The 55724-nt window shown below is 73.0% G+C and carries 54 protein-coding genes and 1 pseudogene (1 of these 55 running past the window's edge); 27 read left to right on the top strand and 28 right to left on the bottom strand.

Features of this window, described 5'->3' with window-relative positions:
* A protein-coding gene (locus DJ476_RS13820) for an SIS domain-containing protein (protein ID WP_112490644.1) crosses the window boundary here: on the bottom strand, nt 1-214 show its beginning. Its footprint begins 542 nt before the window's first position; 214 of the gene's 756 nt are visible here — the first part of the coding sequence; its start codon is at nt 212-214; the stop codon falls past the left edge of the window.
* A 219-nt stretch (nt 215-433) separates the two neighbouring features.
* Here DJ476_RS13820 and DJ476_RS13815 point away from each other — a divergent pair, with 219 nt between their 5' ends.
* Both DJ476_RS13815 and DJ476_RS13810 read left to right on the top strand, forming a co-directional pair.
* Nucleotides 434-1126, top strand: coding sequence for a metal-dependent transcriptional regulator (locus DJ476_RS13815; RefSeq protein ID WP_019764618.1), 693 nt, complete (start codon nt 434-436; stop codon nt 1124-1126).
* Nucleotides 1127-1768: 642 nt separating this feature from the next.
* The gene (locus DJ476_RS13810) at nt 1769-2740 is read left to right on the top strand and encodes an alpha/beta fold hydrolase (RefSeq protein ID WP_112490643.1); all 972 of its coding nucleotides are present in this window, start codon (nt 1769-1771) and stop codon (nt 2738-2740) included.
* Between the two features lie 51 nt (nt 2741-2791).
* Here DJ476_RS13810 and DJ476_RS13805 read toward each other — a convergent pair whose 3' ends face one another.
* From DJ476_RS13805 to DJ476_RS13765, 9 genes are all read right to left on the bottom strand, one after another.
* Nucleotides 2792-3883, bottom strand: a complete 1092-nt coding sequence (locus tag DJ476_RS13805; protein ID WP_112490642.1) for an IS630 family transposase — start codon at nt 3881-3883, stop codon at nt 2792-2794.
* A gap of 43 nt (nt 3884-3926) precedes the next feature.
* Entirely contained in the window at nt 3927-4496 is a 570-nt protein-coding gene (locus tag DJ476_RS13800; RefSeq protein WP_112490641.1) for a hypothetical protein, read from the bottom strand.
* Between the two features lie 34 nt (nt 4497-4530).
* The gene (locus DJ476_RS13795; RefSeq protein WP_112490640.1) at nt 4531-5262 is read right to left on the bottom strand and encodes a 2OG-Fe(II) oxygenase; all 732 of its coding nucleotides are present in this window, start codon (nt 5260-5262) and stop codon (nt 4531-4533) included.
* A 25-nt stretch (nt 5263-5287) separates the two neighbouring features.
* Nucleotides 5288-6073 carry a 2OG-Fe(II) oxygenase gene (locus DJ476_RS13790; RefSeq protein WP_206608325.1) on the bottom strand — a complete coding sequence of 262 codons (786 nt, stop codon included), beginning with the start codon at nt 6071-6073 and terminating at the stop codon, nt 5288-5290.
* Nucleotides 6074-6131: 58 nt separating this feature from the next.
* Nucleotides 6132-6644, bottom strand: coding sequence for a methylated-DNA--[protein]-cysteine S-methyltransferase (locus DJ476_RS13785; RefSeq protein ID WP_112490639.1), 513 nt, complete (start codon nt 6642-6644; stop codon nt 6132-6134).
* 63 nt (nt 6645-6707) lie between these two features.
* Entirely contained in the window at nt 6708-7937 is a 1230-nt protein-coding gene (locus DJ476_RS13780) for a glycosyltransferase (RefSeq protein ID WP_103416703.1), read from the bottom strand.
* A gap of 154 nt (nt 7938-8091) precedes the next feature.
* Nucleotides 8092-8763, bottom strand: a complete 672-nt coding sequence (locus tag DJ476_RS13775; protein WP_112490638.1) for an HAD family hydrolase — start codon at nt 8761-8763, stop codon at nt 8092-8094.
* Between the two features lie 59 nt (nt 8764-8822).
* The gene (locus tag DJ476_RS13770) at nt 8823-10328 is read right to left on the bottom strand and encodes an MFS transporter (protein ID WP_112490637.1); all 1506 of its coding nucleotides are present in this window, start codon (nt 10326-10328) and stop codon (nt 8823-8825) included.
* Nucleotides 10329-10436: 108 nt separating this feature from the next.
* Entirely contained in the window at nt 10437-11912 is a 1476-nt protein-coding gene (locus DJ476_RS13765) for an amidase (protein WP_127464975.1), read from the bottom strand.
* Between the two features lie 296 nt (nt 11913-12208).
* Here DJ476_RS13765 and DJ476_RS13760 point away from each other — a divergent pair, with 296 nt between their 5' ends.
* The 6 genes from DJ476_RS13760 to DJ476_RS13735 all read left to right on the top strand — a co-directional run bounded on the left by DJ476_RS13760 (nt 12209) and on the right by DJ476_RS13735 (nt 18620).
* Nucleotides 12209-13384 carry an IS701 family transposase gene (locus tag DJ476_RS13760; RefSeq protein WP_437345065.1) on the top strand — a complete coding sequence of 392 codons (1176 nt, stop codon included), beginning with the start codon at nt 12209-12211 and terminating at the stop codon, nt 13382-13384.
* Nucleotides 13385-13737: 353 nt separating this feature from the next.
* Nucleotides 13738-14775, top strand: coding sequence for a 50S ribosomal protein L11 methyltransferase (locus DJ476_RS13755; protein WP_318294662.1), 1038 nt, complete (start codon nt 13738-13740; stop codon nt 14773-14775).
* 99 nt (nt 14776-14874) lie between these two features.
* The gene (locus DJ476_RS13750) at nt 14875-16296 is read left to right on the top strand and encodes an iron-containing redox enzyme family protein (RefSeq protein ID WP_112490633.1); all 1422 of its coding nucleotides are present in this window, start codon (nt 14875-14877) and stop codon (nt 16294-16296) included.
* Nucleotides 16284-16619, top strand: coding sequence for a Rieske 2Fe-2S domain-containing protein (locus DJ476_RS13745; protein WP_112490632.1), 336 nt, complete (start codon nt 16284-16286; stop codon nt 16617-16619). Before DJ476_RS13750 ends, DJ476_RS13745 begins: the two co-directional genes overlap by 13 nt.
* Before the next feature lie 49 nt (nt 16620-16668).
* On the top strand, nt 16669-17955 hold the full coding sequence (locus tag DJ476_RS13740) for an ATP-grasp domain-containing protein (RefSeq protein ID WP_240676441.1): 1287 nt from the start codon (nt 16669-16671) through the stop codon (nt 17953-17955).
* The gene (locus DJ476_RS13735) at nt 17952-18620 is read left to right on the top strand and encodes a LysE family translocator (RefSeq protein ID WP_103416712.1); all 669 of its coding nucleotides are present in this window, start codon (nt 17952-17954) and stop codon (nt 18618-18620) included. Before DJ476_RS13740 ends, DJ476_RS13735 begins: the two co-directional genes overlap by 4 nt.
* Before the next feature lie 41 nt (nt 18621-18661).
* Here DJ476_RS13735 and DJ476_RS13730 read toward each other — a convergent pair whose 3' ends face one another.
* From DJ476_RS13730 to DJ476_RS13710, 5 genes are all read right to left on the bottom strand, one after another.
* Nucleotides 18662-19516 (bottom strand): Ada metal-binding domain-containing protein, encoded by an 855-nt coding sequence (locus DJ476_RS13730; protein WP_241565456.1) that lies wholly within the window; start codon nt 19514-19516, stop codon nt 18662-18664.
* Nucleotides 19513-20082, bottom strand: coding sequence for an RNA polymerase sigma factor (locus tag DJ476_RS13725; RefSeq protein ID WP_318294661.1), 570 nt, complete (start codon nt 20080-20082; stop codon nt 19513-19515). The genes DJ476_RS13730 and DJ476_RS13725 overlap by 4 nt, the downstream gene beginning before the upstream one ends.
* 96 nt (nt 20083-20178) lie before the next feature.
* Nucleotides 20179-21819: a transporter gene (locus DJ476_RS13720; RefSeq protein WP_112490630.1), complete on the bottom strand. Its 1641-nt coding sequence runs from the start codon at nt 21817-21819 to the stop codon at nt 20179-20181.
* Nucleotides 21816-22679, bottom strand: coding sequence for an ABC transporter ATP-binding protein (locus DJ476_RS13715; protein WP_103416715.1), 864 nt, complete (start codon nt 22677-22679; stop codon nt 21816-21818). Before DJ476_RS13715 ends, DJ476_RS13720 begins: the two co-directional genes overlap by 4 nt.
* A 60-nt stretch (nt 22680-22739) precedes the next feature.
* Nucleotides 22740-23426 (bottom strand): bifunctional DNA primase/polymerase, encoded by a 687-nt coding sequence (locus DJ476_RS13710; RefSeq protein WP_070200055.1) that lies wholly within the window; start codon nt 23424-23426, stop codon nt 22740-22742.
* Between the two features lie 293 nt (nt 23427-23719).
* On the opposite strand from DJ476_RS13710, the gene DJ476_RS13705 reads away from it, so the two are divergent.
* On the top strand, nt 23720-25102 hold the full coding sequence (locus tag DJ476_RS13705; RefSeq protein ID WP_103416717.1) for a transcriptional regulator: 1383 nt from the start codon (nt 23720-23722) through the stop codon (nt 25100-25102).
* A 197-nt stretch (nt 25103-25299) separates the two neighbouring features.
* Nucleotides 25300-26895 (top strand): hypothetical protein, encoded by a 1596-nt coding sequence (locus tag DJ476_RS13700; RefSeq protein WP_208853494.1) that lies wholly within the window; start codon nt 25300-25302, stop codon nt 26893-26895.
* A 68-nt stretch (nt 26896-26963) separates the two neighbouring features.
* On the opposite strand, the gene DJ476_RS13695 is transcribed toward DJ476_RS13700, so the two are convergent.
* Nucleotides 26964-28241, bottom strand: coding sequence for an ABC transporter substrate-binding protein (locus DJ476_RS13695; protein ID WP_103416718.1), 1278 nt, complete (start codon nt 28239-28241; stop codon nt 26964-26966).
* A gap of 174 nt (nt 28242-28415) precedes the next feature.
* On the opposite strand from DJ476_RS13695, the gene DJ476_RS13690 reads away from it, so the two are divergent.
* Nucleotides 28416-28862: an SCO4402 family protein gene (locus tag DJ476_RS13690; protein ID WP_103416719.1), complete on the top strand. Its 447-nt coding sequence runs from the start codon at nt 28416-28418 to the stop codon at nt 28860-28862.
* 28 nt (nt 28863-28890) lie between these two features.
* Nucleotides 28891-29790: a formyltetrahydrofolate deformylase gene (gene purU, locus DJ476_RS13685; RefSeq protein ID WP_112490629.1), complete on the top strand. Its 900-nt coding sequence runs from the start codon at nt 28891-28893 to the stop codon at nt 29788-29790.
* A gap of 9 nt (nt 29791-29799) precedes the next feature.
* Here purU and DJ476_RS13680 read toward each other — a convergent pair whose 3' ends face one another.
* Both DJ476_RS13680 and DJ476_RS13675 read right to left on the bottom strand, forming a co-directional pair.
* Nucleotides 29800-31344 carry a zf-HC2 domain-containing protein gene (locus DJ476_RS13680; RefSeq protein WP_112490628.1) on the bottom strand — a complete coding sequence of 515 codons (1545 nt, stop codon included), beginning with the start codon at nt 31342-31344 and terminating at the stop codon, nt 29800-29802.
* The gene (locus DJ476_RS13675) at nt 31341-31934 is read right to left on the bottom strand and encodes a sigma-70 family RNA polymerase sigma factor (RefSeq protein WP_112490627.1); all 594 of its coding nucleotides are present in this window, start codon (nt 31932-31934) and stop codon (nt 31341-31343) included. The genes DJ476_RS13680 and DJ476_RS13675 overlap by 4 nt, the downstream gene beginning before the upstream one ends.
* Nucleotides 31935-32236: 302 nt before the next feature.
* On the opposite strand from DJ476_RS13675, the gene DJ476_RS13670 reads away from it, so the two are divergent.
* Both DJ476_RS13670 and DJ476_RS13665 read left to right on the top strand, forming a co-directional pair.
* On the top strand, nt 32237-32611 hold the full coding sequence (locus DJ476_RS13670; protein WP_070200050.1) for an STAS domain-containing protein: 375 nt from the start codon (nt 32237-32239) through the stop codon (nt 32609-32611).
* Nucleotides 32612-32748: 137 nt separating this feature from the next.
* Complete coding sequence (locus DJ476_RS13665) at nt 32749-33276, top strand: EF-hand domain-containing protein (RefSeq protein ID WP_103416724.1); 528 nt, start codon at nt 32749-32751, stop codon at nt 33274-33276.
* 104 nt (nt 33277-33380) lie between these two features.
* Here DJ476_RS13665 and DJ476_RS13660 read toward each other — a convergent pair whose 3' ends face one another.
* Nucleotides 33381-34958: a class I adenylate-forming enzyme family protein gene (locus tag DJ476_RS13660; protein WP_112490626.1), complete on the bottom strand. Its 1578-nt coding sequence runs from the start codon at nt 34956-34958 to the stop codon at nt 33381-33383.
* Nucleotides 34959-35162: 204 nt separating this feature from the next.
* Here DJ476_RS13660 and DJ476_RS13655 point away from each other — a divergent pair, with 204 nt between their 5' ends.
* The 4 genes from DJ476_RS13655 to DJ476_RS13635 all read left to right on the top strand — a co-directional run bounded on the left by DJ476_RS13655 (nt 35163) and on the right by DJ476_RS13635 (nt 39625).
* Nucleotides 35163-36362: an amidohydrolase family protein gene (locus DJ476_RS13655; protein WP_112492506.1), complete on the top strand. Its 1200-nt coding sequence runs from the start codon at nt 35163-35165 to the stop codon at nt 36360-36362.
* A gap of 13 nt (nt 36363-36375) precedes the next feature.
* Entirely contained in the window at nt 36376-37533 is a 1158-nt protein-coding gene (locus tag DJ476_RS13650; RefSeq protein ID WP_112490625.1) for an acyl-CoA dehydrogenase family protein, read from the top strand.
* Between the two features lie 7 nt (nt 37534-37540).
* On the top strand, nt 37541-38656 hold the full coding sequence (locus DJ476_RS13645; protein ID WP_112490624.1) for an acyl-CoA dehydrogenase family protein: 1116 nt from the start codon (nt 37541-37543) through the stop codon (nt 38654-38656).
* A gap of 447 nt (nt 38657-39103) precedes the next feature.
* Entirely contained in the window at nt 39104-39625 is a 522-nt protein-coding gene (locus tag DJ476_RS13635; protein ID WP_070200045.1) for an ATP-binding protein, read from the top strand.
* 67 nt (nt 39626-39692) lie between these two features.
* Here the strand turns inward: DJ476_RS13635 and DJ476_RS13630 are convergent, their stop codons facing one another.
* Complete coding sequence (locus tag DJ476_RS13630; RefSeq protein ID WP_112492505.1) at nt 39693-40619, bottom strand: cyclase family protein; 927 nt, start codon at nt 40617-40619, stop codon at nt 39693-39695.
* Nucleotides 40620-40702: 83 nt separating this feature from the next.
* On the opposite strand from DJ476_RS13630, the gene DJ476_RS13625 reads away from it, so the two are divergent.
* From DJ476_RS13625 to DJ476_RS13615, 3 genes are all read left to right on the top strand, one after another.
* Nucleotides 40703-41635 carry an SDR family oxidoreductase gene (locus tag DJ476_RS13625; RefSeq protein ID WP_112490623.1) on the top strand — a complete coding sequence of 311 codons (933 nt, stop codon included), beginning with the start codon at nt 40703-40705 and terminating at the stop codon, nt 41633-41635.
* 130 nt (nt 41636-41765) lie between these two features.
* Nucleotides 41766-42914 carry an acyl-CoA dehydrogenase family protein gene (locus DJ476_RS13620; protein WP_112490622.1) on the top strand — a complete coding sequence of 383 codons (1149 nt, stop codon included), beginning with the start codon at nt 41766-41768 and terminating at the stop codon, nt 42912-42914.
* The gene (locus DJ476_RS13615) at nt 42911-43960 is read left to right on the top strand and encodes a Zn-dependent alcohol dehydrogenase (RefSeq protein ID WP_103416731.1); all 1050 of its coding nucleotides are present in this window, start codon (nt 42911-42913) and stop codon (nt 43958-43960) included. Before DJ476_RS13620 ends, DJ476_RS13615 begins: the two co-directional genes overlap by 4 nt.
* A 118-nt stretch (nt 43961-44078) precedes the next feature.
* Here DJ476_RS13615 and DJ476_RS13610 read toward each other — a convergent pair whose 3' ends face one another.
* Nucleotides 44079-44450: a hypothetical protein gene (locus DJ476_RS13610; RefSeq protein ID WP_103416732.1), complete on the bottom strand. Its 372-nt coding sequence runs from the start codon at nt 44448-44450 to the stop codon at nt 44079-44081.
* 150 nt (nt 44451-44600) lie between these two features.
* Between DJ476_RS13610 and DJ476_RS13605 the strand changes: the two genes are divergently transcribed.
* The gene (locus tag DJ476_RS13605; RefSeq protein WP_112490621.1) at nt 44601-45266 is read left to right on the top strand and encodes a TetR/AcrR family transcriptional regulator; all 666 of its coding nucleotides are present in this window, start codon (nt 44601-44603) and stop codon (nt 45264-45266) included.
* A gap of 30 nt (nt 45267-45296) precedes the next feature.
* Here the strand turns inward: DJ476_RS13605 and DJ476_RS13600 are convergent, their stop codons facing one another.
* Nucleotides 45297-46286, bottom strand: coding sequence for a GlxA family transcriptional regulator (locus DJ476_RS13600; RefSeq protein WP_103416905.1), 990 nt, complete (start codon nt 46284-46286; stop codon nt 45297-45299).
* A 183-nt stretch (nt 46287-46469) separates the two neighbouring features.
* Here DJ476_RS13600 and DJ476_RS13595 point away from each other — a divergent pair, with 183 nt between their 5' ends.
* The gene (locus DJ476_RS13595; protein ID WP_112490620.1) at nt 46470-46973 is read left to right on the top strand and encodes a ribosomal maturation YjgA family protein; all 504 of its coding nucleotides are present in this window, start codon (nt 46470-46472) and stop codon (nt 46971-46973) included.
* Between the two features lie 65 nt (nt 46974-47038).
* Nucleotides 47039-48367: an MFS transporter gene (locus DJ476_RS13590; protein WP_103416735.1), complete on the top strand. Its 1329-nt coding sequence runs from the start codon at nt 47039-47041 to the stop codon at nt 48365-48367.
* A 23-nt stretch (nt 48368-48390) separates the two neighbouring features.
* On the opposite strand, the gene DJ476_RS13585 is transcribed toward DJ476_RS13590, so the two are convergent.
* Genes DJ476_RS13585 through DJ476_RS13570 form a run of 4 tightly spaced genes read right to left on the bottom strand, consistent with a single transcriptional unit; the run spans nt 48391 to nt 51300 of the window.
* On the bottom strand, nt 48391-49008 hold the full coding sequence (locus DJ476_RS13585) for a flavin reductase family protein (RefSeq protein WP_112492504.1): 618 nt from the start codon (nt 49006-49008) through the stop codon (nt 48391-48393).
* A 43-nt stretch (nt 49009-49051) separates the two neighbouring features.
* On the bottom strand, nt 49052-50119 hold the full coding sequence (locus tag DJ476_RS13580) for a TIGR03571 family LLM class oxidoreductase (protein ID WP_103416736.1): 1068 nt from the start codon (nt 50117-50119) through the stop codon (nt 49052-49054).
* On the bottom strand, nt 50109-50753 hold the full coding sequence (locus tag DJ476_RS13575) for a pyridoxamine 5'-phosphate oxidase family protein (RefSeq protein ID WP_112490619.1): 645 nt from the start codon (nt 50751-50753) through the stop codon (nt 50109-50111). The genes DJ476_RS13580 and DJ476_RS13575 overlap by 11 nt, the downstream gene beginning before the upstream one ends.
* A gap of 10 nt (nt 50754-50763) precedes the next feature.
* A complete protein-coding gene (locus DJ476_RS13570; protein WP_070200032.1) occupies nt 50764-51300 on the bottom strand; it encodes an HPP family protein in 537 nt (178 codons plus the stop codon).
* 120 nt (nt 51301-51420) lie between these two features.
* On the opposite strand from DJ476_RS13570, the gene DJ476_RS13565 reads away from it, so the two are divergent.
* The gene (locus DJ476_RS13565; protein ID WP_112490618.1) at nt 51421-52077 is read left to right on the top strand and encodes a CGNR zinc finger domain-containing protein; all 657 of its coding nucleotides are present in this window, start codon (nt 51421-51423) and stop codon (nt 52075-52077) included.
* A gap of 14 nt (nt 52078-52091) precedes the next feature.
* On the opposite strand, the gene DJ476_RS13560 is transcribed toward DJ476_RS13565, so the two are convergent.
* Nucleotides 52092-53483, bottom strand: coding sequence for a vanadium-dependent haloperoxidase (locus DJ476_RS13560; RefSeq protein ID WP_162638691.1), 1392 nt, complete (start codon nt 53481-53483; stop codon nt 52092-52094).
* A gap of 216 nt (nt 53484-53699) precedes the next feature.
* Nucleotides 53700-54338, bottom strand: a complete 639-nt coding sequence (locus tag DJ476_RS35550) for a CGNR zinc finger domain-containing protein (RefSeq protein WP_162638689.1) — start codon at nt 54336-54338, stop codon at nt 53700-53702.
* Between the two features lie 263 nt (nt 54339-54601).
* Between DJ476_RS35550 and DJ476_RS35545 the strand changes: the two are divergent.
* Nucleotides 54602-54784 (top strand): annotated as a pseudogene (locus DJ476_RS35545) (helix-turn-helix domain-containing protein); the annotation flags it as partial.
* A gap of 60 nt (nt 54785-54844) precedes the next feature.
* The gene (locus tag DJ476_RS13550; protein ID WP_318294881.1) at nt 54845-55519 is read left to right on the top strand and encodes a substrate-binding domain-containing protein; all 675 of its coding nucleotides are present in this window, start codon (nt 54845-54847) and stop codon (nt 55517-55519) included.
* Nucleotides 55520-55724: the final 205 nt, after the last annotated feature.

Raw genomic sequence — 55724 nt, 5'->3', positions numbered from 1 at the left:
TCATCAGGGCCAGCCCGCCCGCCCGGTAGACCACGTCCTGGGCGGCGAGGGAGGAGTGCCCGGCGCCGAACGCGAAGAGCCGGCCGCCCGCCTCGACGGTGTCCGCGATGGCGGTCCCGGCGGCCGCGATGTTGTCCGACTCCTCGTCCCGTACCCGCTGGAGCAGGCCGATCGCCGCATCGAAGAACTGACCGGCCAGCTTGCTGTCGCTCATCGGGAAGGACCCTTTCGACGGGATTCTGCGGGGCGGGAATGGCTGTGCCGCCGATCACGTTGCGGTCTGGACCAGTGGCCTGTCAATACCGCCTGACGCCCCCCGTGGTCCGGTTGTCGCACGGTCTTCGACCGGCACGGCACGGTTGTCGGTGCGATGCGTCAGAATTGGTGGAGGGCCATCGCACGACGTTTTCTGTCACAGCATCGAGGGGCACGTATGTCCGGACTGATCGACACCACGGAGATGTATCTCCGCACCATCCTCGAACTCGAAGAGGAAGGCGTGGTCCCCATGCGCGCCCGGATCGCGGAACGGCTCGACCAGAGCGGTCCCACGGTCAGCCAGACGGTGGCCCGCATGGAGCGCGACGGCCTGGTCCAGGTCGCGGGCGACCGCCATCTGGAACTGACCGAGGAGGGCCGCCGCCTCGCCACGCGCGTGATGCGCAAGCACCGGCTGGCCGAGTGCCTGCTCGTCGATGTGATCGGCCTGGAGTGGGAGCAGGTCCACGCCGAGGCCTGTCGCTGGGAGCACGTGATGAGCGAGGCCGTGGAGCGCCGGGTGCTGGAGCTGCTGCGCCACCCGACGGAGTCTCCGTACGGGAATCCCATCCCGGGCCTGGAGGAGCTGGGCGAGAAGGCCGAGGCCGACCCGTTCCTGGACGCCTCGATGGTGAGCCTGGCCGAGCTGGACCCGGGCGCGGAGGGCAAGACCGTGGTCGTGCGGCGGATCGGAGAGCCGATCCAGACGGACGCCCAGCTGATGTACACGCTGCGGCGGGCCGGGGTGCAGCCCGGTTCGGTCGTCAGCGTGACGGAGTCGCCCGGCGGAGTGCTGGTCGGGTCCAGCGGGGAGGCGGCTGAGCTGGACGCGGAGGTCGCTTCGCACGTGTTCGTCGCCAAGCGCTGACGCGGTGACGCCTTTGGCGTCGGGGGGCCGGTCGGGCCCCCGGGGCCCGGGCGGTGGTTCCGGGCGCCGCTCCCCCGGACGGAGGTTCCGTCCTCGAACGCCGGGCGGGCTGGAGTGGAGCCGGGTGGGTTTCCCTCGGAATGGCAGCGGGCGGGCGGATCGCGTGCCAGGCTGAGGCCAGGCATATGACCTGAGGGTGCCGGACCGGATGCGGTCGGCACGGTCGGGGAGGGAGCAGGGAATGCGCCCGTCGTATCGGCACGCCCGCCGTCCGGTGGTTGCCGTGGTTCCGGATGCCCTGGTCAGGGGTGGTTCCGCGTCGGCTCCGCGGGTCTCAGCTCTCTCTGCCATCGTTGTCGTGGACAGACGTCGACCCCGGCGCCCGAAGGCGCCGGGGTCTGTCCTCCCCTGTGCTGACCTGGAGCCCCGAGCTCTCAAGGTCATTCCCTGCGGACCCCTGTCCCCGAGCGGTCCGCCTCCCGTTGGAGATCTCCCCAGGGCGCCCGGCCGCAATCCTCGCCGGGTGTCACTCGAACGTGGGGTGTTGAGCGGCGAACCCCTGTTTTCGAATAAGAGTTCGATAGTCTGGCGTTGTGCGACCACGCGGTGAGTGACCGAGGACCAGAAGGGGGTGCCAGGACCATGGTGCGGCGCATCGATGTGACCGGATCCGACGGCGCACGCCTCGCGGCGTGGGAGTTCGCGGATCCGCCGAAGGAGCACACGGGGACGGTCGGGGAGGGCGCGGGCCACGCCCCCGGAACGGGCCAAGCCCCCGGCGCGGACCGGGCGCCCGGAGCGGATCAGGCTCCCGGCGCCCCCGGGGTCTTACTGCTGCACGGGCTGATGGGCCGGGCCTCCCACTGGGCGCCCACCGCCCGCTGGCTCTCCGAGCGGTACCGCGCGGTCGGCCTCGACCAGCGCGGCCACGGCCGCAGCGACAAGCCGGCCGAAGGCCCGTACACCCGCGAGGCGTACGTCGGTGATGCCGAGGCCGCCATCGAACAGCTCGGGCTCGGGCCCGTCACCGTCGTCGGCCACGCCATGGGAGCGCTCACCGGCTGGCAGCTCGCCGCCAAGCGCCCCGACCTCGTGCGCGCCCTCGTCATCTGCGACATGCGGGCCTCCGCCCTCGGGGCCGCCTCGCAGCGCGAGTGGACCGACTGGTTCGCGTCCTGGCCGCTGCCCTTCGCCACGCTGGCCGACGTCCGGAAGTGGTTCGGTGAGGACGACCCCTGGGTGGAGCGGCCGAACCCCTCGCGCGGCGAGTTCTACGCCGAGGTGATGACGGAGACCGAGGACGGCTGGCGCCCGGTCTTCTCCCGCCGTCAGATGCTCCGCTCCCGCGCCACCTGGGTCTTCGACGCCCACTGGGAGGAGCTGGCGCAGGTCCGCTGCCCCGCCCTGGTGCTGCGCGGGCTCGACGGGGAGCTGGGCCGGGCCGAGGCGCAGGAGATGGTGCGGGTCCTGCCCCGCGGCCAGTACGCGGAGGTGGCCGACGCGGGCCATCTCGTCCACTACGACCAGCCGGACGGGTGGCGGGCGGCGGTCGAGCCGTTCCTGGAACAGCTCGCCGAGGACCCCCGGGGCGACCGGGAGCCGGTCGCCCCGTGACGGGGGCCTGAGGCTCCGGAGGCCTGCGGGTCCGAGGACTTGCGGGCCGCGCTAGTCTCCTGAGTCAGGAATTCTGTTCAGATATGAGGCGAGGCGTTCGAGGATCTCGTCCGCGGTCTTGGTCCAGATATAGGGCCTGGGGTCGGTGTTCCAGGCTGCGATCCAGGTCCGGATGTCCTTCTCCAAGGCCTGGACGGTCTTGTGGACGCCTCGCCGTATCCGTTTGTTCGTCAGCTCGGCGAACCATCGCTCCACCAGGTTGAGCCAGGACGACCCGGTCGGTGTGAAGTGCAGGTGGAACCGGGGGTGGGCCAGCAGCCAGGTCTTGATGGCCGGGGTCTTGTGGGTGGCGTAGTTGTCCAGCACCAGGTGGACCTCGAGGCCGTCCGGCACTTCCCGGTCGAGCTTGATGAGGAACTTCTTGAACTCCTCGGCGCGGTGGCGGCGGTGCAGGGAACCGATGACCTTGCCGGTGGCGACCTCGAGTGCGGCGAACAGGGTGGTGGTGCCGGCACGGACGTAGTCGTGCGTGACCCGCTGCGGCACTTTGGGCATCATCGGCAGCACCGGCTGAGAGCGGTCCAGGGCCTGGATCTGCGACTTCTCGTCGACGCAGAAGACCAGGGCCCGCTCGGGCGGGTCCAGATAGAGGCCGACGACGTCGTGGACCTTGTCGACGAAGTACGGATCCGTCGACAGCTTGAACGTTTCCGAGCGGTGCGGCTGCAGGCCGAACGCCCGCCAGACCCGCGATACGGTCGACTGCGACAGGCCCAGTTCCTTCGCCATCGACCGCGTCGACCAGTGGGTCGCGTTCTTCGGCGCCGACTCCAGCGTCTTGGTGACCAATGCGGCCACCCGCTCGTCGGTCACCGTCCGGGGACCGCCCGAGCGGGGCATGTCGCCCAGGCCGGCGATCCGGTGCTCGACAAAACGCGCACGCCACCGGCCCACCGCATGCGGCGTCGAGCCGAGCCGGACAGCAACGTCCTTATTCGAAGCGCCCTCCGCGCAGGCCAGGATGATCCGACAGCGCAAGGCCCACGCCTGCGGCGTGGACCGACGCCGCACCCACCCTTCGAGCGCGGCCCGTTCCTCACCCGACAGGATCAACTCGGCCTTCGGCCGCCCAGTACGCGCCACAGGCCAAGCCTATACATCTGAACAGAATTCCTAACTCAGAAGACTAGGGGGCGTTCGCGGCAGGCGGGAGGCCGGTCACCGCATCGTGGTGCACCTCCCAGGTGCCGCCGTCGGCCGTGGCGCCGCGCAGACCGTGCAGGGTCCCGTCCCCGGCGAGGGCCGGGAGGCGGTGGTCCCCGAGGGCGGCGAAGGCGCAGGTGCGGGCGGGGTCCCAGTCGGTGGAGTGGCGCAGACGGCGGGCGAGCTGGGCGAAGCCGAGCGGCGCCGCGGCCACCGCCCAGGCGTCCGGCGCCGTCTCCGTCAGCCGGACCGCCGGGCGCAGCCAGGAGGCGGCGCTCTCGGGCCAGTCCACCACGGCGAGCACCGTCCCGCCGCTGGCCTCCCACGCGACGGTGAAGGCCTCGGCGGCGGCCCGGGAGGGCGCGTCCCTGCTGTGGCCCACCGCGACGGTCCCGAACCGCTTCCCCGGTCCGGTCAACAGGCCTACCAGGGCGGCGAGTTCGGCCCCGGTGTGGGGTGCGGGCGCAGCGGCGAGGAGATCACCGTACGCTGCTTGGTCCAGGGCGCCGATGAGCGGTGAGCGGCGCTGCTGCCACCCCTTGCGGACGTTCATCCCGTCGCTCCTCGCATGACTCCCCTTGCCTGTCTCACGCGGCGTCGTGGAAGACCAGGCCGAGGGTGCGGCGGTGGCCCGAGCGGACGGTGCTCACCCCGTGGCGCATGGGGCCGTTGGACCAGCCGCGCTTGGACGGGACCGGCCGGTCGCGGGTGGTGAAGACCAGTCCGTGCCCCTGCGGCAGGGTGGTGGACGAGCCGCGCGTCTGGGCGCGGGGGCGCTGCTCGGTCATGAGGAACTCGCCGCCGGTGAAGTCGGTTCCGGGCGCGTCGAGGCCGATGACGACCTGGAGGGGGAAGACCATGTCCCCGAACACGTCCCGGTGGAGGGCGTTCCAGTCGCCGGGGCCGTACCGCAGCAGGATCTGGGCCGAGCGGTCCTGCCCGGCGTCGTGGCACATCGTCAGCCACTCCCGCAGGGTGTCGGGCCAGGGCGCGGGCCGGCCGAGCTTCCCGGCCCAGTCGCGGGCGACGGGCAGCAGGCGCGGATAGAACCCCTCGCGCAACTCCCTTACGGTGTCGGGCAGATCGTGGGTGAAGTAGCGGTACTGGCCGGAGCCGAAGCGGTGGCGGGCCATGTCGACCGTCGTACGGAAGCGGTCGTCCTCGTCGTACAGTCCGGCGATCTGAGCGCATTCGGCCGGGGTGAGGAGCGGCCAGGTCAGTGCGCTGCCGTGCAGGTCCAGCTCGCCGGTCAGCGCGTCCCAGTCGCCCGCTGCGACCCGGTCTTCGAGGGGGCCGTTCGGGGGAGCGGTGTCGGTCATGGTGCCTCCTTGCTGCCTGGGCGGGTCAGCGGGCGTTGTGGAAGATGACGCCGAGGGTGGTGCGGCGGCCGGACTCCACGGCGTTGGTGCCGTGCCGCATCGGATGGCGGCGGAAGCCGTGCTCGCCGCGTACGGGGCGGTGGCGGACCGGGAAGATCATCGCCTGGCCCAGCCCCGGTCTGACGACGACGGCCCGCGACTGGGCCCGGGGGCGTTGTTCGACGAAGACGTTCTCCCCGCCGGTGAAGTCCTCCCCGGGCCGGGCGAGCATGACGGTGATCTGGAGCGGGAAGACGATGTCGCCGTAGATGTCCTGGTGGAGGCAGGCGTAGTCGCCCTCGCCGTAGCGCAGGATCAGCGGGGTGGGCCGGGTCTGACCGTTGGCCGCGCACTCCGCGAGCAGTTCGTCCAGGGCGGCGGGGAAGGGGCGCTCGTTCAGCAGCGGCGCCCACTGGTTGGCCATCCACGCCAGGGGCGGATACAGCTGTTCGCGCAGCGCCCGGACGAGCGGGACCGCGGCCGGGTCGGCGTAGTACTTGTAGGTGCCGCGGCCGAGCTGGTGGCGCTGCATCACCACGGTGGAGCGGAACAGCGCGGGGTTCTCGTAGGTGCTGATCACCTCCTCGCACTGCTCGGGCGAGAGCAGCGGCTCGGTGACCGCCACCCCGTTCTCGTTCAGCCGCGCGTACAGCGCTGCCCAGTCCAGGCCCTGGAGCGCGGGCAGTGCGCCGCCGGACGCCGGCCGCGGGGCCCCGCCGGACTCGAAGGCGTCGTCGAAGAGCGGGGCGGGCAGACCGGCGGAGTGGTTCATGGTGGTGCTTTCGCTGTCGGGAGGGGCGCTCCGGGGCGGGGCGCCGCAGGACGGACGGTCAGAACAGGCGTGAGGCGGTCACCTCGGCGGGTTCCTCCAGGGTGAGCAGAGCGCGTTTGCGGGCGAGGCCTCCCGCGTAGCCGGTGAGGGAGTCGTCGGCACCGACGACCCGGTGGCACGGGACGAGGATGCACAGCGGGTTGGCCCCCACGGCCTGGCCGACGCGCTGGGCGAGCCCGGGGGCGCCGAGGCGCTCCGCGATCGTTCCGTACGTGGTGGTCCCGCCGTGGGGGATCGCCCTGACCAGGTCCCAGACCGCGTGCTGGAAGGTGTCCCCCTCGGGCGCGAGCGGCAGGGCGAAGGTGTCGCGCCGCCCGGCGAGGTAGTCGTGGAGCTGCTCGGCGGCCTCCGCGAACAGGGGGTCGTCCTCGGCCGGGACCCGGGGTCCGAGCGCCTCCTCGGCGGGGCGGCGGACGTGGTCGGTGAAGTACAGGCCGGTCAGGGCCTGCCCCCGGGCGACGACGGTGAGGGGGCCGAGGCCGGAGTCGATGACGGTGTGCCGGGTGTCCATGGTCGGTCCTCGTCTCTGGTCGGGAGGCGGGTGGAGGGTGGTGGCCGGGGTGGGGGGCGGTGCTCATCCTCCGCCGGACGCCCCGGAGTTCCTGTCCAGGCGGCCGAAGTCGGAGTCGCAGGGCCAGCTGCAGAACCCGGCGCGCTCCACCTCCTCGTAGAAGGGGATGCCGTCGTCGCCCCGGTGGGCGGCGCGGTCGTGGTGCAGGTGGACGAGCGGATCGCCGTGCCGGTCCATCGGGCCGTACCGTTCGGCGCGCCAGACGAAGTCCTGGTCCTCGCCGCCCCAGCCGCAGAACCGCTCGTCCATGCCGCCGATCCGGGTGAACAGGTCTTCCCGCAGCCAGACGCAGCCCCCCGGTGGCCGGCGCAGGAAGACCCCGCGCAACCGGTCCTGGCCGGGCTCGGCGGCCCCGTCGAGGCAGCGGGCGCGGACGGCCCGGGAGCTGGCGGAGGGGTCGAGGAAGAGCATGTCCTCGAACGGCCAGTGGGCCTGGGTCCCCGGGCGCGCGAACCGTTCGACGGCGCGGGCGACGAAGTCCCGGTCGACGAGGATGTCGCCGTCCAGGACGCAGACCAGTTCGGCGGGGCGGGCCCCGTGGACCACGCCGACGTTCACCGTCCAGGACTTGTTGAACCGGCCGGGGTCGGGGGCGAACACATACGCGTCGCAGGCGTCCGCGAACAGGTCGCGCCAGCGGGACCGGCTGTCGCTCTCCACCACGACGACGCGGTAGCGGTCGCGGGGGTGGGACTGGTCGGCCAGCGCGTTGAGGACGGCCGCCAGGTTACGGACCCGGCCGGTGGCGTCGTCGGGGGCGCGGAACGGGATGACCACGGCGGCGTCCACGGGGTGATCGCCGCCGTGCGGCTTGCGGGCCAGCGCGGTCAGCAGTTCCTCGGCGCCGGGTGCCTCCCCGGCGGGCCCGGACGGGGAGGGGGCGCCGGGCCGGACGAGCAGCCGGGAGAGGGACTCGGTGCGGGCGGCGGCCGCGCGCAGTGCGTCGACGGCGTCGCTCTCCCCGCCCGGGCGCGACAGCAGCGCGGTGAGCGCCGTCGTGAGGGCCGCTGCGGCGGTGTCGTCGGCGGGGTCCCCGGTGAGGCGTCCGGCCGCCGTCCGGACGCGGTCGTCGTCGATCGCGGTGAGCGTCCGTACGGCGGTGCGGTGGGCGTCGGCCGACCAGTCCCAGTAGTCGGGCGCGGTCGCGCGGCACACCGGGTCGTGGACCAGGACCAGGCTGCTGGTGACCGAGGCGGCCAGGGCGGCGGGCTCGGACGGGCGGGCGGCGGACATGTGCGCGGCTCCCCAGGGGTGTCGGGTGACTTTCGGTGATCCGGACGGGACCGGCGTACGGGACGGGCGCCGAGGTACCGGCGTGAGCGGCCGGCGGTCACCGGCGTACGGGACCGGCGGCCGGCTGCCGTCGGGGCCCGGGCCCGGCCGGTGGTCAGCGGTCGTCGGCGTCCTGGGCCCAGCGCAGGGTGGTGAGGTCGGGCACCACCACATCGGCGTGGGCGAGGTCGGCCGCGGGGTGGGTGGTGGTGAGCGCGACGCAGCGCAGCCCGGCGGCCGCGGCGGCCCGGACCCCGGCGGGGGCGTCCTCGAAGGCGATCCCGTCGGCGGGGTGGACCCCGAGGGCCCGGCAGGCGGCCAGATACCCCTGGGGGTCGGGCTTCCCCGCCTCGACGTCCTCGGCGGTGACGATGACCTGGAAGAGATCGGCGCCGCCGACGTGTGCGAGCAGCTCGGTGGCGTGGGCCCGCAGCCCCGAGGTGACCACGGCCAGGGGCACACCGCGGCCGTGCAGGTCGGCGAGGAGGTCGGCGGCCCCGGGGACGGCGTACGGCGGCGGGCTGTCCGGGCCCATCAGATAGCCGCACGCCTCCTCGAAGAGTTCGTCGACGGTGGGCCCGCCGAACCGGTCGACGTGGTCGGCCAGCGCCTCCTGGCCGCGCCGCCCGACGAAGGTCGCCAGCAGCGCGTCGTCGACGGGCAGACCGTGGGTGGTGAAGAGGCGGGTCCAGGCGGCACGGCTGCGGTGCTCGGTCGCCACCAGGGTGCCGTCGAGGTCGAACAGGGCCGCCTTGGCCTGGATGGGGTGCGGTTCGGTCGCGGTCATCGCTGGTCGTCCTTCGTGGTTCGTGCGCCTCCCGCCGGTGGAGCGGGCGGCGCGGTGGATCAGTCGGCGGTGGGCGTCGTGTGTCCGGTGTTCTCCTTGGTGGAGAACACCGTGGTGGGCGCGACGGTTGCGTCGGCCGTGGCGGCGGGGTCCGCGGGGCCTGCCGGGGCGGTGGCGATGGCGCGGAGCGCGGCGAAGCTGCAGAGCCCGGCGATGAGGGCCAGCCCGGCGCAGGTGAGGACCCAGGCGGTCGCGGACCCGGCCCAGGCGCTGCGGCTGAACCAGGAGTAGGCGGCGCCGAAGAGGGCGACGCCGGTGACCCCGACGACGGTGGAGAGGGTGTTGACGGTGCCGCTGAGCGTGCCTGCGTAGCGGGGCGAGACGGTGGCCGTGAGCAGGTTGAGCAGCGCGGTGTGGTTGATGCCGAGGCCGAAGCCCCCGATGCAGAGCACGGCGGTCAGCGGCCAGATGGCGGTGCCCGCACCGGCGGGGACGAAGGAGGCGAGCGCGTACGTCACCGTGAGCATGGCGCAGCCGATGAACGGCAGGAAGCGGGCCAGGGCCTGCGGCGAGCGGGCGAAGGCGGGACCGGCCAGGCCGAAGGCGAGGACCCAGCCGAGCGGGACCAGGCCCGCCTGCCAGGCCGGGAGGCCCAGCTCCTGCTGGAGGTGGAGGGAGAGCAGGTAGAGCATGGCGATGTACGTCAGCGTGGTCCCGGCGTAGGAGGCCAGCGACCAGCGGACCGTGGTGGCGCTCAGCGGGCGCAGGTCGAGCGCTGGGGTGCCGTTGCGGGCGATGACCCGCCGTTCGGTACGGATGAACTGGACGCCGAGCGGTACGGCGGCGGCCAGCAGCACCCAGATCCAGTCGGGCCGCTCCAGGCTGAGCGGGATGAGGACGGCGAGCGTGGTGGCGGCGAGCAGCACGGTGCCGGGGATGTCGTTGTCGCCCCGGCCGGTCGTGGCGGCGGGCCGGTCGTGCGGGAGCAGGAAGAGGCCGAGCGCCAGGATCAGTACGCCGATGGGCACGTTGAGCAGGAAGACGGCCCGCCAGCCGGTGCCCAGCAGGTCGGCGGAGACGATGGTGCCGCCGAGGACCTGGCCGAGCGCGGCACCGCCGGAGAGGGTGAGCACGTTCCAGCCCAGGGCGCGGGCCCGGGCCGGGCCGGTGAACCAGCGGTGGATGCCGACCAGCACCTGGGAGATCATCAGGGCGGTGGCGGCCCCTTGCAGACACCGTCCGGCGATGAGGACGGCGGCGCTGGTGGCCAGCCCGCAGACGACGGAGGCGAAGGTGAAGAGCGTCAGGCCCCACAGGTAGACCCGGCGGACGCCCTGGCGTTCACCGAGCCGGGCGGCCGGGGCGAGGAGCACGGCGGAGCAGAGCGCGTAGGCCGTGACGATGAGCGTCAGTTCGGAGCTGCCGACGTCGAGGTCGGTGCTGATCGCGGGTACGGCGAGGTTGACGATCGCCAGGTCGATGTTGGCCATCGCCTGTCCGACCAGCAGCACGAGAAGGGCGGCGCTGCCGCCGAGTCCGCTGCGTGCGCCGGTGGTGGTGTGCACGGGTTTCTCCGATCTTCGCTCCCCGCCCGGGGAGGGGGCCGTCCGCCCGGACGGCCCCGGTGGCTGCCGGTGGCCGTCCCGGCGGTGTCCGTCCGGCCGGTGGCCGGGTCAGACGGTGGTGGCGTCCAGGTCCAGGTCCTCGTAGCCGGCCGCCCAGGGGAGGCGGCTCTCGATGGCGGCCGCGGCGCGGACGACGAGGGCGTCGTTCCGGCGGCGGGCGGCGAGCTGCAGTCCGACGGGGACGCCGTTGCGGGCCCGGCCGACGGGGACGGAGGCGGCGGGGCTGCCGATCAGGTTGAACGGGCTGGTGAGGGACCAGCCGACGAACGGGTCGACGGCATGGCCCTCGACGGTGTCGGGGCCGACCGTGTCGCGTCCGGCGGAGTTGGGGATGCCGGTGACGGCGTTCACCGGGCTGACCACGAGGTCGTACCGGTCGAAGAGCTCCTCGAAGGCGTAGAGCACCCGGGTGCGGTCGAGGTCCTCCAGCCGGAAGTCGACGGCGCTGAACGACTCCCCGACCCGGACGGAGTCCAGGTAGCCCTGGTCGATGGAGCCGGCATAGGCGCCGAGCAGGTCGACCCCGTTGTCGCGGGAGATGGCGGCGGACTCGGCGTGGGCGACCGACAGATAGCGGCGCCACATGGCGGTGAGGTCCCCGTGCGGCAGGGGCAGCCGGAAGCCGACCTCCTCGACCGTGGCCCCGGCGTCGCGGAGCGCGGGCAGGGCGGCCCGGACGGCGGCCTCGACCTCCGGCTCGACCGGGTAGCCGCCGAGGTCGGGGCTGTAGGCGACGGTGAGCCCGGTGAGGTCCCCGTGGAGGGCGTCGGTGAGCTTCTCGGGGGCGGGGAACGAGTACGGGTCGTAGGGGTGGGCCCCGGACATCAGGTCGACGCCGAGGGCGGCGTCCGCGACGGTGCGGGCGAGGGGCGCGTAACAGACCATCGGGTTGAACCGGCGGAAGGCGTTGGGCTTGGCGGGCACCGGGACCCGGCCGAAGGTCGGCATCAGGGTGAAGACCCCGCAGAAGGCGGCGGGCACGCGCAGGGAGCCGCCCGCGTCGGAGCCCTGGGCGAGCGGCACCATGCCGGAGGAGACCGCGGCGGCGCTGCCGCCGGAGGAACCGCCCGCGTTCATGGCGCGGTTGAAGGGCGTGGAGGCGGGGCCGAACAGGGCGCTGTCGGTGGTGGCCTTGAACCCGAACTCGGGGGTGTTGGTCTTGCCCACGACGATCGCGCCGGCCTGTTCGAGCTTCTCGACGCAGAGGATGGTCTCCTGCGGGATGTCCTCGGCGAAGACGAGTGAGCCGCGGGCCATCCGGACCCCGGCCACCGGGTCGAGGTCCTTCACCCCGATGGGGACACCGTGCAGCGGACCGGTCGCGGTGCCGTCACCGAGGGCCCGTTCGGCCGCGGCGGCCCGTTCGAGTGCGCGCTCACCGCAGACGGTGACGAAGGCGTTGACGGCCGGGTTGATCTTCTCGATCCGGTCCAGCGCCGCCTGGACCGCTTCGACCGGGGAGATCTCGCGGTTGCGGATCGCCTCGGCCAGCTGGATGGCGCTCAGCTCGGTGGGTTCGCTCATCTCACGCCTCGTCTGGAGTCGGGGGTCTGATCGATGCGGACGTGGGGGAAACACCGGGGGCGGTGCGGGGGTTGCACGGGGGCGGCGGGCCGGGGGTGTACGGGGAGTGGCGCCGGGGCTGTGCCGGCACGCGCCCGGACCGGGTGGCACCGGTGCCGCCCGGAGGCGGCCGCCCCGGCCCGTGCCGTGGACCTGCGCCGCTGTCACCGGGCGCCGCCGAGGGGTTACCCGGAGCACCGGGGACCGACTATCCTCGCCGCGCATATTCAGGTCTAGACCTATCGGAGGTTTCGGCTGTGCCCGGCTTACCTCGTTCGTCTCGATCCCGCCCTTCCCGTCCCGCCGCCCCCGACCGCCCCGCCCGCCCCCCTGCTCCCCCCGAGATGCTGGCGCTCCTCGGCGGCCACTTCGCCCGGGCGGAGCCCCGCGACCTGGCGCTGGCCTACGTACAGGCACTGCTGGCCGACCCCGCCCGGGGCAGCGCCGTGGAGATCGCCGCCCGGGCGGGGGCCGGCAGCGTGTGGAGCACCCAGCGGCTGCTCACCCGCACCGTCTGGGACGCCGACCTGCTACGCGACAGCGTCCGCTCCCATGTCGTTCCGCGCCTGGGAGCCTCCGGGCCCTGTGTGGTGCTCTGCCGCCACGAGACGGTGCGCGCGGGCACCGGCGCGGTCGCGGTCGCCCCGGCGGGGGCTGTGGGCCGTGAGCGCAACACCCAGGTCGCGGCCCTGCTCTGTTACGTATCGCGGGGCGTGGGCGGCCTGATCGACCGGGAGCTGTACCTGCCGCCGCGGTGGACCTCGGACCCGGAGCGCTGCGCCCGGGCCGGGGTGCCGCCGGAGCGCGTCCGGCCGCAGAGCATGGCCGACCTCGGCCAGGAGATGCTGGAGCGCGCGGTCGCGGCCTCGGTCCCCATCGGCTGGGTGTTCGGAGGGCCGGAATTCGCCGACCCCGGGCTGCGCCGGTGGCTGTGCCTGCGGCGCCTGCCGTTCTGCGTCGAGCTGCCGCAGATCCCCGGCCCCCCGGTGCCGCCCGCGGAGCCCCGGCAGAACGAGTCCTGGCAACTGCTCAGCCGGAGCCTCGGAGCGGCGTTCGGGCGCCCGGCCCCCGGCTTCGGCCTCACCCTTCTCGCCCGCCGCCACCCCTCGGGCCGCATCTCCCGCTTCCTGCTGCACGCCTCGCTCTCCGCCCCCGGGATCCCGGCGGCCCGCACGATGGCCGCGGCGGGCCCGGCCGCCGCCAGGGCCGTCCACGAGGCCGACGCCCGGGCCGGGCTCAGCAGCCACCATGTGCGCAGCTGGGTGGCCTGGTACCGGCACACCACCCTGGCGATGACGGCCGCCGCCCTGCGCCTGGAGGCCGCCCCGAGGACGGTGAAGGCAGGCTCCCCGCACCCCGCGAAGCCCGGCTCTCCGCAACCGGCCGGGACCGACCCCTCACATCCACGCGGCCCGGCCCCGCGCAGCCGGTGAAGACCGGATCCCCGCCTCCGGTGCGGCCCGACAGGGCTTATTCCAAAGGCCGTTGATCCCCGCCGGGGGCCAAGTACTGTTCCTCGGCACATGTCCTTGCCCTGCACTCGGGGCAATGCTCTAATCGACGCGGCGCAGAGGAAACCGAACACGGGAATTCTTCTTCCGGGAACTCCCCGGCTGCCACAGGTTCGACTTTTCGACACCACCCGTAAATTCATTGGTCCTCTCGCGTACGGTGCTTTTTCCGAACGGGACAAGGGGCGGGCCGGGCCCCTGCCCGGGCGGCCCGGCGCCGTTTCCCGTACCAGCGTGTCTCGAATGCCATTCCGCTTAGGAGTCTGCGAATCGACATGCCTCAATTGACGAGCATCACCGATCTGACGGCTGAGGGAGACATACGACTGGCCCTGGCGGGGCTCCGCGCCAGGGCCCAGGAGCTCAGCCGGGTCGCGGACGAGACGGCCCAGGTGCTGGCCGCGCCGGACGGGCTGTCGACGGCGCTCCCCGCCTTCCGGGAGTTCGCCCGCGCGTCGGTGCCGCGCTGGCACTTCGCCATGCTCAACGACCACGAGCGCAACGACGCCCTGGCCACCGCCCTGGAGCGGGTCGTCCCGCGGGGCGGCACGGTGCTGGACATCGGCGCGGGCACCGGCCTGCTGGCGATGATGGCAGTACGCGCCGGGGCCGCCCACGTCTACAGCTGCGAGGCGAACCCGCTGATGGCGGAGGTGGCCCGGCAGGTGGTGGCGGCCGAGGGCTTCGCCGACCGGGTGACCGTGCTGTCCTGCCGCTCCGACGAGCTGGTGGTCGGCCGGGAGCTGCCCGGGCGGGTGGACGCGGTGATCTCCGAGATCGTGGACTGCGGTCTGATCGGTGAGGGCATCCTGCCCTCGATCCGGCACGCGCGCGCCGAACTCCTCGCCCCGGGCGGAGTGATGCTCCCGCGCCGGGCCCGGCTGCTGGGCCTGCTGCTGCAGAGCGAGAACGCGGTGAACCTCAACCGGGTCGGCTCGGCCAGCGGCTTCGACGTCTCCCGCCTCAACTCCTTCGCCACGCCAGGCCACTTCCCGATCCGGCTGCACACCTGGCCGCACCGGGCGCTCTCGGAGCCGGTGGAGCTGGTCTCCTTCGACTTCTCCGCGGATCCGCTGGGGCCCGGCGGGCGCAAACTCGCCGTTCCGGTACGGGAGCCGGGCACGGTGCACGGCCTGGCCGCCTGGTTCGAGATGGACCTCGGGGGCGGTGTCACCCTGCGCAACTCGCCGGAGAACATCGGCTCCCACTGGATGCAGGCGCTGGTCCCGCTGGCCGAACCGCTCGACGTCGAGGCCGGATCCACCCTGGTGCTCGACCTCTCCTGGAGCGAGACCAGCCTCTCCCTCGCCTGACGACCGCCCCCTCGCGGGACCGGCCCCCGTCCGGCCGCCCCTCGCGTGACCTCCCGGACCCCGGCCCCACCCCTTCATCAGCGGAAGGCAGACCCGAACATGTCGCACGCACCTGTTCCCTACCAGCCGTTCGAACTGCGCGGTGACGCGCTCCGCGAGGCCGTCATCGCCTACGCGGCCAACCCGGTCTACACGGACAACGAGGAGTGGGAGAACTCCGACAACCCCTACCGCCGGCAACTGCGCCCGCAGGTGCTGCCGTACCTGGACTTCGACCGGGTGCCGGGGCGCGCACAGGTCCTGGAGTACAGCAGCCTGGCCGCCCAGCGCCTGCTCACCAGCATCTACGAGGCCGACCTCGTGTTCTTCCCGAAGGCCGGTCTCGGCAAGCTGACGGAGGACTTCCGCCGCTACTACAGCCCGGACAACCGGGCCCGCGGCGAGATGATCAGGCCCGCGCTGGAACGTTTCGCCTTCGGCTTCCTCGACCAGGAGGTCGAGGTCAGCGGCGACTGGACCACCGAGAGCCTGCTCACCTATCTGGAGGGCCTGGACGTCTACGCCCAGGGCGAGGCGTCCCCCGCGGAGAAGGCGATCCGCGACTCCGCCGACCCGCAGCGCGCGGCCCGGATGTGGCTGATCCAGTTCGCCCCCGATTTCCTCTCCGAGGCCTCGCCGATGGCCCGGAACGTCCTCGGCTATTACGGGCCCGAGCAGTCCGAATGGTTCAAGATCCTGATCGACGAGTACGGCTACGGCGTCCACGACACCAAGCACAGCACGCTTTTCGAGGCCACCCTGGAATCCGTCGGACTGGGCTCCGACGTCCACCGGTACTGGCAGTACTACCTGGTCTCCAGCCTGGCGCTGAACAACTACTTCCATTACCTGGGGAAGAACCACGAGAACTTCTTCCGCTATGTCGGCGCGCTGTACTACACGGAAAGCACGCTGGTCGATTTCTGCCGTCGCGCGGAGAGTCTTCTCGCGGACGTCTTCGACGGCGCCGCGGACGCCCGGTACTTCTCCGAGCACGTCCACATCGACCAGCACCACGGGCGGATGGCGCTGGACAAGCTGGTGAAGCCGCTGATCGAGCGGCACGGCGAGCAGATCATCCCGGAGATCGTGCGCGGCATCGAGGAGTTCCGGCTGCTGAACACCATCGCGGACGACGACTTCGCCACCCAGATCGCCTGGATGGACGACGCCGACCGCTACAAGGAGCTGCACGCCCCCGTCTACGCGGCGATCCAGGAGGGCCGGGTCACCGTCCCCGTGGCCGACATCGTGGAACCCCACGGCGAACTGTCGAACACCCACAGCCACGAGGGCGACGAACTCTGCCACATCGTCAGCGGCACCATGCGCTTCGTCAGCGGCTTCAACTCCTACCGCATCCTGGAGGCCGGGGAGGGCACGGTGATCCAGCGCAACCGCCTGCACGGCGCGATCATCGAGTCCGAGGAGTGCGTCTACCAGATCTACTCGGTCGGAGACCACCGCACATGCCTCTCGTGACCTTCCGGACCAGCGGCGCGGACAACTGCGTCCGGGTCGCGGACCTCCCGTACGTGTACATCCGCACCGAGACCGGCGGCGCGGTGCTCCCCGCCTCCTGCCCGCACCGGGGCGGCCCGCTCAACCTGGGCGTGCCGGACCCGGACGGCAGACGGCTGGTCTGCCCCTGGCACGAGCGGGGTACCTCGCTCACCCGGCTGCGCCGCCAGGTGCCCGCCGTCCGGTCCGGCGACACCGTCACCGCGGTGCTGCCGGGCCCGGCGGGCACCGCCGTGGAACTCTGCCATCTACCACTGTCCCCGGCGCTCACCGCCGGGGTCTGAACCGCCGCGGGAGCGGCGTGCGACCGCCCCGGCAGAACAGGATCCCCCGTTGAACCCCTTGCCCGTCTCCCAGGCGGCCGTCATCGTCGATCCGTTCTCCTCCGGGGCGCAGTACGCACCGGAGTTCGCCTCCCGGGGCATCGCCACGGTCGCGGTCAGCTCGCTGCCGGCCGTGCCTGCGGCCTACGCCGACTCCTGGGACCCCGCACTCCACCACCGGGTCCTCCACTTCGACGGCGACCTGGACCAACTGGTGGCGGCGCTGCGGCCATTGTCGCCGCGCTGTGTGCTCGCGGGCGCCGAGAGCGGCGTCGAACTCGCCGACCAGCTCACCGAACGGCTGCTCCCGGACCAGGCCAACGTCCCGGCGCTCGCCGCCGCGCGCCGGGACAAGGGCGCCATGGACCGGGCCCTGCGCGCCGCGGGCGTCCCCACCATCGCCCAGATCTGCACGGACGACCCGGAGGCGGTACGGGCCTGGATCGACCGGGAGGGCCTGCGCGGCAAGGACCTGGTGGTCAAGCCGCCCAAGAGCGGCAGCACCGACGGGGTCACCCGCGTACCGGCCGGGACGGACTGGCGGATCCCGTTCGACGCCCAGCTCGGCCGGATCAACCAGTGGCACAACCTCAACGACCGGATGCTGGTCCAGGAGTACGCCCACGGCACCGAGTTCGTCGTCGACACCTTCAGCCACGGGGGCCGGCACACCGTCGCCGACATCTGCCGCTACGGGAAGACGGACAACGACGGGCAGATGGCCGTCTACGAGAGCCTCACCTGGGTCGCGCCGGACACCCCGGAGGCGCCGGTGCTCACCCACTACGCGGAGGCCGTCCTCGACGCGGTGGGCCTGCGGCACGGCACCGCGCACATCGAGATCATGCTGACCGCCGACGGCCCCCGGCTGATCGAGATCAACTCCCGCCCGCACGGGGGCGGCCACCCCGCCTTCAACCTCGCGGCGACCGGGGACAGCCAGGTGCACCGCGCGGTCCGCTGGTACGCCGGGGAGGAGGCCGCCCCGAAGACGTACCGCCTGCTGCAGCACATGACCGTGCTGTTCCTGATGGCCCGCCGGCCCGGCACCGTCTCCAACACCGCCGCCCTGCACGGGATCCGGGAGCTGCCCTCCTACCACCACTCGGCGGTCAGGCTCCGCGACGGCGATCTGATCGAGGTCACCCGCGACCTGCTGGCCACCCTCACCCTCGGCTTCGTCGTCCTCGCCCACCCCGACGCCGAGCAGGTCGCCAAGGACACGGCGGCGGTCCGCGCCATGGAGGACGCCCTGATCGTCACCCCCGTACCCAACGGGCCGGGCGGCCCCCGGTGACCTCCACGGCCCTCGCCGTGGCGGCCAGCCCGGCCTTCCTCGCCAGCTGCACGGCCGTGATCTGCAGCCCCGGCCCGGACAGCATGCTGGTCCTGCGCCTGGTCAGCCGTGCCCGCCGCCGCCCTCCGGTGCTGGCCGCGGCGGCGGGCATGCTGATCGCCGGTGCCGGATACGCCGTCGCGGCGGTCACCGGCAGCATGGCCGTGGTGCTGCTCCGGCCCGAACTGTTCCTGGTCTGGCAGATCGCCGGGGCGCTGGTGCTCGCCGTGACCGGCGCCCGGGCCCTGTGGGAGGCCCTGCGGCCCGAACAGGCCGCCCCGCAGCCCCCCGCGGCTGGAGAACCGCCCGCTGACCGGCTGCCGAGACACCTGCTGCTCGGCTTCCTCTGCACCGCCGGAAATCCGAAGGTCGGCCTCTTCCTGACCGTCTTCCTCCCGCAGTTCCTGCCCGTCGAGGCCCCGTCGGCCGCCGCGCTCTCCCTGCTGGCCCTGGTGTATCTGGCCATCGGCGCGCTCTGGCTGCTGGTCCTCACCGAAGTGGGCGTACGGGTGGTGGCGCGGCGGACGGCGGGCGAGGCCGCGTTCCCCCCGCTCGCCGCCCGGATCGGCAACGCCGTCGCGGGGCTCGTCCTCCTGGGCCTCGCCCTCACCCTGTTCATCCGCTGACCGGCCGCACGGCGACCGGCGGCCGGGGGTACGGCCGCCGGTCAGGCCGCCACCGGACGGCAGCTCAGACACGGCCGGTACCCGGCCCGCCGGGCCGCGGCCACCGACCCGAACGGCACCCGGTGCCGGTCGGTGATCCGGCGGGCGTGCGCACAGGTCGGGTAGCAGAAGATCCTGGTGGTGCCGCTGCCCAGATAGTGGGTACCGGCCGCGGCGAACCGCCCCAGCCGCTCCTCGTCGATCCCCTCGTACGCCCGCAGCCGCTCGACCAGCACCGCCGGAAGCCCGCAGTCCACCGGTCGGCCGTCCTCGTCACCGAGCCGGTGGACGGGGATCAGCACCGGGGCCGGACCGGACCGCACCGCCTCCAGCAGCTCCGCCGCCGTGGCCTCCGGCACCCCCGCCTCGGCCCCCAGCCACCCCACGGGCCGCAACTGGCCGCGCGGAATACCCCGCACCGCCTCCAGGACCCGGGACCGGGACTCCGGCAGCGTCCCGTAGTCATAGCGCAGGTTCCGGTCCCGGCCGGTCCGCAGCGCCCCGACGACCCCCGGCAGCGGCCTGCCCGCCGGAAGCGCCGCCCGGCCGGTCCGCAGCAGATGCTGCTCCTCGAAGTCCTCCGGCCCCGCATACCGGTCCACCGGACCGGCCCCGGTCACCGCCCCCCGGCCGTGCGCGACGAACAGCGCCACCACCGGGCCCTCGACCAGGGAGTACCGGTCGTACGCGCGCTCGGGGACGCCCGCCCGGCGCAGGATCCGGATCCCCAGATCCACCGGCATGGGCCCCCGCAGGCTGTCGAACCCGAACGGTGCGCCCTCGGCGCTCGCCGTACCGTTCAGCCCGGCCCGCGCCGCACCGGCCGGTCCACCGGGTCCCTCGTACCGACCACTCATCGGATCACCTCCTCCTGCGTCAGCCGGGGCATCTCGCGCAACGCCGCCAGTCCTCGTGACACCTGGGCCTTGACCGTGCCGACCGGACACCCCAGCAGGTCCGCGATCTCCGCGTACCCCAGCTCGGCGATGTGCCGGAGCACCACCGGAACCCGGTAGCGCTCGGGCAGCTCGGCGAGCGCCGCCACCAGCCTCTCCCGCTCCGCCACGTGCTCCGCCCGCTGCTCGGGGCCCGGCAGTCCGTCGGTGAGCGGCAGCTCCCCGACGTCCACGCCCGACTCCGCGACCGGCCGCCGCGTCAGCGTCCGTACATGGTTGCGCCATACATTCGTACCGATCGCCAGCAGCCAGGCCCGCGGCTGCAGGGCTCCGCGCCGCTCGGGCGAATACCCGGACAGCGCGGTGTACGCCCGCAGGAACGTGTCCTGTACGAGATCTTCCACATCGCGCGAGCTGCCGGACAGGCGCAGCAGCACCGAGTACACGACCCCGCCGTGGGAGCGCACCAGCTCGGCGAAGCCGCGGTCGAGATCCACCGCGAGCAGCTCGGGCACCTGAAGAGGCATCTCATCCATCACCCATCACAACACCACGCCGCGCCCGGCGGTTGCACGCGGACCCGCACAGCGCCCGCCCGGACGCCGTGCGGCCCCCCCGGGTCCTCACCCCTTGCTGACCGCCGAGAGGATCTCCGGCAGTCGGTTCGCCGTGCGCGGGGCCGCGATGCGCAGGCCCGCCCACCCGAGGAGCGCCCCGTACACCGCACCCGCCGGGATCACCAGCCAGAGCGCGGAGTGGTGGTCCGCCAGGTGCAGCCAGACCGTCAGCGCGATCACCGGACCGGCCAGCACCGGCGCGGCCAGCATGCCGCCGAGGATGGAGATCCACGCCAGCCCGCCCTGCCCGGGGGCCACGTTCTTGAACGCGCCCTCCTGCGGGATCGAGTACGGGAACAGCGCCGAGGCCACCGCCCCGATCCCCAGCATCGCGCCCAGCAGCGCGAAGGAGATGCCCAGCACCCCCGGCAGCGCCTGCCAGCTGCCGAGCAGCGCCGCCGTCGCCACACAGACCACCACGGTGTACGGGAGGGTGATCAGCAGCAGGGCGAGGGCGCGGGCGCGCAGTTCGACGTACGCGTCCCGGGTGGAGGAGATCGTCAGGGCGACCATCCAGAAGGCGGAGGTGTCCTGGCCGAACTGGTTGTACATCTGCATGCCGAGCATCCCGGCGGCGAAGCAGGCGAAGTAGATCGAGCCGGTGCCCTGGAGCGCGTTGATCAGCGGCACGATCGCGCCGATCGCCAGCGCCGTGACCCAGGCCGCCTTGGTCTTCGGGTCCCGGGCGATGTAGAGCAGGCTGCGGTGCACGACCGTCGCCGTACGCCCCTCCGGCAGCAGCCCCGACAGCCCGGTGCGGCCCGATTCCTTGCGGGTCGTCGGCGCGGCGGCGGCCACCGTGGAGCCGTCCGGGGCGGTCATCAGCTTCACCAGCCCCCGCTGCCACAGCCACACCAGCGCCCCCAGGGCCGCCACCGTGACCAGCAGTTGCGCGGCCGCCACCCCGTACGACCCCCGCGACGCCGCCTCCACCGCCGCTATGGCGGAGGCGCCGGGCAGCCAGCGGGCCACGTCCGCGACCGGCTCCAGCGTGGAGAGCCCGCCGGCCTCGCCGAGCCGCTGCGCGCCGAAGTTCACGAACTGGATGCCCACCGCGATCACCAGCCCGCTGAGCACCGCCAGGTCACGGCCCTTGCGGGAGTTGAGCAGCCGTACGTTGGCGGTGGTGACGGCCCGGGACAGGGCCACGCAGAGCAGCATCGTCAGCGGGACCGCGAGCACCGCGAACACCGTGCCCGCCGCCCCGTGCGCCAGCGCGATCACCGAGCCGACCACCAGGCAGAGGGTGAACAGCGGGCCGATCCCGATCAGCGAGGAGACCAGCAGCGCCCGCACCAGCGGCTCGGGCCGCAGCGGCAGCATCACCAGCCGGGTCGGGTCGAGGGTGTCGTCCCCGCTCGGGAAGAAGAGCGGCAGCACCGCCCAGCCGAGCGCCACGACGGCTGTCAGCAGCACCACGACCGTGCCCGCGTTCGCGTTGCCGCGCAGCAGGACGAGGGCGAGGACCTGGCCCGCCGCGACCAGCAGGGCGAAGACGAGCGAGGCGATGAACGCCGCCTTCCGCCCGGACGACTGCCGCAGCCCGTTCCGCAGGAGCGTCAGCTTGAGCCGGACGAAGGTGGGGGTCAGGCCCGTCGCCGGGGGCGCCGGAGCGGCGGTGGTGACGGGGGCGTCGAGCACGCTCATCGGGCGCCGCCCAGCCAGTCGAGCGCGTCCCCGGCGTCCCGGCCGCCCGCGCCGACCAGTTCGAGGAAGGCGTTCTGGAGCGAGGGCGCGTCCCCGCGGACCTGCTCCAGCGTGCCCTGCGCCTTGATCCGGCCCGCCGCCATCACGGCCACCCAGTCGCAGAGCGACTCCACCAGCTCCATCACATGGCTGGAGAAGATCACGGTCGCCCCGGAGCGGGTGTAGCGCTCCAGCACGCCCCGGATGGTCTGGGCGGAGACCGGGTCGACGCCCTCGAACGGCTCGTCCAGGAAGAGCACTTCCGGGTTGTGGAGAAGGGCGGCGGCGAGACCGATCTTCTTCCGCATACCGGTCGAGTAGTCGACGACGAGCTTGTTCTGCGAGCCCGCCAGGTCGAGGACGTCCAGGAGCTGGGCGGCCCGCTTGTCGGTCTCGTCGCCCGGCAGCCCGCGCAACCGGCCATTGTAAGCGAGCAGTTCGCGCCCCGACAGCCGCTCGAAGAGCCGCAGCCCCTCGGGGAGCACCCCGATCCGGGACTTCACCGCGACCGGGTCCGTCCACACGTCGTGGCCCGCGACCTCGATCTTCCCCATGTCGGGCCGGAGGAGCCCGGTGACCATGGAGAGCGTCGTCGTCTTGCCCGCCCCGTTGGGCCCCACCAGACCGATGAACTTGCCTGCGGGCAGCTCCAGATCGATCCCCGAGACGGCGACCTGGTCCCCGAACCGCTTCCACAGCCCCTGTACGCGGACAGCGGGGGGCGCGGTCCGCGCACCGCCCGCCGTCGCGTCTGCTTCCGTCGCGCCCGTGGGCGCGTCGTGCGCGCCCGTGTTGTCACGTGCAACTGCCCGGTCCGGCATGGCACAGCCTTTCGATATCCCCACTTGATGGGACCACCCTACGAAAGGCGCCTTCCGGGGCTACGAAGCGCGTGCGCGGGCGTCCGCCGCCTCGCGTGCGCAGGCGTACGCCAGCGGGCTGACCAGCTCGTCCACATCGGGCAGCCACCGGTTGACGGTCGTGGGCTTACGGGCCCACTGCACGGCCCCGCGCCCGCCGACCCGGGTGGGCGGGGCGGCGATGTAGTGGCCCTCGCCACGGCCGGTCAGATCGATCGCCTCCGCGTTCCAGCCGAGCGCGCGCACCAGTTCGGAGATCTTGGCCGCCGCGCCCGGGAGCACGAAGAAGAGCATCCGACGGTCGGGGGTGCAGGTCACCGGGCCGAGCGTGAGGTCCATCCGCTCCATCCGGGCCAGCGCCAGGAACCCGGCCGACTCCGGCACCTCCAGCGCGTCGAACGCGCGGCCGGTCGGCAGGAGCACCGAGGCGCGCGGCTGCCGGGACCACATCCGCCGGGCCGCCGCCCCGCTGCCGGTCGCCTGGCCCGCCCAGTCGGGGCGGCCGGCGTGGGCCCCGGGCAGGGGGCAGGCCGGCTCGCCGCAGGAGCAGCGCTCGATCCCCTCCACGGCCTCCAGCCAGGTGCCGGGGAACACGTCCCAGTGGCGCTCTTCCGCGTATCGCACGGCGGCGTCGAGCAGTTGCTCGCCCCGCTGCTGAGGGACCGTTGCGGCTTCCGTGACTCCCATGGGCTCTTCCACGACCAGCACAACTCCCGCCGTCACCTGGGGTTACGGCCTGCCCTGAACCGGGGGCGGCGCATCGATCCTGCATGTGGGGCGCATCGGAGCACGGGCGGGGGCGCGCGTGAGGCGGTGCCCCACTGCGGGGGTAGCACCCACCAGGGCCGGGCGTCCCGCCCTGCCCGGACGGGCAACTCGCTGTGCCCGTACCGAATGCCGATGGAATATGCGCATTTCTTGAGCAGGTGACGGGCAGTGATCCATCCATCGACCGGCGCGTATCCGCGTATCCACCTATTCAGACTGTTCCAGGGGGAAATATGGCAGCAAGGCCTCTCGTAGCCCGCCAGCCCAACGAACGGCTCCAGACGCTCATCCAGGAAGCCGCCTGTTCCAACGCGGGCCTCGCCCGCCGCGTCAACATGGTCGGGGCCGAGCGCGGCCTCGACCTGCGGTACGACAAGACGTCCGTGGCCCGCTGGCTGCGCGGACAGCAGCCCCGGGGCCGGGCCCCGGGCATCATCGCCGAGGCGATCGGCCGCAAGCTGGGCCGCACGGTCACGATCGACGAGATCGGCATGGCCAACGGCAAGAACCTGGCCTCCGGTGTGGGCCTGAGTTACGCACCGACCGTCGCCGGGGCGATCGAGCAGGTCTGCGAGCTGTGGCGCAGCGACGTCGGCCGCCGCGATCTGCTCACCGGCTCCGCCGTCGCCGCCTCCGCCCTCGTCGAGCCCAGCCGCGACTGGCTGATCTCCGGCAAGGACCCCCAGGTCGAACGGGCGGCCGGGGCCCGGGTCGGGATGGCCGACGTGGCGGCGGTGAAGGCGATGACCACGGCCCTCACCGACCTCGACCACCGCTTCGGCAGCGGCCACGTCCGCCCGGTGCTGGTGCACTACCTCAACAGCGTGGTCTCCGGCCTGCTTTCGGGGGCGTACCGCGAACAGGTCGGCCGCGAGCTGTTCGCCGCCGTCGCCCGCCTCACCGAACTCGGCGGCTACATGGCGGTCGACACCGGCCAGCCCGGGCTCGCCCAGCGCTACTACATCCAGGCGCTGCGGCTCGCCCAGGCCGCCGGGGACCGGGCGTACGGCGGCTATGTGCTCGCCGCCTCGATGAGCCACCTCGCAGCCCAGCTCGGCAACCCGCGCGAGATCGCCCAACTCGCCCGCGCCGCCCAGGAAGGCGCCCGCGGCCAGGTCACCCCCCGCGCCCAGGCGATGTTCCACGCGGCGGAGGCCCGGGGCCACGCGCTCCTCGGGGACGCCCGCACCTGCCAGGTGGTGATGGGGCGCGCGGTCGCCGCGCTGGAGCAGGCCGAGCCGGACACGGGCGACGACCCGGAGTGGATCGCCCACTTCGACCACGGGTACCTCGCGGACGAGCTGGCCCACTGTCACCGGGACCTCGGCCAGGCGGCAGAGGCCGCGCGCCGGGCCAAGGAGGCGCTGGCCGCCCTGCCGGAGACCCGGGCCAGGCGCCGGGGCATCGGCCTCGTGCTGCTCGCCTCGGCCCAGGTCCAGCAGCGCGAGGTGGAGCGCGCCTGCCACACGGGGACGCGGGCGATGGAGTTGCTCGGGACGGTCCGCTCCAGCCGGGGCTCCGAATATCTCGACGACCTCCAGCAGCGCCTGGCGCCGTACGGACAGGAGCCCGCCGTACGGGAGTTCGGCGAGCGGCTGGAGCTCCAGGCGGCGTGAGGGCGGCGGCGACAGCGGGGTGACCTCCGGGCGCGGTCCGTGCGGAGTCGGCGGTCCGGCCGTTAACAGCGTCCTGCGGGGGCTGGGTGTTACCCGCCTGTGAAGGGGTGGTGAGGGGGACCACGCGCTTGGCGGAGGCGGGCGACCACCCGATAGCGTGAGCCGACGATTCCGTTGGTTGACACGTAGGAGTCCCGGTGACGCAGAGCGGACAGGGCGGCGAGCAACAGCTCCCCGCCGGACGGCCCGCGCACGAAGGTGTCGTGCTGCCCTCGGACGGCGGCGCCCCCTGGATCCCGGGGGCGCCCACCGGCGGCCCGGCCGACCAGGGCGCCGGGCAGCCGGCCGGACAGGCCGTGCCTGCGGGCGGGCAGCCGTGGGGTCAGCCCTGGGGGCCGCAGTCCGACGCCCCGCAGCAGCCGGGCGGGCAGATACCGGGCGGGCCGGTACCGGGTGGGCAGGCGCCGGGGGCGTACGGCTACCCGCAGCCCCAGCAGCCGCAGCAGCACTCCCAGCTGTTGCCGCCCGCGCAGGGACAGGACCAGTCGTACGACGGCCAGGGACAGCTGCCGCAGTCGTACGGGCAGGGGGGCGCCGGGGCGTACCAGCAGCAGCCGCAGCAGCACCAGCCGCCGCAGCACTCCGACCCGTTCCAGCAGCACCAGCAGTACCCGTCCCAGCAGCCCCACCAGCAGCAGCCGCACCAGCAGCCCCAGCCGTACGCGCAGCCGCTGCCCCCGGAGGCCACGCCCGGCGGGGACGCCGACGCCACGCAGTACATCGCGCCGGTCCCGGCCCCCGCCCCGGGCGGCGACGCGGACGCCACGCAGTACATATCGCCCGTGCCCGGCGGAGCCCCGTACGGGATCAGGCCGGGTGCGCCGGAGGAGCGGCAGCCGCCCTCCGAGTTCGACAACCTGTTCCGCGCCGAGGCGCCCGCGGACGCCACCCAGCAGCTGCCGCCCCAGCGGTACGACCAGCCGCCCCACCAGGGCTACCGGAGCGGCCCCCAGCAGCCCCAGCACGGCCACCCCGGCGGCCAGTTGCCGCCCCAGGCGCCGCAGGGCTACCAGTCGGGGCTCCAGGAGTTCCGCGGCAACGACGGGGCCGCCGAGCCGCCCCCGTACGACGACGGCGGCGACCCCCCGCGCCGGCGCGGCGCCCATGTGCCGCTGATCGCGTCGGTCGTCGTCGGCTGCGCGGTCATCGGGCTCGGCGCGGGCGCGCTCCTCAGCGGCGGCGGTGGGGACGACAAGGCCAAGGACACCACGCAGACGGTCGCCTCGCAGAGTTCACCGCCCGCCACCCCCACCACCGAGGCGCCGCCACCCGACCCGGCGAAGCCGCAGGCCGAGGCGTTGGACAAGCTGCTGGCCGACAGCAACAACAGCCGGGCCGCGGTGATCAGCGCGGTCGAGAAGATCAAGTCCTGCACGGACCTGGACACGGCCAACACCGATCTGAAGGGCGCCGCCCAGCAGCGCCGCGACCTGGTGACCCGGCTGGAGGCCCTCACGCTCGACGAGCTGCCGCAGCACGAGGCGCTCAACTCCTCGCTCACCAGGGCGTGGAAGGCCTCGGCCGCCGCCGACGAGCACTACGCCACCTGGGCCCGGCAGGCGAAGAAGAACAAGAGCGTCTGCAAGGACGGCAAGGCCCGGTCGACGAACGAGACGGCCCGCGCCAACCGGCAGAGCGGCGAGGCGACCAAGGCCAAGAAGGAGGCCGCCGGGCTGTGGAACGCCATCGCCGAGAAGTACGGCCTGACGAAGCACACCCCCGTGGAGCTGTGACCCTGACGGAGGCCCGCCACGGAGTCCCGGGACTCCGGGCTCCGGGCCTCGAAGCGGCGGCCCCGGCGTCAGCCCGCCGTCCGCCGGGCGTCCGACAGGGCCTCCGCGACATCCACGAAGCCCTTCTTCTGGGCGGTGAGCCGCCCTTCCCGTACCACCTGGAACGTCACTTCCGCGTTGACGATCCGCGGGTAGGGCGAGGTCCCCAGCAGGTCCTTGAACCGCCAGCGGAGCACCGGGGTCAGACCGCCCGTGTCGACCTCGGTGCCCCGGTTGAGCGAGGAGGTGACCTTGTTCGCGGTGACCGTGTCGTCGCCGATCGTCCCGACGACCGCCCGCAGCACGGTGTACGCGATCCACGTGGTCTGCACGCCCGTGTCGTCCGGGTCGATGCGGTTGTCCCCGAAGGCGTGCTTCCGGATCACCTCGCGCATCTCGTTCCAGCGCGGGTCGCCCGCGTCCGGGTACCAGCCGGTGACGTAGGCCCCCTCGAACGGGCTCTTCCGGCCGCCCGTGCGGTTGATGAGCGGCTGGCTGACGCTGCCGAGCACGGAGGAGATCCGCACCCGCTCGCCCTCCGGCTCCAGCCGGCGGAAGGAGTCGAAGAAGGTCTCCGTACGCGAACCGAGCACCGCCGCGACACAGTTGCCGCCCGCCCGTTTCAGCGCCTTCGCCGCCTGCTCGTCGTAGGAGGTGGCGCGCTCCGGGGCCAGGATGTCGGTGGACTCGGGCCGCTGGGCGGCGAGCAGCCCGGTGTTGAGGAGCTGCGGCATCCGGGCCCCGCCGATCGAGTCGGGCCGCACCAGCGAGACCCGCTCGCAGCCTTCCGCGAGCTGCCGCCCGTGCCCGGCGAGGAGCGCCGACTGACCGCCGTTGACCGGGTACGAGAGGTAGCTGCGGAACTCCTCGTCGGAGGCGCCGTACCCGCCGATGTACGGGATGCCGCCGGACTCCAGCACCGGGATGGCGCTCTGCCCGTGCCGGCTGTACGAACCGACGACCGCGGCCACCCCCCGGTCCACGGCCTGCCGGGCGCACCGCTCGGCGCCCGCCGCGGTGTCGCGCTCGTCACAGGTGATGACCCGCAGCTCGCGGCCGCGGATGCCGCCCTGCTCGTTGATCCAGCGGGCGTACGTCCGGGCCATCGCGGGGACGCCCGGCATGCTCACCGCGTCGACGTCGTCCACCTGGTCGGGGGCCCAGGTCATCACCGTGACCGGCTCCCCGGAGCCCCCCGGGCCTCCGGGGAGCACGCCGCAGCCGGACAGCAGCAGCGCTCCGGCCACCGCCGTGCCGATGAGGAAGGGGAAGGGGCGGGGGAAGGCGGTGCGTCTCCGTCCGGTCATGTTCAGCAACGCTCCCGCCCCCGGGGTAACGCCATGGTGTGCGCTCTTCAACGCTCGGTGACGAGAAGGTGAATTACGGGGGCCCGCGCGGGCCCGCCGGAGGGGAACGTACGATCGACGACCGTGCAGCAAGGTTCGGAGAACTCTTCCCGTCGCGGCCGTCGCTCCTCCACCATGGGCGTCATGCCGCTCACTGACATGCCGTGGTGGCGCTGGCGCACCAACGTGCGCTCGGCGCTGCACATGCTCTCCGACCCCGTCTTCCACCACGAGTGCTGGCTCGTCGGCCGGGAGGGGTACGGGGACGTCACCGACGCCGTGTACCGCCTGGTCGAGGACACCTGGCTCGACAACTGGTCCGCCGAGAAGTACGTCGGCACCATATTCAGGGACTCCGCCGAGGCGGCCGCCGTCGACGCCGCCGCCCTGCGGGTCCTGCGGATCATGCACCAGGTCGGCGCGGACGCCCCCGTATCGGCCTACCTGGAGCACCACGGCTGGCCGGAGGCGGTCCACGCGGCCCGCGAGGCGCATGTGATGCTCGCCACCAACGACGGCGAGGACCCCGACACCCCGCCGCGCTCGCTGGACGTCATCCGCATCATGACCAGGGCCGCCTGAGACCGGGCGGCTGTGGCACCCTACGAGGATGACCGCACCGCAGCCCGCCACGCCCCCGGCCGCCTCGGACACCGCCCTGCCCGAGCAGTACGTCCTCACCCTCTCCTGCCCCGACAAACAGGGCATCGTGCACGCCGTGTCGAGTTACCTCTTCATGACCGGCTGCAACATCGAGGACAGTCAGCAGTTCGGGGACCACGACACGGGTCTGTTCTTCATGCGCGTCCACTTCTCGGCGGACGCCACCGTGACCGTGGACAAGCTGCGCGCCAGCTTCGCCGCGATCGGGGAGGCCTTCCGGATGGAGTGGCAGATCCACCGGCCGGCGGAGCGGATGCGGGTCGTCCTGATGGTCAGCAGGTTCGGCCACTGCCTCAACGACCTGCTGTTCCGCTCCCGTACGGGGGCGCTGCCCGTCGAGATCGCGGCCGTCGTCTCCAACCACACGGACTTCGCCGAGCTGGTCGCCTCGTACGGCATCCCCTTCCGCCACCTCCCGGTGACCAAGGACAACAAGGCGGAGGCCGAGGCGCAGCTGCTGGAGCTGGTCCGTGAGGAGGACGTCGAGCTGGTCGTCCTCGCCCGCTACATGCAGGTGCTCTCGGACGATCTGTGCAAGCAGCTGAGCGGCCGGATCATCAACATCCACCACTCGTTCCTGCCGAGCTTCAAGGGCGCCAAGCCCTACCACCAGGCGCACGCCCGGGGCGTGAAGCTGATCGGCGCCACCGCCCACTACGTCACCGCCGACCTGGACGAGGGCCCGATCATCGAGCAGGAGGTGGAGCGCGTCGGCCACGACGTGACCCCCGACCAGCTCGTCGCGATCGGCCGGGACGTGGAGTGCCAGGCGCTGGCGCGCGCGGTGAAGTGGCACGCGGAGCGGCGCATCCTGCTCAACGGCCACCGTACGGTGATCTTCAACTGACCCGGCTGATCACAACCGGCTGAGCGAGGCCGACGCGAACAGCACGTCGCGGATGGCCTCGCGGTCGCCCTCCTGACCCGCGGCCGCCTCCACCGGCGAGATGTGGCCCGCCACCAGCCGGCAGAACTCCACCCCGTCCAGGGCCACCTGCGCCACCACGCGGTCGGGCGAGCCGACGGCGGCCGGGGAGTCGAGCGCGATGTACCAGTCACCGCCGCCGTGCCCCTCGACCTCCAGATGGACCGAGCGGCCCGGCTCCCCGGGCGCCACCAGCTCCTTCGCCGGTCCGGCCAGCCCGGCGCGGCGGCGCCCCGCGAGGGCGGCCGGGAGCATCCGGGCGGCCAGGTCCACCATCCGGTGCAGATGGGCGGCGGAGGGCGGCCCGTACGGATAGTCCACCGCCTCCGCGATGTCCGTGCCGTGCACCCAGCACTCGAAGGCCCGGTCCAGCAGGGCGTCCTGGAGGGGCAGGGCGAAGTCCCCGTACGAGACGGAGCGCTCGGCCACGTTGCGGCCGGCGATCGACGCCGTGCTGATCAGCCGGTGGGTGAGGTCGCGCCAGGGCTCGCGGACGGCCCGGGTGGCGGGCGGGTGCGTGGCCGCCCAGTACGCCTCGGTGCGCCGGACCGGGGTGAGCGGCACCTCGGAGCCGCCGCGCCCCTCGGCCGCGGCGAGCGGGTCCTCCAGGCCGAGCACGGCGGAGAGCAGCCCGTCGACGGCCATGAGGTGGCCGATCACCCCGGCGACCGTGGTCCGGCGGGTGACCGCGCGCTCCTCCTCGAACCACTGGAGCCGCACCGGCGCATGCCACTCCGCGGCCCCGAAGTCCCGCACCAGCGCGTCCAGCCGGGCGGTCTCCGCGTCGTACGGCGTGACCCATCCCGGCACCGGGATCCGGGCCGGGCGCCGCCCGAGGCAGCCGTCCAGCACCCGGGCCCGCAGCCCCGGATCGAGATCCAGGGACCCGTCGGTGTGCAGCAGCCCCACCGCGTCCCGCAGCCGCAGCGCCTCGTCCGCACAGGGTGCGCACGAGGTGAGGTGCTCCTCGACGGCGGCGGTCTCCCCGGCCGAACAGGCGGAGAGCGCCCAGGCACCGAGGAGTGCCTTGAGGACCTGATGGGAGAGGGCCGGGGCGGGCGGGGTGGCCGACGCGACCGGGTCGGAGGCGGTCCCGGAGAGCGGTTCGTACACGACGTACTCACCCTCCTCCTCGGGCGCCTGCTCCTCCGGGGCCTCCTGAGCCTCGGGGGCTTCCAGCGCTTCCGGCGCCTGCTCCTCCGGGGCTTCCAGCGCCTCCTGCGGCTCCTTCGCTCCCGGCGCCTCCCGCGCTTCCTCCTCCTTCAACGCCTCCTGCCCCGGCGCCCCGTCTTCAGGCACCGGCGCCTCCTGCTTCGGCGCCGTCTCCTCCGGCGCGTGCTCGCCGCGCGGCGGCAGCACCGGCCGGGGGACCGACTCCAGGTCGAGGTCGTCCACCGCACCGCGCGGGCCCGGTATCCGCCGCGCGTCCCGCACCTCGTCGTCGCGGCGGTCGCCCTCGCGCCCGTCGCCGCTCACCGGGCACGTCCGGGACCGGGTGGCGGAGGGCCGTCGAGCGGCCGGGTCCCGGCGGTGGAGAGCAGCTGGAGGCCGAGCCGGAGCCGGCGGCGGGCCTCGTCCTCGGTGACCCCGAGGTCGGCCGCGGTCTGCCGGTAGTCCCGGCGCTGGATGTACGCCAGCTCCAGCGCCTGCCGCAGCGACGCGGGCATCGAGGAGACGATGAAGTCGGCACGGGCCGCCGAGGTGGCGCTGCGCACCCGCCGCTCCAGCTCCTCCGGGTCCGGCGCGCCACCCTCGCCGTGCTCCTCCGCGTACGACGCGGTGGCCGCCCGCCGCAGCCGCTGCACCGCGTGGCGGTGGGTGAGCCGGGCGACCCAGGAGCGCATCGAGCCCTGCCGCGGGTCGTACGCCTCGGGGTTCTCCCAGATCTGGGCGAAGACCTCGCGGGTGACCAGATCGGCCGCGTCCTCGTCGTCGAGCATCCGGTGCGCCTGGCTGTGGACGAGGGAGGCGAACCGGTCGTACAGCTCGCCGAGCGCCGCCGCCTCACCGCGGACCAGCCTCTGCTGCATCCTGCGGTCCCAGCGGGGCGGTGCGTCCTTCGCCATCGAACCAACCCCCAGCCTCTGTCCTCGCTGTCCGAATGTAGTCGCCCGCGCAAGCCCCGTACCTGCCTTTGCCGCAACTGTCCGATGTAAGGACGCCGGGCTTTCCACCGATCTCTTTCGGCCGTTCTTGTCGCCCCGGCTTCCCTGAGCAGGGAAAACCGGCTGAAGTGATCATTTCCACCGGAAACCGCCTGGGCCCCGGGGGCGTGAGCGGTGTTTCATGGATGCGCGGTTGGGCAGCCGCGAGGAGGAACGGAAACTTCCGGATCACCGGGAGCCCCCGGAACGAGAGGTCCAGTCGCGTGACGCTGAAGGTGGACGAGACCGAGCAGGGCGACTGGACCGTGCTGCGCATACGGGGTGAACTCGATCTCGTCAGCTCACCCGTCGTGCGTCAGTCCGTCCACGACGCGGTCGCGGAGGGGCGCCACGACGTGGTGCTCGACCTGTCGGAGGTCTTCTTCTGCGACTCCAGCGGGGTCGGGGTGCTGATCGCCTCGCGCCGGCTGATGAAGTCCTGCGGCGGGCGGCTGCGGCTGATCCTCCCGGCCCGGGGCGCCGAGGACGGCTCCCACGTCAACAAGGTGCTGGGGGCGCTGGGCGTACGCCGGCTCTTCGACGTCTACCCGGACGCGGAGTCCGCCGCCGGGGACACTTGCCAGCCGCTGACCGCCTGACCGCCCGTGGGCGACCGCGCCCGGTGCGTGACCGCCGACCGTGACCGGCCGAAAGCGTTCGGTGCTGAAGCGAGGTTGTCACACAGGAGGCGTCCCGGAGTGACACGTGAACGCCTCCGGCGACGTACGCTCCCCGCATGGACAGCGCAGAGTACGAGCGCAAGATCGCGCACCGTTTCGCCGCCTTCGACCAGGACGGCAACGGCACCATCGATCGCGCCGATTTCAACGCCGCAGCCGCCCGTCTGCTCACCGAGTTCGGTACGACGGCCCGCTGCGACAAGGGCCAGGCGCTCTACACGGGGGCCGAGGCCTTCTGGCAGGGCATGGCGGGCATCGCCGACGTGGACGGGGACCAGCGGGTCACCCGTGAGGAGTTCGTCGGCGGGGCGGTGAAGCGGCTGCGGGACAATCCCGAGCGGTTCGCGGAGATCGCCCGTCCCTTCCTGCGGGCGGCGATCGCGGTCGCGGACAGCGACGACAACGGCGGCCGGGCGTCGGTGGCCTCCGTGGAGCGGGCGCTGCGGGTGCTCGGGGCCAGCCCCGAGATCGCGGGCATCGCGGCCCAGAGCCTGGACACGGACCGGGACGGGCTGATCGCCGAGAGCGATGTGGTCTCCGCGCTCGCCGTGTACTTCACGGTGATCGAGCCGGACGACAAGTAGCCCCGGGGTGTACGGGGGTGGGCGACCCACCCCCGTAACGCGTGCGCACCACCTCGCGAGCCCGCGAGTCCGTGGCTCGTAGGGCCCGTTCACGAGTCCGGCGTTCAGGCGTCCCCGCCGAACCGTTCCCGCAGCTTGTACTTGAGCACCTTGCGCAGCGTCTCGTTGCGGGGCAGGGCGTCCACCACCTCCAGCTGCTCCGGCACCTTGTGGACGGAGAGCCCGGCGGACCGCAGCAGGGCGGAGAGTTCGGCCAGGGTCGGCGCGTCCGTGCCCGGCGCCCGCTCGACCACCGCGCAGACCCGCTCACCGCGCTCGGCGTCCGGGAGTCCGATCACCGCCGCGTCCGCCACGCCCGGGTGGGTGTGGAGCAGGTCCTCGATCTCCTTGGCGGAGATGTTCTCGCCCTTGCGGATGATGATGTCCTTCAGCCGTCCGGTGAGCGTGAGGTGTCCGCTCTCCTGGAGGCGGCCGAGATCCCCGGTGATCAGGAACCCGTCCGCGTCGAAGGCGGCGGCCGAGGCGGCGGGGTCCAGATAGCCCCGGCAGACCGCCTCCCCGCGCAGCCGTACCTCGCCCTCCACGCCGTACGGGAGCGGCTCGCCCCGCTCGTCGGTGATCCGGATCTCCATCCCCTCGCCGGGCCGCCCCTCGGTGCGGGCCAGGTGGTCCGGGGTGTCGTCCGGGGCACCCATGGTGATCATCGGGGCCTCGGTCATCCCGTACCCATGGGTGAGCCGCACCCCCATCTCCCGTACCACCGCGTGGTACAGCTCCGGCGGCTTGGGCGCCCCGCCGCCCGCCAGCAGCCGCAGGGAGGGGATCAGCGGGCGGCCCGGGTCCTTGCGCTGCTCGGCCAGGAACATCGCGTAGAAGGCCGTCGAGCCGCCCGCCACGGTGACCCCGTGGCGCCGGTACTCCGCCAGCGCGGCCGGCAGCGCGAACTGCTCGAACAGCACCGCCGGGAACCCGTACAGCAGGAGCATCACCGTGTAGTCGGGCCCGGCGACATGCGCGTACGGGAACGCCATCGAGCCCACGTCGTCCGCGCCCAGCTTCAGGGCGTGGGCGAGGCACGAACCGCCCGCGATCAGCGAACGGTCCGTGTGCAGCACGCCCTTGGGGTCGGAGGTGGTGCCGGAGGTCCAGTAGATCCAGCGCACGTCGTCGCCGGACTCCACCCCCGGTGGTGGCGGCAGCACCACCGGATCGCCGTCGGGGAGGGCGTCGTACGCCTCGAAGACGCGCGGGGGATCGGGGAGTCCGGCCGCGATCCGCTCGGCCATCGCCGTGTGGTCGAAGCCGCGCCACACGCCCGGTACGGCGAAGAACGCGGCCCCCGACTCCCGTAGCGCGAACCGCACTTCACGGTCCCGGTAGAACGGGATGACCGGAGTCTGCACGGCCCCGAGCCGGGTGAGCGCGAAGGAGAGCAGGGCCGTCTCCAGCCGGGTCGGCAGCTGCCAGGCCACCACGCTCCCCGCCCGCACCCCCATCCCGTACAGCCCGGCCGCCACCCGCTCCGCCCGGTCGCGCAGCTCGCCGAAGGTCAGGGACCGGTCCTCCTGGAGCAGGACCGGGCGGTCGGGGGTGCGGGTGGCCCGGGCTTCGAGCAGTCCCCAGAAGGTGCGGGAGGCACCGAGCGCGCGGGCGGTCGCGGTCACGTCGTTCACGGCGGTCACAGGGGTCCCTCCGAACTGACGATCAGTCAGATATTGCGCAGAGCGTAGGGCGCCGCGCCTTGTCGGTCCAGGGGTGCGGGGCTAGCCTGATGGCCGCAACTCAATCTGACGGATCATCAGAAAGCGCCCGCGGGACGTCGGGGTGCGCGCCGGAGGAGACGACACGCCATGACGGATGACGGCACGACGACGGACGACGGCACGATGACGGACGCGGAACTGCCCCGGATCGTCAGCGTCGACGACCATGTGATCGAACCCGCGCACCTCTTCGCCACCTGGCTCCCCGCCAGGTACCGCGAGCGCGGGCCGCAGCCGCTGACGGCCGGAATCGGTGAACTGGCTTACACGGGCGGGAAATACGTCATCACGATGGACCCGGACGGACCGCCGGCCGACTGGTGGATCTACGAGGACCTGAAGTTCCCGTACAAGCGGAACATCGCCGCCGTCGGCTTCGACCGCGACGACATGACGCTGGAGGGCATCACCCGGGCCGAGATGCGCCCCGGCTGCTGGGACCCGGCCGAGCGCCTCAAGGACATGGACCTCAACCACGTCGAGGCATCTCTCTGCTTCCCGACCTTCCCGCGCTTCTGCGGCCAGACCTTCGCCGAGGCGCACGACAAGGAGATCGCCCTCGCCTGCGTGCGCGCGTACAACGACTGGATGGTGGAGGAGTGGTGCGGCGACAGCGGCGGCCGGCTGATCCCGCTCTGCATCATCCCGCTCTGGGACATCGACCTGGCCGTCGCGGAGATCCAGCGGAACGCGGCGCGGGGCGTCCGCGCGGTCACCTTCTCCGAGATCCCGACCTATCTCGGGCTCCCCTCCATCCACACCGGCTACTGGGACCCGTTCTTCGCCGTCTGCCAGGAGACCGGCACCGTCGTCAACATGCACATAGGCTCCAGCTCCCAGATGCCCGCGGCCTCCCCGGACGCCCCGCCCGCCGTGCAGGCCTCGCTCTCCTTCAACAACGCGATGGCCTCGATGATGGACTTCCTCTTCAGCGGGGTGCTGGTGAAGTTCCCGACGCTCAAACTGGCTTACAGCGAAGGGCAGATGGGATGGATTCCGTACGCCCTGGAGCGTGCCGACGACGTGTGGGAGGAGCACCGGGCGTGGGGCGGGGTGCGCGATCTGATCCCGGAGCCGCCGTCCACGTACTACTACCGCCAGATGTTCTGCTGCTTCTTCCGCGACAAGCACGGCATCGCGTCCCTGGACGTCGTCGGCCGGGACAACGCCACCTTCGAGACCGACTACCCACACGTGGACTCGACCTTCCCGCACACCAAGGAGGTCGCGCTCGACCACGTCAAGGGTCTGGACGACGAGACGGTCTACAAACTGCTGCGCGGCAACGCGATCCGGATGCTCGGCCTGGACCTGGACACGTAGGCGGGACAGGGCGGTGGATCTGGCGTACACGGAGGCGGAGGAGGAGTTCCGGGCACGACTGCGTGCGTGGCTGGCCGCCGTGCTCCCCGGGCTGCCTCCGAAGCCCTCGCCCGACGACTGGCCCGCGCGCCGGGCGTACGACACGGCCTGGCAGCGGATGCTGTACGACGCCGGGTACGCGGGGCTGCACTGGCCTGTGGACGCGGGCGGGCAGGGTGCCACCCCCACCCAGCACCTGATCTTCCTGGAGGAGACGGAGAAGGCCGGGGCCCCCTATGTCGGGGCCAACTTCGTCGGGCTGCTGCACGCCGGGCCGACCATCGCGGCCGAGGGCACGGCCGGGCAGCGAGCCCGCTGGCTGCCGCCGGTGCTGCGCGGGGACGAGATCTGGTGCCAGGGGTTCAGCGAGCCGGAGGCGGGGTCGGACCTGGCCGCACTGCGGACGCGGGCGGTGCGCGACGGGGACGACTACGTGGTGAGCGGGCAGAAGATCTGGACCTCGCACGCGGAGGTGGCCGACTGGTGCGAGCTGCTGGTGCGGACGGATGCGGACGCGCCGAAGCACCGGGGGATCAGCTGGCTGGCGATGCCCATGGACGCACCCGGCATCACGGTCCGGCCGCTGCGGACGCCGGCCGGGTCGACGGAGTTCGCGGAGGTGTTCCTCGACGAGGTCCGGGTGCCGGTACGGAACCGGGTCGGCGCCGAGAACGACGGCTGGCGGGTCACCATGGTCACCCTCTCCTTCGAACGCGGTACGGCCTTCGTCGGTGAGGTCGTCGCCTGCCGCCGCACCCTGGACGCGCTCGCCGCCGAGGCCCGCCGCAACGGGCGCTGGGACGACCCCGTGCTGCGCCGCAGGCTCGGCCGCCTGAACGCCGAATTCCGGGCCCTGTGGCGGCTCACCCAGGCGAACGTCGGCGAGTCGGAGCGCACAGGTGGGGTCCCGGGCGTCGGGGGCTCGGTCTTCAAGCTGCGCTACTCCGGCGCCCGCCAGGAGCTGTACGAGGCGGCGGCGGAGGTGCTGGGCGCGGAAGGGGCGTTCGACCTGGACCGGGAGTGGGTCCTGGACCGGCTCTCCTCCCTCGCGTACACGATCGCGGCGGGCACCTCGCAGATCCAGCGGAACATCGTCGCCGAGCGCATCCTCGGCCTGCCGAAGGGGCGCTGACCCGGCCATGGACCTCCAGCTCTCGGACGACCAGCGGGCCCTGCGGTCCGGGATGCGCGATCTGCTCGGCGCGGTGTTCGACCGGGAGGCGCTGCGGGCGGCGGTGGAGCGGGGCGGGACGGTGGACCGGGGGCTCTGGCGCGAGCTGGGGGCGGCCGGACTCTTCGCGCTGCGGCTGCCGGAGGAGGCGGGCGGCGTGGGGCTCGGGCTGCCGGAGGCGGTGCTGCTCTTCGAGGAGGCCGGCCGGGCGCTGCTGCCGGGCCCGCTGGTGGCCACACACCTGGCGGCGGGGGCGGTGGAGGGGGCCGCGGAGGGGGAGGCGGTGGTGACGGCGCTGGAGGGCGGCGGTCGGCCGGTGGCGCACCTGGCGGAGGCGGACGCGGTGCTGGTGGGCCCGGGCGTACTGACGGATCCCGCCGCCGCACTGTCGGGTTCCGGCGTACGGGCGGGCTCCGGCGCCCTGACCGGGGAGGCGCTGGCGGCGTCCGTGGCGGAGGCGGGGCCCGTACGGTCGCTGGACCCGCTGACCCCGCTGCACCGGGCGGAGGGGATCGCGGGGGCTGCCATGGGGCTTGCGCGTGGCTCGGAGGCGTACCAGGTGGAGGGGCTTGCGGGGGCCGCCTCGGGGCTCGCGGGTGGCTCGGAGGCGTACCCCGGCGCACTGTGCCGCGAGGGGGCGCTCCTCACTGCTGCCGAACAACTCGGGAGCGCCACGCGCACCACCGAGATGGCCGTCCAACACGCCCGTACGCGGGAACAGTTCGGAGCGCCCATCGGATCGTTCCAGGCGGTCAAACACCTCTGCGCCGACATGCTCGCCCGCACCGAACCGGCCCGGAGCGCCCTGTACGCGGCCGCGCTCACCGCCGACCCGGTGGAGATCGCGGCGGCCAAACTGCTGGCCGACGAGGCGGCCGTACGCAACGCGCGGGACTGCCTCCAGATCCACGGCGGGATGGGGTTCACCTGGGAGGCAGATGTTCACCTCCACCTGAAACGGGCCTGGCTGCGGGCGTCCCGGTGGCTCACGGCGGCGGAGTCGGAGGAGATCCTGGCCGCCGCTCTGGGCCCTTCCTCCGGCCCCGTGCCGCCGCTGTACAGCGGTTCAGCGGCCTCGGGTTGACGCGCGGCGGGGCCGGAAGGAAGCGGAGGGCGGAGGGTGACTCAGTGCAGTCGCTCGGCGTCGATACCGGGTTGTGTCCTTTGCGTGATTCGTCACCGGGTGGAGTCGGGGCCGCGCTCGGGTACGCTCCGTGGGATGCGAGTGGTTCTGGAACCGGACGATCCGGGGGTGGCCTGTGCGGCGGCTCCGGTCCGGGGCGAGGGCTCTTGCCGGAGATGTGCCGGGCCTGCCCGGGAAGCGATTCTCGCGGTCTCTGCGCGCTCCTGTTCGACTCCCCGCAGCGTGCGTCGCACAGTATGCACCACGCGTACTCCTTCGCGCTGGAATATGCCCGAAGCGCTTGTTGCGGTGACTGTACGTCAACCATGCTGTCGCGTAAGGGAATCACGTTCCGTGACCCTGAGGAGGCGCGAGGCGATGTGTCCGCCGGTTCGGATGGTGTGAGCGGTGCAGGTGCTTCAGGTTCAGCTGGAGGTCGGTCCGGATCCCGCAGAGGTGGGGCGGGCCCGTAGGTGGGCGCGGTCGCGTCTGGTCGGTTCCGGGATAGGGGATGACGAGCCGCTCGCGGAGACGCTCATCCTGCTGATCTCGGAGCTGGTCACCAACGCGGTCGTCCACACGGGCTGCCCCGCCGTGCTGCGGATGCTGTTCGGCGGGGGAGGCGGTGCCGGGGAGGCCGGGACCGTCCGGGTGGAGGTCGCGGACGCCAGCGACTGCCCGCCTCGCCCGCGCCACGCGGCGGGCGAGGACACGGGCGGCCGGGGCCTGGAGCTGGTCGACGGCCTCGCGGACCGCTGGGGCTGGCAGCCGGAGGGTGCCGGGAAGCGGATCTGGTGCGAGGTGGACCGGGGGGCGCCGGTGGCGGCCGCTCCGGCGGTGCGCGAGGTGCTGCCGAAGGTCGTGGTCCAGGGCGGCGAGGTCTGCGAGCCGCCGTCCTGCGTCTTCACGAACGCGCCGGGCCTGGCCTGACTCGTCCGACCTGCGTGACCCGAGTGACCCGCCTGACCCGGGAGGCCGTGCGGCCTCCCGGCCGCGTCTACAGCACCGCGACCGGGGCGACCGGAGATCCGGTGGCCCCGGTGAACGGCTCGGGCGCGGCGGTGAGCAGGAAGCCGTACCGCCGCTCCTCCGCACAGGCGGTGGAGAGCGCCTCCAGGTCCCAGTTCTGGCCCTGGAGCATGCCCATCTCGACGAGGTGGAGGGCGTGCACGGGCAGCCACAGGTCCTCGACCTCCGGCGGGAAGATCTCGAAGGTCAGGGTGTCGTTGGCGACGGCCGCCACGTCCCGGGCGTGGAACCACTCGGGCGTGCGCAGGGACAGCCCGGGTGACGGATAGCCGTACGCCTGCCGGTCCCCGGCCAGGACGACCTGCACCTGCCCGGTCCGTACGAGGACGACGTCCCCGGCCCGTACGCGTACGCCCCCGAACTCCTCCGCCGCGTCCAGGTCCTCCGGCGTGACGGCGTGCGCGGCGCCCAGCCGGTCCACGCCCCGGGCGCGCGCCACATCGAGCAGCACGCCCCGCGACACGACGTGCTCCACGGCGGCGACGGACGAGAACTGCGCCCCGGCGTGCGCCGTGATGGTGGCGGCGGGGCGGCCGTTGTAGATCCGCCCGCCGTGCGAGACATGGCTCAGCGCGTCCCAGTGGGTGGCGGCCTGGAGCCCCATGGTGACGGTGTCGTCGCTGGTCGCGACGGTGCCGGGCCCGAAGGTCTCGTGGTTGATCTGGACCATGGTGTGCAGCGGGTCGATCCGCCCCGGGATGAACCCGCTCTGCACCCCGCCGTGGCGGAGGGGGAGGGCGAGCGGTATCCGGCGGCCGGTACGGACGGCGGCGACTGCCTCCCGTACGACGGCGTCGGTGATCAGGTTGAGCGTCCCGCGCTCGTCGTCGGCCCCCCACCGCCCCCAGTTGTTCACGCGCTCGGCGATCTCGGGGAACGGGGCGGGCAGGGACATGGCGGCCTCCTGGGTCTTGTGCCGGGGTATCGGGCTGCCCATAAAATCTAACGGTCCGTCAGAAACTGCGGAAAGGGCCGGACATGGGGAACTTCTTGGCAGGCAGGGTGGTCGCCGTCACGGGGGCCGGCCGGGGCATCGGACGGGCGGTCGCGCTCGCGGCGGCGGCGGAGGGGGCGCGGGTCGTCGTCAACGACTACGGCGTCTCCGTCGACGGCTCCGCGCCGACCAGCGAGGTCGCGCGGGCGGTCGCCAAGGAGATCGGGGCGGCGGGCGGGCAGGCGGTCGCGGTTGCCGACGACGTCTCCACGATGGCGGGCGGACAGCGGATCGTGGAGACGGCGCTGGCGGAGTACGGACGGCTCGACGGGGTCGTCTGCGTGGCCGGGATCCTGCGTGAACGGATGCTCTTCAACATGTCCGAGGAGGAGTGGGACCCGGTCCTGGCCACCCACCTGAAGGGCACGTTCACGGTCTTCCGGGCCGCGTCGGCGGTCATGCGCAAGCAGGAGGGCGGCGGCACGCTGATCGGCTTCACCAGCGGCAACCACCAGGGGAGCGTGTCCCAGGCCAACTACAGCGCGGCCAAGGGCGGGATCATCTCCCTGGTCCGCAGCGCGGCGCTCGGCCTGCATCGGTACGGGGTCACGGCCAACGCGGTCGCCCCGGTGGCCCGGACCCGGATGTCGGCCGGGGTGCCGATGGAGCTGGCGGAGATCGGGGAGCCGGAGGACGTGGCGGCCCTGGTCGTCTACCTGCTGAGCGAGCGGGCGTGGGCGGAGGGGATCACCGGGCAGGTCTACACGATCGCCGGCCCCAAGATCGCGGTCTGGTCCCAGCCGAGGGAGCTGAGGGCGGCCTACGGGGAGTCCCCCTGGACCCCGGAACGCATCGCGGACTTCCTGCCGGGGACGGTGGGGACGGACCCGATGCCGATGCTGGCGCGGGTGGAGGAGATGGCGGAGGCGGCACGGGCGGGGTCCCGGCCGAACGCACCCGGTATGTCCGGCGGTTGAGGACGAGGGCCCGAACGCATCAGCGCCTCCGGCGTTTGAGGAGCGGGGGTCTGGGGGCGGAGCCCCCCCCGGGGCGCTGCCCCGGACCCCGGCCCTCAAACGCCGGACGGGCTGGATAGAGGAGGCACGTATGGACTTCGGGTTCACCGAGGACGACCACACCTTCCGCACCCGCGCCCGCACCTGGCTGCGCACCCACCTCACCGACCCCGCCCCCACCCCCCACGCGTGGGAACGCGAACTGGGCCGGGCCGGCTGGATCGGCATCGGCTGGCCGCCCCGCCCCGGCGAGAGCTACGGCAACACCCCCGCCCCCCTCACCCACCAGGTCATCTGGGCCGAGGAGTACGCCCGCTCCACCGCCCCGCCCCGCCTGGGCCACATCGGCGAGAACCTCCTCGCGCCCACCCTCATCGCGTACGGCACCGAGGAGCAGCGCCTCCGCCATCTGCCCCCCATCGCCCGGGGCGAGACCTTCTGGTGCCAGGGGTACAGCGAACCCGGCGCAGGCTCCGACCTCGCCGCTCTCCGTACCACCGCCACCCCCGACGGCACCGGCGGCTACACCGTCACCGGCCAGAAGATCTGGACCTCCCTGGCCCGGGACGCCGACTGGTGCTTCGTCCTCGCCCGCACCGACCCCGCCTCCACCCGCCACCACGGACTCACCTTCCTCCTGGTCGAGATGGACCAGCCGGGCCGGATCGAGGTGCGGCCGATCCGGCAGCTGACGGGGACGAGCGAGTTCAACGAGGTCTTCTTCGACGGGGCCCGGGCCGCCGAGGCGGTCGGCGGCGAGGGCAACGGCTGGCAGGTCGCGATGGGCCTGCTGTCCCGGGAGCGCGGAGTCTCCACCCTCGCGCAACAGATCGGCTTCGCGCAGGAGTTGGCGGAGGTGGTGGCGGCGGCACGGAAGAACGGGGCCGCCGATGATCCGCTCATCAGGGCCCGTCTCGTACGTCAGTGGGCCGAGCTGATCACCATGCGCCGCCACGCCCTGCGCACCCTGGGCACGACGGACGCCCCGGGCGCCCCGAGCGTGGCGAAGCTGCTGTGGGGCGGCTGGCACCAGCGGCTGGGCGAACTGGCGCTGGAGGTGGCGGGCGAGACGGGGGCGACCGGCCCGCGACCCTGGTCGATCACGGCTCCGTACGAACTCACCGACGCACAGCACCTGTTCCTCTTCACCCGGGCCGACACCATCTACGGCGGCTCCGACGAGATCCAGCGGAACATCATCGCCGAGCGGGTGCTCGGCCTACCGAGGGAGCCGCGATGAGAGGCGTCGTCTTCGACGGCACACGGACCGAGGTCGTCGACGACCTGGAGATACGGGACCCGGGTCCGGGAGAGGTGCTGGTGGCGGTGGCCGCCGCCGGGCTCTGCCACAGCGACCTGTCGGTGATCGACGGCACGATCCCGTTCCCCGTCCCGGTCGTGCTGGGCCACGAAGGCGCTGGTGTGGTGGAGGCGGTCGGGCGCGGCGTCGGCCATGTCCGGCCGGGGGATCATGTCGCCCTCTCCACCCTGGCCAACTGCGGGACCTGCCCCCAGTGCGACCGGGGCAGGCCGACGATGTGCCGGCGGGCGATCGGCCGCCCGGGGAGGCCGTTCTCGCGGGGCGGCCGGGAGCTGTTCCAGTTCGCCTCCAACTCGGCTTTCGCGGAACGTACGCTGGTGCGCGCGGTCCAGGCGGTGAAAATTCCCGCCGACCTGCCCCTCACCTCGGCCGCCCTGATCGGTTGCGGGGTCCTCACCGGCGTCGGGGCCGTACTGAACCGGGCGAAGGTCGACCGGGGCGACAGCGTCGTGGTCATCGGCACCGGCGGCGTCGGCCTCAACGTGCTCCAGGGCGCCCGGCTGGCGGGCGCGCTCACCGTCGTCGCCGTCGACAGCAACCCGGCGAAGGAGGCGGTGGCCCGGCAGTTCGGCGCCACGCACTTCCTGACGGGTACCGACGGCGTACGGGACATCCTCCCCGACGGGGCCGACCACGCCTTCGAGTGCGTCGGCCGCACCGAGCTGATCCGCCAGGCGATCGACCTGCTGGACCGCCACGGCCAGGCGGTCCTGCTCGGCGTTCCGGCGGCCGACGCCGAGGCGTCGTTCACCGTCTCCTCGATGTACCTGGACAAGTCGATCCTCGGCTGCCGCTACGGCTCCTCGCGCCCGCAACGGGACATCGCCCTGTACGCGGACCTCTACCGGTCGGGCCGTCTCCTCCTGGACGAACTCGTCACCGAGACCTACCCGGTGGAGGACTTCGCCAAGGCCGCCGCCGACGCCCACCACGGCCGGGTGGCCCGGGGGGTCCTGGTCTTCTGAGGTGCGGGGGATGCACGGGAGCTGCACGGGTGCGGCGCGGGTGGTGGCCGGACCGGGGCGAGGCCCCGCCCCGCTCAGGCTCGATACGAGGCGGCCCCGGACTCGGCGGGCTTCTCCGTCAGGCCGCGGTGCGGCGGGCCCGGTGCAGGGTCACCAGGAAGACGGCGGACGCGGCGACGATCAGGGCCAGGAAGCCGGGGTGCATGTCCTTGGAGAGGCTGGGCGCCGCGTCGTCCCGGGTCAGCCACACCGTGAGCGGTGCCGCGAAGGCGGCGGCGACCAGGGCGGCCGCCCGGCGCGCCGCCCGGTCGGGGACGCGGCGCAGGGTGCCGGTCAGGGCGATCAGGACCGGAACCCCCGCGATCAGGGCGAATTGGCCGATGACCATGACGGGGACGGCCCAGGCGGCGACGGTCACCGGCAGCGGGATGCGGCGGGGGACACGGGGGACGGCGGTTCCGTGGGGGCGCGGCGGGGCTGTGGCGGCCATGAGGTCTCCTGGGTTAGAGGTCCACGTCTTCGTGAGAAGTTATAACTTCCATCCATCGCGGAGGTCAACGGGTTTCGTGATAGCTTCTAACGAAACTTTGAGCACGTAGCCTCTGAGTGCATGGCCTCACGGCCGCGGAAGGTGACACCCATGGCGAGCTCCGACGCCGCGACCCCCCGCGAGCGCTACCGCGCCCAGGTCCGTACGGAGATCAAGGAACACGCCTGGCAGCAGATCGCCACGGCCGGGGCCTCCGCGCTCTCCCTCAACGCCATCGCCAAGCAGATGGGCGTCAGCGGCCCCGCGCTCTACCGCTACTTCGCCGGGCGGGACGAGCTGATCACCGAGCTGGTGCGGGACGCCTACCGCAGCCTCGCCGACACCCTGCGTACGGCCGCCGCCGAGGGGGCGGACCTGGCCGGGCTGGCGCATGCGTTGCGCGGGTGGGCGCTGGCGGATCCGCACCGGTACTTCCTCGTCTACGGCACCCCCGTCCCCGGCTACCACGCGCCCGACGACACCACCGCGATCTCCGCCGGGATCATGGCGACCCTGCTCGACGCGTGCGTACCGCTCACCACCGAGGCCCCGGGTGTCCACGTGGCCCCCCTCGCCGCCCACCTGGAGCAGCACCGGGGGTGGGCGGGCGACCATCCCGCCCCGCCCGCCGCCCTGCACCTGGCCATGAGCTTCTGGACCCGGATGCACGGGGTCCTCTCGCTGGAGCTGGCCGGGCACTTCACCGGGATGCGCTTCGACCCGGCCCGGCTCTTCGAGGCGGAGCTGGACGACCTGCTGGCGCCCCGGAACCCGTAACGCCGCCTAAGCGGTAACCCGTAACGCCGCCTACGCGGTCTCCGTCGACGTGCGGAACGTACGGCGGTAGACCGTCGGCGGCACGCCCAGGGCCGCCTGGAAGTGCTGGCGCAGGGACGTCGCCGTGCCGAAGCCCGCGTCCCGGGCGACCTGGTCGACGGAGAGGTCCGAGGACTCCAGCAGATGGCGGGCCCGCTCCACCCGTTGCTGCGTCAGCCACTGGCCGGGGCTGACGCCCACCTCCTCGCGGAAGCGGCGGGTGAACGTCCGTACGCTCATCGACTCCTGCTGGGCCATGTCCCGCAGCAGGATCGGCCGGTCCAGCCGGCCCAGCGCCCAGGCGCGGGCCGTGGTGGTGGTCGCGAACTGCGGTTCGGGGACGGGGCGGTGGATGAACTGGGCCTGGCCGCCGTCCCGGTACGGGGGGACCACCGTGCGGCGGGCGATCTCGTTGGCGACGGCCGATCCGTGGTCCCGGCGTACGAGGTGGAGGCAGAGGTCGATCCCGGCGGCGACCCCGGCCGAGGTCAGGACGTCGCCGTCGTCGATGAACAGCACGTCCGGGTCGACGCGGACCTGCGGGAAGGTCCGCTGGAAGTGGTCGGCGGAGGACCAGTGCGTGGTGGCCGGGCGGCCGTCCAGATAGCCCGCGGCGGCCAGGACGTAACTGCCGGTGCAGATCGAGACCATCCGCGTGCCGGGCCGGACCCGGGCGAAGGCGGCGGCCAGCTCCTCGGTGAGCCTGCCCTCCTCGAAGACCGGGCCCAGTTCGTAGGAGGCGGGGATGACCACCGTGTCGGCGGTGGCGAGCGCCTCGGGGCCGTGCTCCACGAGGATCGCGTAGTCCGAGTCGGTCCGTACGGGCCCCGGCGGGCGGACCGAGCAGGTTACGACCTCGTACAGCTTCTCGCCCTTGTTGCCCGGTTCGGGGCTCATCGAGCGGCCGAAGATCCGGTGCGGGATGCCCAGCTCGAAGGGGAGCAGCCCGTCCAGGGCCAGGACGGCGACGCGGTGCGGCATGGGGCCTCCTCCACTGCGCCGGCGGGCCCGTGGGGAGCGCGCCGGAGCACTGACCGGCTGAAACTCACTGGCTGGTATAGACCAGGGCTGATACAGGTTAGCGACGTGAGGAAGAAGCAGACAGAGACCGCGTCCATTCCCGACGGCCCGGGTGGGCCGGGCGGCCCGCGTGGACCCGACGGCTTGCGTGGACCCGACGGTCCGAGTGGACCCGACGGCCCGCGTGGGCCAGGAGGCGGCTCGCCTGCGTGCCGGCCGTCGGCGTCGTTCCGGGGGAGTTCTTCCGTACGCGGCTCAGGCCTCCGCGTCCGTGCCCTCGCGGGCTGTGCCGCCCTCCTCGCCGTCGCCGCCGGGCTCGCCGTGCGCGCCGGAGCGGACGGCGCCTTCGCCAAGTACGCGGGGAGCGCGCTCTATACGGTGCTGCTCTGCGCCCTCGTCGCCTTCTGCGCGCCCCGTGCGCGGCCCCTCGCCGTGGCCGCGACCGGGCTCGCCCTGAGCTGGGCGGTGGAGTTCTTCCAGCTCACGGGGGTGCCCGCGGGGCTCTCGGAGCGGAGTGCGGTCGCCCGGCTGGTGCTCGGGTCGACGTTCAACGGGCCGGACCTGTTCTGGTACGCGGTGGGGGCGGCGGTGGCGTGGGCCGTGCACGCGGGGGTGCGCCGGGGGGCCCGGCTCCGTACCGTGGCCTGATCCCTGCGAACCATGTCCCTCCGGCCACTCGTGGGGCGGGGCGGCGGGCCAAGAAGCTGGTCCCCGTGACCGAGACCATCGAAAGCGCGGCCCAGGACGGCGGCCGGCAGCGGCCCCGCGCGGGGCGCCGTCCCCGTATCCACCGGGCGTGGATCGTCGCCGCCGTCACCTTCGTGACGATCATCGGCGGCGCCGCCTTCAACTCCCTCCCCGGGCTCCTCATCGACCCGCTCCACACCGAGTTCGGCTGGTCGCGCGGTGAGATCGGGCTCGCGGTCTCCATCGACCTGGCGCTGTACGGGCTGACCGCCCCGTTCGCCGCCGCACTGATGGACCGGTTCGGCATCCGGCGGGTCGTGGCCGTCGCGCTGACCATGGTGGCCGCCGGGGCGCTCGCCAGTGTCTGGATGACGGCCTCCTGGCAGCTGATGATCTACTGGGGGCTGCTCGTCGGCCTCGGCACCGGCTCCATGGCCATGGCGTTCGCCGCGACCGTCACCAACCGCTGGTTCGTCGCCCGCCGGGGCCTGGTCACCGGCGTCCTCACCGCCGCCGGGGCCTCCGGGCAGCTCGTCTTCCTCCCGCTCTGCGCCTGGATCGTCTCCGAGCACGGCTGGCGGCCCGCCTCCGTCACCGTCGCCCTGGCCGCCCTGGTCGTGGTGCCGCTGGTGTGGCTCCTGATGCGCGACCACCCGGCCGATGTGGGGCTCGCCCCGTACGGCGGGGTGTACGTGGCCAAGCCCGCCCCCGCGCGGGGCGCCGCCCGCCGCGCGGTGAAGGTGCTGTTCGACGCGGCGCGCACCGGCCCCTTCTGGCTGCTCGCCGGGACCTTCGCGATCTGCGGGGCCTCCACCAACGGGCTGATCCGGACCCACTTCGTCCCCTCCGCCCACGACCACGGCATGCCCATCACGGCGGCCGCCTCGCTCCTCGCGGTGATCGGCGTCTTCGACGTCATCGGCACGATCTTCTCCGGCTGGCTCACCGACCGCTTCGACGCCCGCAGACTCCTCGCCGTCTACTACGCCCTGCGCGGGGTCTCCCTGCTCTTCCTGCCGATGCTGATGGCCCCCGACGTCCGCCCGCCGATGGTCTTCTTCATCGTCTTCTACGGGCTGGACTGGGTCGCCACCGTCCCGCCGACGCTGGCGCTCTGCCGGGAGCAGTACGGGGAGGACAGCGCGATCGTCTTCGGCTGGGTGCTCGCCTCGCACCAGGTGGGGGCGGCGGTGGTGGCGTTCCTCGGCGGGGTCGCGCGGGACGTCTTCGGTACGTACGACGTCGTCTGGTACGCCTCGGGGGCGCTCTGCGCCGTGGCCGCGCTGATGGCGCTGGTCATCCGGAGGGCCTCGGCGGGCGTACGGGCCGGATCGGCGGCCTCCGACGGTACGTAGCCCCAAGGGGCCTGGGCGGGGCCTCAGTCGGTGAAGCGGCCGAACGCGCCCCGGTGGAACAGCAGCGGACCGGCCTCTCCGTCCGCCTCCGCCGTCGCGCCCAGCGCCTCGACCCGGCCCACCACGATCAGGTGGTCCCCGCCCGTGTGGACGGCGTGGATACGGCAGTCCACCCACGCCGGTACGGAGTCGAGCAGCGGGGAGCCGGTCGCCGGGGCGCTTGAGTACGCCACCCCCGCGAACTTGTCCGCCCCGCTCACCGCGAACCCCCGGCACAGCGCGCCCTGTCCGTCCCCCAGGATGTTCACGCAGAAGGACCCGGCGCGGGCGATGCGCGGCCAGGTCGTCGAGGTACGGGCGACCATGAACGCGACCAGCGGCGGGTCCAGCGAGAGCGAGGCGAAGGACTGGCAGGCGAAGCCGGTGGGCCCGTCCGCGTCGTGCGCGGTGACGACGGTGACACCGCTGGCGAAGTGGCCCAGCACGCGCCGGAATTCGGCCGGGTCCACCGGGAGCCGCTCACCGTCCCGGACGGCCCTCAGGTCCGGCCGGGGCAGCGCCTGTGGCGGCGGCTGCGGATCCCCTGCCGTCCCCGCCGTGGCGCCTGCGGACCTGAGGTACCGGACGGCGGTGGCGGCCATGCCTGCGTGTCCCATCACACCGTCCATTAGAACTGACGGCTCGTCAGATGTGAAGCTCGGGGCCGGGTCGAAGCCCGGGCGTGGGTCGGGTCCCGGGAGTGGGGAAGTGCGGCAGCACGTACTCCGCCAGCTCCGCCAGGACCTCGTCCGCCGGGCGGGAGTTGAGCCGGAGGTTGACCATCAACTGGTCGACGCCGCCCGCCTCGTACGTCTTGAACAGGTCGAGCAGCGGCTCCCGCCCCATGGCCCAGCCCTGCGGCAGGGGGCGTGGGGCGGAGCGCGGGTCCTCGTCCAGGACCAGATAGCCCGCCTGGGCGTACGGCTTGGAGCCCGGCGTGCCCGACTCGCCGGTCAGCCGCCGCCAACGGGCCGTGTTCGCGCGCTGGATATCCGGCGCGAGCGCCGAGTACAGCCAGCCGTCCGCGTGTTCGGCCACCCACTCGATGGTCCGGCCGCCCCGGCCGGTCATCAGCAGGGGCAGCCGGCCGAAGGCGGGGCCGGGCACCATCCCCGTGCCGGGGGCCAGTTCGCCCAGGGGAGAGGAGTGGCCGGTGGTGACCGTGCCGCCGGTCAGATGGCGCAGATAGGCCCAGCTGTCCGGCAGTCGGCCGGCCGGGTCCGCGGCGGCGGGGCCGAACGCCGGGACCTCGCCCGGCCGGTCGCCCACCGCGAGACCGAGGAGCATGCGCCCGCCGGAGAGCAGGTCGACCGAGGCGGCGGCCTTCGCCACGTGGACGGGGTGGCGCAGCGGGAGGACGGTGCTCGCCGTGCCCAGCGTGATGCGGCTGGTGGCGGTGGCCAGGGCGCCGAGGTAGACCCAGGGGTCGAAGAGCTGCCCGCCGTCGCCCTGGCCGGGCACCAGGAGCGGGACGTCACGCAGCCAGAACGAGGCGAACCCCGCCTCCTCGGCCGCGCGCACCCGCGCCAAGTGGCCTTCCATGGTGGGGACATCGCCGCTGAACGACTCCAGCGGCGCGATCAGCCCGAGCGTCGCCCGGCCGCCCCCGGGGAAGGCCCTGCGCATCGCCGGATGGAGGCCGGGCCCGGCCGTGTCCGCCGCCCCCGGCCCCGTACGGTCACCGCCCCCCGCCCCGGCCGTCTCAGCGCGCACGGTCCACCTCCTCGGCCCCGGCCAGGCGCTCCTTGAGCCGGGCGTTCTCCTGCTCCAGGGAGGCCATCCGCTCGCGGACCGGGCCGAGCGCCTCCTCCAGCTCCGCCGGGGTGAAGCGCGGCTGGATGTGCTGCGGGCAGTTCCAGTCGTACGCCTCGACGTCGATCAGCATGATCCGCTCCGGCACCGCCCGGTAGCCGTCGGGGACCAGCGGGCCCGCCGCGGCCGGCCAGGCCGAGACGTCGGCGGTCCGGGCGCGGCCGAGGATCTTCAGCCGGCGGCGGGCCGGGTGGTCCATCAGCAGCAGGGAGACCCGGTTGTCGGTGTCGAGGTTCCCGGTGGTGATGTACTGCTTGTTCCCCCGGAAGTCAGCGAAGGCCAGGGTCCGTTCGTCCAGGGCCCGCAGGAACCCGGGCGGCCCGCCCCGGTGTTGCACATAGGGCCAGCCGGTGGAGCCGGTGGTGGCCAGGTAGAAGCCGGTGCTGGCGGCGGCGAACGTGGCCTCGGCGGCCGTCAGCCGGTCCGCCACGGCCGGGCCCTCGGCCATGGCCGCGTAGTTCCGACGGCTGCCGTGGTGCTCCTGGTGGAGCTGGACCGGCGGGGTGAAGAGCAACTGCGCGTATCTGCTGGTCATCGCCGTCGTCCTACCACCAGTACGTGGGGTAGCGGGCGGTCCTGCCGGTGCGCCCGGCCAGGACGCCGACACCCACGATCACGACCGTGGCGAGCAGCAGCAGGGCGAGGAAGAGGAGCGTCGAGGGCTGGGCCACCACGACGATGACGGCGGTGGCCGCCGCGGGGGAGTGGGCCGTACGGGCCAGGGCCATGGCGCCGATCGCCAGACCGCCCGCGACCGCCGAGGCCCAGACCGAGCTGCCCGCCACGGCGAGGACCACGAAGCCCGTGAGGGCCGAGACGAGCTGGCCGCCGATGACGTTGCGCGGCTGGGCCAGCGGCAGCGTCGGCGCGGCGAAGACGAGCGCCGCACTTGCCGCCAGCGGCGGGATGAGCACCGTCTGGTCGAGGGCGTAGCCGATGGCCACCAGCAGCACCAGGGCGACCGTGCCGCCTGCGGTGGCGACCGAGACGAAGGACGGCTTCGGGCGGGGCGGCGCCTTGCTGGTCAGCAGGGAGGGGGTGCGGGTCGGAGCGGGGAGCGTGGTGGAAGGTGCGTCGGACACCGGGATTCCTTTCGCGACGGCCTGTTCACGGGCTGACGGATGAAGCACGCGAGCTAATGGATGAAGCATAGATTCATCCATTAGCTTTGCAGGGGCTTTTCCGCGAGACAGGATGGGGAGATGGCTGAAAGCGTCGCGGAGGAGCGGGAAGAGCAGGGAGATCAGGGAGAGCGGGACGAGTCGTGGGTGGGTGTGCTGCTCACCGGCGAGCCGCTCCCCCTCGACCTGGTCAACACCACGTACATCAAGGGCGGTGTACGGGGACGGCTCGTCGACGCGCTCGCCGCCGGGCCGCAGGACCTGGACAGCTGGCTGGCCGCCCAGCGCCACCGCTTCGCCCCCGATGTCGCCGCCGCGCTGGCCGGCGCACCGCCCGCGGGCCCGGAGCACCACCAGGACTTCCTGGAGCTGCGCCGGGCCCTGCGGTCGCTGGCCGGGGCGCGGACCTCGGGCGGGAGCCCGGACCCCGGGGAGGTGGCGGTGGTGAACACCTACGCGCGCACCGCCGCCGACTGGCCGGAGCTGGCCCCCGGTCCGGAGTTCCGGGCCGTGGTCCGCCGGGCGGTGGAGGACCCCGCGCGCCAGGCGCTCGGGGCGGTCGCCGCCGCCGCTGTGGAGCTGTTCGCGGGCGACGGCGCGGAGCGGCTGAAGGCCTGCCCCGCGCCGGGGTGCATCCTCTACTTCGTCAGGACCCATGCCCGCCGTTCGTGGTGCACGGCCGGCTGCGGCAACCGGGTGCGGGTGGCGCGCCACAGCAGGCGCGCACGGGTTGACTGACCGTTAGGGAGACGTCAGTTGAGGATCGTGCCCGCGACCTCGTTGGAGACCTTGTAGCCGAGGGTCAGGGCCGCCGCGTTGTCCCACTCGAAGTGGACGCCGATGTACTTGCGGCTGTCGGCCTTCTCCTTCGCGGCCTGGCTCAGGCTGGTGAAGGAGCGGGTGACGCCCTGGGCGTGCGGGTCGTCGGTGCCGGCGGTGAACGACAGGTTGTCCGTACCGAAGTAGTGCTTCACGATGCCGGCCCAGGCGGCGCCGACACCGGAATGGCCGGAGACGTAGGTCGGGAAGTTGGGCGAGAAGCTGACCCCGTTGACGTCCTGCTCCTGGGGCTCCCAGTTCGGGTCGGCCACCAGGTCCGGGTTCGGGACCTCCCCCGCGCGGCGGATGGCGTCGGTCGGGCGCCACACGTCCCAGTCGCTTTCGAACTTGGAGTCCCAGATGGCGATCGCGGCGTCGGCCAGCGCGGCCGAGGTCAGGCCGAACAGCTTGGCGCTCTCGAAGGAGCTGCCGTTGGGACGGTACTTCTTGAAGATGACCGCGGTGTGGTCGAACTGCTGGCCCACCGGCTTGTACGTGCCGTCGACGTCGTTGGCCCAGTAGTGGGCCAGCTGCGTCTGGTCGGCCGTCCTGGTGGTGGAGTTCTTGGCGCCGATGGACTTGATCTCGTTGACCTGGGCCGCGTACTCGGGGCTCTGCAGCAGCGCCTGCGGGGTGGCGAACCCACCGATGTTGCCCGGGCGGAACTTGCTGCCCGAGCTGATCGCGAAGGGCTTGACCTTGCCCCAGTTGGGACCGCCGGCCGGCTTGCCCGGGGCGGGGGTCCAGTGGCCGGGGGCGTTGGTGGCGACGTACGGGGTGGTGTCGGCGGAGCCGTCGTTCGCCCGGTTCGCCAGGTGGGCCTTGGCTATCTTGACCCCGAGGCGCCTGCCCTGCTCGCGCTGGGCGGCGTTGCCGATGTCCGGCAGGGCGAGGGCGGCGGCGAGCTTGGCGTCCAGGTCGGCCACCGGGTAGTTCGGGAACGCGGTGCGCAGGGTGGAGTAGGCGGCGTGGTCGATCGCGGTGTTGAGCGCCCCGTAGGCGCCGGCCGCCGACGTGTCCTTGACCAGATAGGGCTTGCCGATCGTACGGATCGAGTTGACGACGTCGTAGATCGCCAGGTCCATGATGGCGCCGCCGCGGGTCAGCGGGCCCGGGGTGCCGCCGGTGTGCCGGAAGACGTCGAGCAGCGCGTTGTTCCAGTACAGGACGTGGTCGTTGGAGCCCCGCGAGGTCGCGGGGATGGTGTGGGTGACCGTGGTCGCGGCGGCGGGTGCGGCGGGGGCCAGGGTGGCGACGCCCGCGAAGGCGAGGCCGGCCACGGCGACCCGGAACGTTGTCTTGCGCTGGTGGACGGAGCGAAGCATGAAGGGCATCCCTGTCTGTGGTTTCCGGCGGCGACGGCCCTCTGGGATGCCGCCGCGTGGTGTGCAAGTGCTTCGCCGGAAAACGTAGGGCGCTGTCGAGTTCTGTCACCGGTGGCTTCGCAGATGCCGGCCATCGGGAAATCCGATGACAGCAGGCAGGGGGCAGGGTTCACGCACCCGCCACCGTTCTCTAACGCACTCTTGGCCTGGAGAGCGTTAGATTGAGGAATGGCCGGAAGCAGTGGTGCCCTGATGCCGCGCGTAGTGCCGGGCCGCGCGCGCCCGGTTGCCGCACCCCTGCGAGCACCACTGCCGCCGGGAGCGGGCGGCGTCGAAGAAGAAGACGCAGCCGGGCGCCGGGCACGCGGTCGGCAGGGTGGGGGCGATCCCCGCCAGCAGCTCGACGAGGGCCTGGGCGATCTCGGCCTGCACGGTGACGACGGGCGGTGCGGTGCTGCAGTGCAGGGCGGCGGGCCGCCTTCCGGCCTCCCAGCGCAGGGCGGGCCAGGGCCGGCCCAGCGCGGAGACGCGGTTGACCTGGGCGACGTCCCACGGGTCGGGGTCATGGCCCCGGATGTGGGCGTCGATCAGCCGGCGGGCGGCGTCGCGCAGGAGCACGAAACAGTGGGCGTCCGTCTCGTCGACCGCGGCGAGGTCCGGTTCGAGGAGGGAGGTGGTGAAGAGATGCCGGCAGGAGCGCAGCCACCAGGAGACGTGTTCCGGTGTGCGGAACCCGTCGCGCAGGGTGCCGCGCACCGGGAAGACGGTGTTGGAGAACTCCAGGGGGAGCGGCTCGCCGTTGAGCGGAGGGACGTCTTCCGGCGTGGTGGCCGGGGTCGGGTCACTGGGCGACATGGGGTCCTCACGAGGGTGCGGTGGGCGGTGGGCACATTGGGCTTGTCCGTGGCACATGCCGCATGCTTAGATCTCGAATCTAACGTAATATTACGAAGGTGCCCGTTAGGTAACTGAGTCGGTCGGGTGAAAAGGGAGACGTTCCGCTGTCTCCCCGTCGCACACATCCGGCACCGGTCGCACCTCGTCGCGGTCAGGCCGTGGCGATTCGGTGAGCCGGTGCTGTTGCGTTTCAGGTAAAGCTGCGTTTCTTGGGGGGAAACATGACTTTGGACCTTGCTCTCTACCAGCTCAGAACTTTCCGGGAGGTTGCCCGGCTGGGGAGTCTAACGAAGGCGGCCCGGAGCCTGGGGTACGCCCAGTCCAGCGTCACTTCACACATTCGCCTGCTGGAATCCCGGGTGGGCATGCCCCTGGTCCAGCGCTTACCGCACGGTGTCCGGCTGACTCCCTCCGGAGTCATATTCCACGAATACGCGAAACGCATATTCAATGTGGTCGACGAGATGTCCACCGCCCTCAATCCACCGGGTGAGCCCGAGGGCCGGGCGACCGTCGGAGCCTCCGCCCTGCTGCTCGAGGCCCGCGTGGGCTCCCTCATCAAAGAGAGCCGCTACCGCTACCCCCGGGTGCAGATCTCGCCCCGCCAGCTCTCGATCGGGGCCGCAGCGGCGGCCGTTCGGGACGGGGAGCTGGATCTCGCCCTGGTCCACGGCGACTTCATCGGCAACGAGGCCGATCCGCCGGGCGTCGTGGTGGAGCGGCTGCCGGACCTGGAGGTGCTCCCCGTAGGCTCCTTCGCCCTCGCCGAAGCCGTCGACCGGCGGGCGGCCCTGGCGGCCGTGAAGGTCCTCGCGGTCGACCCCGACTGCGCCTCGCACCAGCTCCTGGTCACCGCCCTGCGCGAGATACACGGCATCGCACCGCAGGTCATCGAGGCTGGATCGATGGGCGGGGCAAGGGAGTTGGCGCGCGCCGGCTACGGCATCGCGATGCTGCCGGCCGAGTCCGTCGGCCCGGATTCCGGGGGGTCCGGCCTGACGGTACTGCCCGGACTGCCCCGCGTCCGGCTCGGTGTCCGGGCGATGTGGCTCGGCCGGGAGATGGCCGTCGGGGCGGTCTCGGCCGTCCGCGACGTCGCGATCCGGGTCGGCCGCGACAGGGAGCCGCAGATCGCGTAGCGGGGAGCCCTTCACGCGTCGGCCGTCCACGGGCGGGTGGGTAAGCGGAATTCCGCTTACCCACCCGCCCGTTGCCATGTTCGCGGCCCCGCACACCTGAGCGATCGGGAAAAGCGATAGCGGCCATCGACGTCTGTGCACAACGGTCCGCGCATAGCGCTGACAGCCTGGTTCATGAATGCGGACCATCTCGCGAGAGGCGCGC

Source organism: Streptomyces bacillaris, assembly GCF_003268675.1.
In the GTDB taxonomy this organism is placed as follows: Bacteria; Actinomycetota; Actinomycetes; order Streptomycetales; family Streptomycetaceae; genus Streptomyces; species Streptomyces bacillaris.
Note: the sequence above shows the minus strand (reverse complement) of the source record. Positions and strands in the feature narration are given on the sequence as shown.

Bases quoted from the DNA above. Each gene is read 5' to 3' on its own strand.
- DJ476_RS13815 (WP_019764618.1), top strand. From the start codon at position 434: ATGTCCGGACTGATCGACACCACGGAGATGTATCTCCGCACCATCCTC.
- DJ476_RS13810 (WP_112490643.1), top strand. From the start codon at position 1,769: ATGGTGCGGCGCATCGATGTGACCGGATCCGACGGCGCACGCCTCGCG.
- DJ476_RS13800 (WP_112490641.1), bottom strand. From the start codon at position 4,496: ATGAACGTCCGCAAGGGGTGGCAGCAGCGCCGCTCACCGCTCATCGGC.
- DJ476_RS13795 (WP_112490640.1), bottom strand. From the start codon at position 5,262: ATGACCGACACCGCTCCCCCGAACGGCCCCCTCGAAGACCGGGTCGCA.
- DJ476_RS13790 (WP_206608325.1), bottom strand. From the start codon at position 6,073: ATGAACCACTCCGCCGGTCTGCCCGCCCCGCTCTTCGACGACGCCTTC.
- DJ476_RS13785 (WP_112490639.1), bottom strand. From the start codon at position 6,644: ATGGACACCCGGCACACCGTCATCGACTCCGGCCTCGGCCCCCTCACC.
- DJ476_RS13780 (WP_103416703.1), bottom strand. From the start codon at position 7,937: ATGTCCGCCGCCCGCCCGTCCGAGCCCGCCGCCCTGGCCGCCTCGGTC.
- DJ476_RS13775 (WP_112490638.1), bottom strand. From the start codon at position 8,763: ATGACCGCGACCGAACCGCACCCCATCCAGGCCAAGGCGGCCCTGTTC.
- DJ476_RS13765 (WP_127464975.1), bottom strand. From the start codon at position 11,912: ATGAGCGAACCCACCGAGCTGAGCGCCATCCAGCTGGCCGAGGCGATC.
- DJ476_RS13755 (WP_318294662.1), top strand. From the start codon at position 13,738: ATGCCTCAATTGACGAGCATCACCGATCTGACGGCTGAGGGAGACATA.
- DJ476_RS13750 (WP_112490633.1), top strand. From the start codon at position 14,875: ATGTCGCACGCACCTGTTCCCTACCAGCCGTTCGAACTGCGCGGTGAC.
- DJ476_RS13745 (WP_112490632.1), top strand. From the start codon at position 16,284: ATGCCTCTCGTGACCTTCCGGACCAGCGGCGCGGACAACTGCGTCCGG.
- DJ476_RS13730 (WP_241565456.1), bottom strand. From the start codon at position 19,516: ATGAGTGGTCGGTACGAGGGACCCGGTGGACCGGCCGGTGCGGCGCGG.
- DJ476_RS13725 (WP_318294661.1), bottom strand. From the start codon at position 20,082: ATGCCTCTTCAGGTGCCCGAGCTGCTCGCGGTGGATCTCGACCGCGGC.
- DJ476_RS13720 (WP_112490630.1), bottom strand. From the start codon at position 21,819: ATGAGCGTGCTCGACGCCCCCGTCACCACCGCCGCTCCGGCGCCCCCG.
- DJ476_RS13715 (WP_103416715.1), bottom strand. From the start codon at position 22,679: ATGCCGGACCGGGCAGTTGCACGTGACAACACGGGCGCGCACGACGCG.
- DJ476_RS13705 (WP_103416717.1), top strand. From the start codon at position 23,720: ATGGCAGCAAGGCCTCTCGTAGCCCGCCAGCCCAACGAACGGCTCCAG.
- DJ476_RS13695 (WP_103416718.1), bottom strand. From the start codon at position 28,241: ATGACCGGACGGAGACGCACCGCCTTCCCCCGCCCCTTCCCCTTCCTC.
- DJ476_RS13690 (WP_103416719.1), top strand. From the start codon at position 28,416: ATGGGCGTCATGCCGCTCACTGACATGCCGTGGTGGCGCTGGCGCACC.
- purU (WP_112490629.1), top strand. From the start codon at position 28,891: ATGACCGCACCGCAGCCCGCCACGCCCCCGGCCGCCTCGGACACCGCC.
- DJ476_RS13675 (WP_112490627.1), bottom strand. From the start codon at position 31,934: ATGGCGAAGGACGCACCGCCCCGCTGGGACCGCAGGATGCAGCAGAGG.
- DJ476_RS13665 (WP_103416724.1), top strand. From the start codon at position 32,749: ATGGACAGCGCAGAGTACGAGCGCAAGATCGCGCACCGTTTCGCCGCC.
- DJ476_RS13655 (WP_112492506.1), top strand. From the start codon at position 35,163: ATGACGGACGCGGAACTGCCCCGGATCGTCAGCGTCGACGACCATGTG.
- DJ476_RS13645 (WP_112490624.1), top strand. From the start codon at position 37,541: ATGGACCTCCAGCTCTCGGACGACCAGCGGGCCCTGCGGTCCGGGATG.
- DJ476_RS13630 (WP_112492505.1), bottom strand. From the start codon at position 40,619: ATGTCCCTGCCCGCCCCGTTCCCCGAGATCGCCGAGCGCGTGAACAAC.
- DJ476_RS13625 (WP_112490623.1), top strand. From the start codon at position 40,703: ATGGGGAACTTCTTGGCAGGCAGGGTGGTCGCCGTCACGGGGGCCGGC.
- DJ476_RS13620 (WP_112490622.1), top strand. From the start codon at position 41,766: ATGGACTTCGGGTTCACCGAGGACGACCACACCTTCCGCACCCGCGCC.
- DJ476_RS13615 (WP_103416731.1), top strand. From the start codon at position 42,911: ATGAGAGGCGTCGTCTTCGACGGCACACGGACCGAGGTCGTCGACGAC.
- DJ476_RS13610 (WP_103416732.1), bottom strand. From the start codon at position 44,450: ATGGCCGCCACAGCCCCGCCGCGCCCCCACGGAACCGCCGTCCCCCGT.
- DJ476_RS13605 (WP_112490621.1), top strand. From the start codon at position 44,601: ATGGCGAGCTCCGACGCCGCGACCCCCCGCGAGCGCTACCGCGCCCAG.
- DJ476_RS13600 (WP_103416905.1), bottom strand. From the start codon at position 46,286: ATGCCGCACCGCGTCGCCGTCCTGGCCCTGGACGGGCTGCTCCCCTTC.
- DJ476_RS13585 (WP_112492504.1), bottom strand. From the start codon at position 49,008: ATGGCCGCCACCGCCGTCCGGTACCTCAGGTCCGCAGGCGCCACGGCG.
- DJ476_RS13575 (WP_112490619.1), bottom strand. From the start codon at position 50,753: ATGACCAGCAGATACGCGCAGTTGCTCTTCACCCCGCCGGTCCAGCTC.
- DJ476_RS13565 (WP_112490618.1), top strand. From the start codon at position 51,421: ATGGCTGAAAGCGTCGCGGAGGAGCGGGAAGAGCAGGGAGATCAGGGA.
- DJ476_RS13560 (WP_162638691.1), bottom strand. From the start codon at position 53,483: ATGCTTCGCTCCGTCCACCAGCGCAAGACAACGTTCCGGGTCGCCGTG.
- DJ476_RS35550 (WP_162638689.1), bottom strand. From the start codon at position 54,338: ATGTCGCCCAGTGACCCGACCCCGGCCACCACGCCGGAAGACGTCCCT.
- DJ476_RS13550 (WP_318294881.1), top strand. From the start codon at position 54,845: ATGTCCACCGCCCTCAATCCACCGGGTGAGCCCGAGGGCCGGGCGACC.